The sequence below is a fragment of the Serratia marcescens genome (genome assembly GCF_001902635.1).
GTDB lineage: Bacteria > Pseudomonadota > Gammaproteobacteria > Enterobacterales > Enterobacteriaceae > Serratia > Serratia marcescens_F.
Window position 1 is genome coordinate 1 of sequence record NZ_MJAO01000011.1, and the last position, 57137, is coordinate 57137.

Consider the following 57137-nt stretch of genomic DNA (forward strand, 5'->3'; position numbering starts at 1 on the left):
CGGCAACGCGCCGTTCGTGGTAAGCAGCGTGCCGGTCTCGCGCGACGGCATGGTGCTGAAGGCGGGGGCGGAAGTGGCGGTGAACGAGAACGCCACGCTGTCGCTGGGGTACGGTGGGCTGCTGTCGCAGCACCATCAGGACAACAGCGTCAACGCCGGTTTCACCTGGCGCTTCTGACGCTCAGCGGTTTTCACAAGGATAACGGAGCCGGCATGCCGGCTCCGTTTTTATTTGCGGCGGTGACGGCGGCGGGGTGAAAACGTATCATGGCGCGGCACCAGGGCAATAAAAAACCGGGACCCTTGCGGATCCCGGCTTGAAAGTGGGTAAAACAGATTAGCGCTAAAGGCTCAAGCCCCGTATTGCTTGTGCAGTCCGAGCGATGTGGACATCGTCTCGGCAGCGGCAACGGAACAAATTTTCCCTGGTGTCATTATGGTTATTATCAAAAAACGTGCTGGTGTTATTTTTTATAGTGTATTGCTGTATGTCTCTTTTGATACCATGTTTGACGATGCAACATGGTATGTCAAGCAACGTTTTTAACGCATAATTGCATGAGATGCTAGTTTTAGATGTGGCTTTTTCATCAGAAATAATCAAAACGACTGATAAATCAGTAAAAAAAATCGAAGGAACAAATGAATAACAATCACCAAAAATTCGATTCACAGTCGATTGCCAATCGGGTCAGGGAGCTGTTTTTACATTACGGTATTGGAAAACGTCAGCATGCCCGAGAACTCAGCCGCATCTTGGATCTGAGTTTTTCACATGCGCACCGCAAACTGAAAGGACAAAGCCCCTGGACGCTGGAGCAGATCAACAGCGTCGCGGCCGCCTTGGGAGAAACGCCGGCGGCGATCGCCGATTTAAGTGCAGAACACGAGGTTTCCGAACCAAACATGGCGCGCGATGCCATCTTTTTCGTGGCAGGGGTGGCGATGCCTTGCGTCGGGCACATTGGCGACGAACTGCCCGCCGGGCGTCCGGCGGAATTTGCGGCGCTGCGCGTGGAGGGGCAATGGCATATCTATCGCGCCGATGAGGCGCCGGTAGGCCAGCGCTATGGCGTCGATCTGATCGAAATCCGGCCCGGCTGCGGCGACGACGAACGGCTAAGCATCGCGGTATTGGACGATTCGCATCAGGCGGCCGATGAACTGGCCAAGTATCTCGGCAGCTGCGGTTTCAACGCGGTGGCGTTTTACGACGTCGACAGTTTCTGCCAGGCGTTGCAGCAAAGCCTGTTCGACGGTTACGTGGTGGACTGGCTGATCGGTGAGGAAACGGCGGATCGCTGTATCGCCACCATCCGTGCCTCCGATAACCCGGATGCGCCGGTACTGGTGCTGACCGGCGAACTGGGCACCGACCGACGCGAGTCGGAGATCGCGCAGGCGATGCGCGAGTACGACGTGCTCGGCCCGTATGAAAAACCGGTGCGGCTCCATGTGATCGAAGCCGCACTGCAACGCTGTTTTAATCTTTAGCGGGGAACACTTCGGCCAGCGCGTTCGACAGCGCATCCAGCCGGACCGGTTTCATCAGGTAGTTGTCGAACAGCGCGCGCTGATCCGCCGTCAGTTGCTCCGGCGTGTAGGCGCTGATGCCGATGATCGGCACATGGCGGTTGGGGCCGCGGCGGTTGCGCAGCTGCTTGGCCAGGGCGGCGCCGTCGATGCCCGGCATCTGCAGATCCAGCAACAGCGCGTCGTAAGGGCGCCTGAGCAGCTTCTGCAACGCGCGTTCCGGCGAGTCACACAGCTCGTGCCGGTAACCCAGCTTGTCCAGCAGTGCCGCAAAGGCGTCACCCACCGACCTGTTGTCATCCACCACCAGAACCTGCTGCGGCTTCTGCTGCAGCGGGGCATGGGTGGCGGCGGGCTCGTCGGCACGTTCTTCTTCACTGATCTGCACCGGAATGCTGACGATAAAGGTGCTGCCCTTCTTGATTTCGCTGTATACGGTGATGGTGCCGTCGAGCAGCGTCACCAGGCCGTGCACGATCGCCAACCCCATCCCCACGCCGGCATACTGCTTGGTATGCGACTGATCCAACTGGGTAAAGGGTTTGAATATCTGATCGAGCTGGTCTTTTTCGATGCCGATGCCGGTATCGGTCACTTCGATAATCAACGAACTGCCGCCGGGTTGCCGGCGCAGGCAGCTGTGCAGCGTAATGCTGCCGCTTTCGGTGTATTTGTAGGCGTTGGTCAGCAGGTTGACGATAATCTGCCGGATGCGCAGCGGATCGGAGTGCACCAGCAGGTGGCTGCATTCCACTTCGCAGCTCAGCTTGACCTGCTCTTTGCGGGTCAGGGTGGCGATCTCGTTGGCGGTTTCCGCGATCAGCTTTTGCGCGTCGAACGGCACGATGCGCAGTTCCATCATGCCGCTGTCGAGGTGCGCGTAGTCGGTCAGATCCTTCATCTGGCTTTCGATTTGCTGCGCGGCGGTCTCCAGCCGCTGGAAGGTGTCCGCATGTTCTGCCGACACCCGGGTGTTCACCAGCACATCGATGGCCGACATCACGCTCTGCAATGAGGTGCGCAGCTCATGGCCGATGGCGCCGAGGAAGGCGTTCTTGGTGCGGGTCGCTTTCTCCGCCTCGATCGCTTTGGCCTGCTGGCGAATGGTCAACCGCTGCTGACGGAACACGATCAGGGTAATGGCGATCAGCGCGATCACCGAGAACATGACGATCACCAGCCCATAGAAAATGATGTGCCGTTTCTCGATGTAGTCCTCATAGGCGGCGGTGCGCTGCTTCACCTCGGCGTGGTCGGTCAGGTTGGCCATTTCTATGGCGTAAGGCTTGATGGCCTTCATGGCCGCGGAAACCTGGCTGAAGTCGATGTTCGGGCTGTCCAGCAGCTTATCGATGCGATCCATCTGCACCCGCATCTGTTTGACCACTTCGGGATAATCCGGCTCGGCGTACAGCGGCTGGGTGGATTCGGAGACGGTTTCCAGCACGTAAAAGCGCGAATAGAGGATTTCGAACCGCAGGCGCAGGTTGTCGCTGTCCACCTGCGCGGCGTGGCTTTGCTGCTCGACCAGCGTGTCGAACTCCGCCAGCTTGATGGAGAACTTGGCGATCGACCAGGAGTAGTTCTCCTGCGTACCGGCGATGGCATACAACCCTTTCTTCGACAGGGTAGCGCTGTAGTAATAGAGCGTGATGGTCGAAGCCACCAAAAACAGCGCGGCGAAGATGGCCGGGATCGCCAGCCTGCTGCCGTTCTTAAAGGTCGTCAGCTTCATTTGATCACGATCCTGTCGACTTGCCAGATAAAGCGCGAGTTGTACAACGGCGAATTCAGCTCAGGCCCGGCGGCGTCGCGCGGATAAACCAGGAACAGCGGGCCGAAGTTTCTGAGCTTCAGCATCTCCCCGTCCATTTTGTAGGCCAGGATCATGTTGTACTTCTTGACGTCGGACAGGGGGACATCGATGTAATAATCGTTCAGCGCGTAAAACGTCAGCGTCTCGCCCTTGGCGCCGACGCGCTCCAGAATGTCCGCCACCGAAATCCCTTCAAACTTCCTTTGCGGCGTCCAGGAGGTAGAGGTGGTGATGCTGTGCACCGGCATCGCCAACAGTTGCTTATCGGTGAACAGATAGCTTTTATGGGCCGGATCGGTCACGTTGTCGATCTTGCCCGCCACTTCCAGGGTAAAGCTGAGTGCGCTGTTCTGGGCGATAATCAGGGCCACGCAGGCCATCGCGAGGGTTTTGCATAGTTTGAACAGCATCGGTGTTCTCCAGAGGCGCGGGGAGGTTGTATCAGTCCCGCTAATTTATCAGGCAGAATAATGGCAGAAAAAGCAGGCGGGTGCGAAGAGAATAGTAAACCGCACAAAAAGAACAGGCCGGAGCCCGTCGGCCCGTGCGCGTAACCTTTCCCTTCGATTTGTCAGCCGCGCCGATGTTCTTTCAACAGCTGTGCCAGCTGCGTCAGGCCTGCCGTTAGCGCGTCCAGCGAGGGTGAACCCAGGCACAGGCGAATGCCCGTCGCACGTTCGTTGCGCTCCACCATCACGGCGCCCGGCGGCGTCACTTTGACGTTGCCTAATGCGGCGGCGGCGGCCACATGCTCGGCGGTTTCGCGCGGCATCGGCAGCCAGACATGATAAGCGTCGGGATGCGATACACATTGGCCGGCATCGAATATCGATGTAGCCAGATGCACCCTTCGCTGAGCCTCATGGCGCAACGCTTGCGGTATCGCCTCGATCGCGCCGCTGGACAGCCACTCCTCCACCACCGCGCAAGACAGTGGCGAGGGCGCGAAAGGTATATCTTGCAAGGCTTCTTCCGCCGATGTTCGCATGCCGGGCGGCAGAGTCAGCATACCGATCCGTAACCCCGGGCCGAGCGTTTTCGACAGGCTATTGACATGGAATACCCGCTCGGGTGCCAACGTCGCGAGCGCAGGCGCTGCTGAATGCCCCAGCGCGTACACGCCATCTTCGATGATCCAGACATCCGCCTGTCGACATATCTCGACGATAGCCTGCCTGCGTTCGGTGCTCATGGTGGCCGTGGTCGGGTTATGCAGCGTTGGAGTCAGATAGACTGCGGTATGGCCGGCGGCGGCGGCACGCTCGAGCGTGTTAGACAGCGCTTGCGGCACCATGCCTTCCGCATCGATGTCGACACCGAGCAAGCGATAGCCTTTACGCCGGGCCAGCGCGATCGCGCCGGGGTAGGTGAGTCTCTCCGTCAGTATCGTCCCGCGCGGCCCGCAGGCCAGGTCAAAAGCCAGTGAAATCGCCTGACGGGCATTGCTGGTCAGCGCCAGATGCGACGGTTCGATCGTGACGCCGGCGTTTTCGAGCCAGCGGGCCAACAAACGCCGGTGTTCCAGATGCCCGGTCGGCGGGGGATAGAGGTTCAGATGATCCGCATCCATTTTCCGCGCAATGCAGGCCAGTGTGCGTGCCAGAAAACGGTCGGTCAGCATCGCCGGCGGTGCATTGGACGAAAGATCGATTTCACGCTTTTCATGGGCGTGGCGAATCGCCACGAACATCCCGCGGCCTTTCACGCTGCGTACCAGCCCGCGTCTTTCCAAGATAGCGTAGGCTTTGGTCACCGTTCCCAGACCGATCTCCAATTGCCAGGCGAGCGTACGGTGAGCCGGCAGACGATCGCCGCCCTGCAGTTTACCCTCGATAATGTCCTCGCTTAACGCCAGCACCAACCGCTCGACGGTGGTGATTTCTGCATTGGCCAGGCGAGGTTGCCAGGGCGATTGAAGCCGCATAGTGATGCTCCGAAAAACGAATAGTGTCACGTGACACTATTTAAATAGGTGAAAAGTGTAACACATACTATGTTGGTGAGAGGTTCCTGCGTTTTCAACAGCGGCTCGGCCATAAGGTGGGGCAGCGGAGTTTTTCCATGAATGTCAGTCAGCTTGCGTTGGTGTATGGCGCGTACCTTCTCGCAACCGCCAGTCCGGGCCCCAGCAACATGGCGATCATGGGCGTTGCGATGCGTGACGGCCGCTCACCCGCATTGGCGCTGGCCGCCGGGGTGGTGACGGGATCGCTGTGCTGGGCGTTGTTGACGGCGACCGGTCTCGCTGCCGTGTTGTCCACTTATGCGCAAGCGCTATGGGTCATCAAAATAATCGGCGGTGTGTATATGCTGTATCTGGCACTGCGCGCCGGCCGATCCGCATTACGGGCGTTTCCCGTATCGACAGGCATAGCGGCAGGGTATGGTGCGCGATCTTATCGGAGGTTGTACCGGCAGGGCGTGCTGATGCATCTCGGTAATCCCAAGGCCATCATGTCTTGGATGGCGATCATGTCGCTGGGTTTGCGACAAGGCGCGCCTGAAGGCATTTTACCGGCGATGATCGGCGGTTGTGCGCTGCTAGGCGTGACGATTTTCGGGGGGTATGCCCTGCTGTTCTCAACGGCACCAATGATCGCGTTTTACACCCGGGTGAGGCGCTGGATTGAAGGAGTGCTTGCGCTGTTGTTCGCTGGTGTGGGCCTGGAGTTGTTGATATCTCGGGGGTGACCACGCACGTCCGGCGTTAATCTGAGGAGAGAAGCGATGGTTTTTGGCATGCAGATGGTGGATGTCTTTGGCGCCGAGCCACTCACCGGCAATCCGTTGGCGGTGATCACGGGGGCTGGGGCGTTGTCGACGGAAGACATGCAGCGTTTGACGCGTTGGTTCAATCTGTCGGAGACGGCCTTTTTGCTGCCGCCGACGCATCCCCAGGCAGATTACCGGGTACGGATATTCACGTTGGATCGTGAAATGCCGTTTGCCGGGCACCCGACGCTGGGCAGCTGCCATGCCTGGCTCACGGTGGGCGGCGCGCCACGTAACGAGGTGGAGATCATCCAGGAGTGCGGCGCAGGATTGGTGAGCATTCGTCGCGAGGCCGGACGGCTGTGTTTTGCCGCGCCGCCGTTGATTCGCTCCGGGGCGCCGTCAGAAGAGGCGTTGGCCGACGCGCTGCGGTTTTTGGGGATCACGCCTGATGAGGTGCTCGATGCCGCCTGGATCGATAACGGCCCAGGGTGGCTGGGGATCCGGCTGGCCAGCGCCGAACGGGTGCTTTCCCTGACGCCGGCGAGAAGCTGGCCGCGCAGAGTCGATATCGGCGTCGTCGGCCCACATGCCGATGGTGACGCAGCCTTCGAGGTTCGCGCTTTTTTGAGCGATCATCTTGGCGCTATCGTTGAAGATCCGGTCACCGGCAGCCTCAATGCCTCATTGGCACAGTGGTTGTTCGCTTGCGGCGTGGTCGGCGGTGGATATATCGCCGCTCAGGGCCGGTGCCGTGGGCGCAACGGGCGCGTGTATGTCACCCGCGACGGCAGCGGGCGGGTTTGGGTGGGCGGCGACACGCGCACTCAGGTAGAAGGGCGGCTGCAAGGGATTGGCACGGCGTAAAACGCGCTGCCGTATCGCGTGCGGCTGAACCGAATGTCGATTTCCATCCGATGATAAGGAGTGAACAATATGTCTGTGGTGCCACAAAACGATAACCTCGTCGACGCTGATATTACGCAGCCGACGGCGGCCATCGATACGTTGAAAATGCTGGTGCGTTACAAAGCGTGGGCGAATGCGCTGACCTTCGACACCGTGATGTCCTTGCCGCCCGGTGAAGCATTACGGCAGCGGCCGACCCGCTTTGGCAATATGGTGCATACCTTGAATCATGTGTATGTGGTGGACGACATCTTCAGGCACCATCTGCAAGGCCGAAAACATGGTTACCTGGCGCGCAATACCGAGCAAACGCCTGCGCTTGACTCTCTGCGGTGTGCGGTGGAGGCAATGGATCGCTGGTATATCGAACTGGTCGATAGCTGGTTGCCTGGGGATCTGGCACAGGTGGTGCATTTCGCGTTTGTCGACGGTGGCGAAGGCAGAATGACGCGGCAGGAAATCGTGTTGCATGTCGTTAACCATGCTACCTATCACCGAGGGTTTGTCGGCGATATGCTGTATCAGGTGCCCTTTCCCTCACCGGCAAACGATCTGCCGGTATTTCTTCGCGATCACTATCGCAAGGCGCGTTAAATGATAGCCAGCACTTTTGGCCGCGTTAAATCGCTCCCACTATTTAACTTAACGCTGAGGTAGAAGAGCCTTCTTGGATCAGAGGTCGCGTGAGAGGAGGCCTCTCTCGTTTTTATAACTATCATATTAAAAATAAAAGAATTACTGAGTATGGATGGAGGCATTCAAATAATGCACTGATGTGGTTATTTTATTTCATTGTTATATTAACATTGCTATTGATTTCTTGTGGTATGACTGATTTTTATTCTCATTGTAGGCTGGCTTAAAACAATACTGTACGGTAAAATTAAACAGCCAAGGGAAGCCTTTTTCTCTTGTGTCTTGAAATATGTCGCTGAGTCATAAAGAACGTGAAATTTGTTATTCTGATTTAATTAATTTGATAGGTTTCTTGTTATTAGATTGAAAACTAATCTGGGGGACATATGAAGAAATGTATCTGTTTTTTGCTTTCATATATTTTTCTTACTCATTATTCTTTTGCCGAATGCAAGTTTGCTGACTGGTTTGAGTATGAGCAAAACTATAAAGAAAACAAGGTTGCGCATAGTAAAGTATACGGGATAAAAAAACACGAGATACCAGGGTTGGCGTATGTTTTTAGAGTGAATACATTAGGTATCAATGCTGATGGCGCACCCAATGCATACAGTTATGAAGATCACCAGGCATTACAGGGTAAATGTCCATCTAAAGAAAAATATCATTACAGAGGGTTGGACTGCCCGGCGAACGCCGGATACAAAATAAAAGGGATGAAGTGGCAAAATGTGTTGGTCGTTGATAAGTCTACTGGTGATGCCTTTGTTCGTCAGTCTGGAGAGTATAAAGGATTTCTTGTAGCGAAAACGAGGTTGCAAGACCCAAAAATTGTTGATGAAACCGATAAAAACAAGTGGGTTAATTCAGACGTTGTTCCATACTGGACCTTCCCGGGTCAAACCAGTTTCTCCCTGAAAGAAGGGACAGGGAGAGTAGGGGATATCGGTTATGTCATTAATAAAAAAACAGGAAAATCATCTGCATTTATCATTGCTGATGTAGGTGGGAGTGCCACAGCATTTGGTGAGGTCTCTTTGCAGCTTGCGCGAAACTTAGGGGCAAAAAATCCGGACCCGATTAGAGGTGGAGATATTGATGGTGACTATTATTTTGTGATTTTTCCCAAGACCGGAATGACACCTCTATGGCCGGTGAGTAATCTGACTATAGAAAAAATTGCAGAGGAGCGTTTAAGTAAAGTCGGCGGCATCAATGCAATTACCTCGTGTCAAGGGTTTAAATTTATTTCAAAATGAGGGGCATGTATTTAGTTTACGACCGGAGAGTAGGTGATTTAAAGATAAAATATTCGTCTACAGACACGTAGGGTTTTCTCTGGATGCCTCTACGAGGAGCGCATAAATAATCGCTCGAGCAGGCACCATATGTATAGATGAGTAAATCATCCCCGGTAAGAACGAAAAAATAAGAGGCCCTGCTGTGGAGAAATGTCCCAGATCTTAAAAAGAGAGGTTGCGGAAGTATTTCAACTGGCGGAAAACGAAGTCCTCTTCACTGAAGGAATAACGGCCTGATATCTCAGGCCGTTGATCGCCGATTAGGGCCGTGAAATGTGATCACGGCAACCTGCCTGGAGATATCAGCGCATGGTGACGAACTCTTCTGCCGCGGTCGGGTGGATCGCCACGGTGTTGTCGAAGTCCTTCTTGGTCGCGCCCATCTTCACTGCCACGGCGAAGCCCTGCAGGATTTCATCCATGCCGAAGCCGATGCCGTGCAGGCCGACGATCTTCTCTTCTTTACCCACGCACACCAGCTTCATGCGGCACGGCTGGCGGTGCTGCGTCACGGCGCTGTACATGGCGGTGAAGGACGACTTGTACACCTTCACGTTGTCCGCGCCGAACTTCTCGATGGCTTCCGGCTCGGTCAGGCCGACGGTGCCGATCGGCGGGTGGCTGAACACCACGGTGGCGATGTTGCTGTAGTCCAGGTGCTCGTCCGGCTTGTTGTTGAACAGGCGCTCGGACAGGCGGCGGCCGGCGGCCACGGCGACCGGGGTCAGTTCTACCGCGCCGGTGTTGTCGCCCACGGCGTAGATGCCTTTGACGTTGGTGTTCTGGAACTTATCGACGTCGATGTAGCCATGTTCGTTGGTTTTCACGCCGGTGACGCCGAGGTTCAGGTTGTCGGTCGCCGGTTCGCGGCCGATGGCCCAAATCAGGCAGTCGACGGTGAATGCCTTACCGTTTTCCAACTGCAGCGTCAGGCTGCCGTCGGCGTTCTTGACGATCGCTTTCGGCACCGATTCGGTGTGCAGGCTCGGTCCTTCGGTGTTCATCACTTCCACCAGGGTTTCGACGATCATCGGATCGAAGGTGCGCAGCGGCGCGTGCTTGCGCACGAACAGGTGCGTTTCTGCGCCCAGCGCGTTCAGCACCCCGGCGATCTCCACGGCGATATAGCCGGCGCCCACCACGGCGATGCGCTTCGGCATAGCGTCCAGCTCAAAGAAGCCGTCGGAGTCGATGCCGTATTCCGCGCCCGGGATAGCCGGGTGGCTCGGGCGGCCGCCGGTGGCGATCAGGATGTGGTCGGCGGTGATCGTTTCGCCGTTCACTTCCACCGTGTGCGCATCCACGAAGCGCGCGAAGCCTTTGATCACGTCGACCTTGTTCTTGCCCAGCACGTTGTCGTAGGAAGTGTGGATGCGATCGATATAGGCGGTGCGGTTGGCAACCAGCTTCTTCCAGTCGAAGGCGTTGACGGTAGTGTCGAAGCCGTAGTCAGGGCCGTACTGATGGATAGCCTCGGCGATCTGCGCCGCGTGCCACATGACTTTTTTCGGTACACAACCCACGTTTACACAGGTGCCGCCCAGCTCTTTGGCTTCAATCAGCGCACACTTTTGGCCGTACATGGCTGCCCGGTTGATCGATGCGATACCGCCGCTGCCGCCGCCAATTGCTAGATAATCGTAATGTTTCGTCATCTGGGATTTCCATGAGTTGTGAATTTGAAGAGGGTAAGAGTTTAACGCCTGACCGGGGTTTGTCGCAAAGATTGCGTCGATGGCTGCGATAGGCGGACGCAGGGCGCGGCGAACCGCGCCCCGGTGGGATTATTCCGGCACCACCCAGTTGACCAGGTGATGGCCGATGCCCGACGGCACCAGCACCTTGTGCAGCCACGGCAGCACGTTTTTCATCTGCTGCTCCAGCTTCCACGGCGGGTTGATGACGATCATGCCGGAGGCGGTCATGCCGCGCTGATCGCTGTCGGGTTTCACCGCCAGTTCGATCTGCAGGATGCGGCGAATGCCGGTGGCTTCCAGATCGCGCAACATGCGTTTGATCTGCTGGCGCATCACCACCGGGTACCACAGCGCGTAGGTGCCGGTGGCGAAGCGTTTATAGCCTTCCTGAATGCCTTTGACCACGTCCTGGTAATCGGTCTTCATTTCATACGGCGGGTCCATCAGGATCAGGCCGCGACGCGACAGTGGCGGCAGCTGCGATTTCAGCTGTTGGTAGCCGTCGGCGCGCTGCACTTTGGCGCGCTCGTCTTTCTGGAACTCGCTGCGCAGCAGCGGGTAGTCGCTTGGATGCAGCTCGGTCAGGTGGATTTTGTCCTGCGGGCGCAGCAGCTGGCGGGCGATCAGCGGCGAGCCGGGGTAATAGCGCAGCGTGCCGGAACGATTGAAGTTGTGCACTACGCTCATGTAGGCCGCCAGCTCTTCCGGCAGATCGTCGCGTTGCCACAGCAAGCCGATGCCTTCCAGGTATTCGCCGGTGCGCTCGGCGTGTTCACCGCTGAGCTGGTAACGGCCCGCACCCGAGTGGGTATCCAGGTACAGGAACGGTTTCTCTTTTTCCTTCAGCGACTCGATGATCAGGCTCTGAACGGTGTGCTTGAGCACGTCGGCGTGGTTGCCGGCGTGGAAACTGTGGCGATAACTTAACATGACTGGTGGCGATCCCTTGTGCTCCGCAGGCGAAGCATTCGATTCAATAAGGCTTATAATCTGCACAGTATAAACTGTCTGGCTGGGAAAAACTGAACTCCGTTGCCACAGACGTTTACAGGAAAGGGCATGACGATGAGCAAACTGGCTATTTTGGCGAATTACTCCGACGCGGCGCGCTGGGCGTTCGGCGACGGCCCCGAGTTGGCTGACGAATTGCTGCAGCTGGTGTTGAGTGGGGATAAAACCGCCACCTGCTGTTCTTATGCAAGCTATCAACAGGATCAAACGCCGGCGCTCGGCGATTACAGCATCATTCTCGATGGCCGCGGCGAGCCGGCCTGCGTGATCAGAACCCTGACGCTTCGCCTGATTCGCTATGACCAGGTCACCGCCAAAATGGCGGCCAAAGAGGGGGAAGGCGACAAAAGCCTGGCGTTTTGGCGGCGGGGGCATCGGGAATTTTTCACCCGCGAAGGCACCTTTGCGGCGGATATGTGGCTGGTGTTCGAAGAGTTTGCGCTGGTGGAGATTTTATAGCGGCCCCAGCGCGGCCACCACCTGCTCGCGCAGCCAGCTGTGGGCCGGGTCGAGATGGGAGCGTTCATGCCATACCATCACCATGTCGTAACCCGGCATCTCCAGCGGCGCCGCGCAGGTGCGCAATTCCCCCAACAGTTCCCCCAGCATGCGTGAAGGCAGCATGGCGACCATATCGGACTTCGCCAGCAACGCGGGAATAAACAGGAAGTGCGGCACCGACATCACGACCCGTCGGGTTAACCCCTGTGCGGCCAGCAGCGTATCGATCTGGGTACGAAAACCGCCGCCGTCTTGCGAAACCATCACAAACTCAAGCCGGCAGAACTGTTCGAGTGAGGGCGGCCGTTGCAACAGCGGGTGATCCCGGCGGCCGACCAGCAGGTAGTTCTCGTGAAACAGCGGCCGATGGCGCAGCTCCGCCGGCGCTTCTTCCCGGCTCAGAAAACCGAGATCGATCACCCCGTCCGCCAAATCGCGGCTCATGCGTTTGGGCGCCGCTTCGCGGATCGCCAGACGGGATTTCGGCGCCGCCAGCCGCAGACGGGGCAGCATCGGCAGCAAAATGGCGTATTCAGCGGCATCGGCGGCGGCCAGCTGCCAGGTGACTTCCGCCTGCCGCGGATCAAACGGCTGCTCCGGCGCGACCAGGCGGCCCACATCGGCCAGCGTTTGGCGCAGCGGCGCCAACAGGCCGAGCGCGCGCGCCGTTGGCAGCATGCCGCGCGGGTTCGGCAGCAGCAGCGGGTCACGGTAGATCTCACGCAGCTTGGCAAGCTGAATGCTGACTGAAGGCTGGCTGAGATTGAGGCGCGCCGCCGCCCGCGTCACGCTGCGCTCGCTGAGCAACGCTTCCAATGTGACCAAAAGATTGAGATCGAGCCGCTTTAAATTGTTGATAACTATTCCCCGAATTAAATCTATCAATTTCAACTATAGCGCCGATCTCCCTACCGTGGAACGGACGCTGGAACAGACCGGCGAAACCGCAACGGAGAGGGGGGCGATGATGAAATTGAGCGAATACGTGAGCTACGATGCGCTGGGGTTGGCCGAATTGGTGCGGCGTGGCGAGGTCAGTGCAGCGGCGCTGCAACAGGCGGCGCGGGCCGCCGTCGAGGCGGTGAACCCGGCGATTAACGCGGTGGTGGAACACTGGGAGCAGCCGCCGGAACAAGACGACGGGCCTTTGTCGGGCGTGCCTTTCCTGATCAAGGACATCGCCATCAGCATGGCGGGCAAGCGCGTTGAGCTGGGCAGCCGGTTGGCGCAGGGCAGCGTCGCCGCCGCCGACAGCCATCTGATGAGCAATATCCGCCGGGCCGGGCTGGTGACCTTTGGCCGCACCAGCACGCCGGAAATGGCGTTCAGTACCACCACCGAGGCCGTGCTTTACGGCGCCACGCGCAACCCCTGGAACCTGGATTTCAGCGCCGGCGGATCCAGCGGTGGCGCCGGTGCGGCGGTTGCCGCCGGTATGGTGCCCATCGCTCACGCCACCGACGCCGCCGGCTCGATCCGCGTACCGGCTTCGTCAAACGGGGTATTTGGTCTCAAGCCTACGCGCGGTCGGGTGCCGCATGGCCCGATGATGGATGAGGTCTTCAACGGCTTTGGCGTCCAGCTGGGGCTCAGCCGCACGGTGCGTGACAGCGCCGCGTTGCTGGATGCGATGCAGCGTCCTCACGTTGGCGAGCCGTATTACACGGCGCCGCCGGCGCACAGCTGGTTATCGCAGGTGACGCGGCAACCGGGCAGGCTGCGCATCGGCATGATGACCGAGGCGTGGAACGGCGGAAAAACCGAGTCGAACATCGCCCGCGCCACGGCGGAAACGGCGGTGTTATTGGCGGCGTTGGGGCATCAGGTCAGCGAAACGGAAATGGCGATCGGCGTCAGTTGGCAAGAGTTGGTGTTCGCCAATGCGCAAATCTGGTGCGCCAACCTGGTCGGCTGGGTCGATGGCCTGAGCCAAGCGAGCGGACGGGCCATTTCAAGCGAAACGCTGGAGCCGGAAACGCTGGCCTGCTATCGCTACGGCCAAGCGGCCAGGGCGGTGGATATGGTGCGTGCGCTCGAGGTACGCAACCGGGTGACTCGCGCAGTCGGCGCCTATTTCCAGCAATACGACCTGCTGTTGACGCCGACGCTGCCCGACCTGCCCTGGCGGCTTGGCCGTTATGGCGCGAATGCGGCGAATATGGACGGGCTGGAATGGACGGCGCATTTGTTCGATCACTCACCGTTCACCCCGGTATTTAACGTCGCCGGCGTACCGGCGATGTCGGTGCCGCTGGCCCAGGATGCGCAGTACAACCTGCCGATAGGCATGCAGTTTGTCGCCGGTTTTGGCCGTGAGGATCGGTTGTTGCAGCTGGCCGGACAGCTGGAACGCGCCGCGCCCTGGCATGGGCGGCGCCCGGCGATTTGGGCGGGGAATGCCGTTTAATAGCGGTAAAAAAGCAAAATATCCGCTATGTTGCCGAGAGGTGTTTGATGGCGGGCCGTCGGCTCGCCGCTGCACCCTGGAGGCGATATGAGCTGCATTTTTTGCGACATCGTGGCGGGCAAGGCGCCGTGCCATAAAATCTGGGAAGATGACGATCATCTGGCGTTCCTGTCCATCTTCCCCAACACTGACGGCTTCAGCGTGGTGATCCCCAAAGCGCACCACCCGAGCTACGCTTTCGAACTGCCGGACGAGGCGTTGAGCGCCTTGATACTGGCGACCAAAACGGTGGCGCAGCGGCTGGATCGCGCGTTCGACGACGTCGGCCGCTGCGGCATGGTGTTTGAGGGCTACGGCGTCGACCATGTACACGCCAAGCTGATCCCGCTGCACGGCACCGCGTCGCTGGCGCAGTGGCGGCCGATCGAATCGGCCTCGCCGAAGTTTTTCGCGCGTTACGAGGGCTACATCTCCTCCCACGACGCCGCGCGCGCCGACGACGAGCAGCTGGCGGCGCTGGCCGCCCATATCCGCCAAAGCGCCGTTTAAGGCACGAACGATCAACGCCGGGCATTGATTTTCCCGCTGCCTGGCTCCATGTTAGAGATTCATACGCATTTTAAGGCTCGCCCCTGCGGCGGGCCCAACGCTAATCAGGACTGCCCTATGACAAATCCGTTGCTGACTCCGTTTTCCCTGCCGCCGTTCTCGGCGATTCGCCCTGAAGATATCGTGCCTGCGGTGCAATCCGCGCTGGCGGACTGCCGCGCCGCGGTAGAGCGCGTGGTCGCGCAGCCGGGGCCGTTTACCTGGGACAACCTGTGTCAGCCGCTGGCGGAGTCGGACGATCGCCTGTCGCGCATTTGGTCGCCGATCGGGCACCTGAACTCAGTGAAAAACAGCCCGGAGCTGCGCGCCGCCTATGAGCAGGCGCTGCCGCTGCTGTCCGAGTACGGCACCTGGGTTGGCCAGCACGAAGGGCTGTACCAGGCTTACCGCAGCCTGAAAGAGGGCGCGGCGTTCGAAACACTGAGCGTGTCGCAGCGCAAGGCGGTGGACAACGCGCTGCGCGACTTCGAACTGTCGGGCATCGGCCTGTCGGCGGACAAACAGCAACGCTACGGCGAGATCGTCGCGCGCCTGTCCGAACTGGGTTCCACCTACAGCAACAACGTGCTCGACGCCACCATGGGCTGGAGCAAACTGATTACCGACGAGGCCGAGCTGAGTGGCCTGCCGGAGAGCGCTCTGGCGCAGGCGCAGGCGATGGCGCAGGCCAAAGAGCAGGATGGCTGGCTGCTGACGCTGGACATGCCGAGCTACCTGCCGGTGCTGACCTACGCCGACAACCGTGCGCTGCGCGAAGAGATGTACCGCGCCTTCGCCACCCGCGCCTCCGATCAGGGGCCGAACGCCGGCAAATGGGACAATAGCGAAGTGATGGCGGAAACGCTGGCGCTGCGCCATGAGTTGGCTCAGCTGCTGGGCTTCGACACCTACGCCGACAAGTCGCTGGCGACCAAGATGGCGGAAAGCCCGGAGCAGGTGATCGGCTTCCTGAGCGATCTGGCCAAGCGTGCCCGCCCGCAGGCCGAGCAGGAGCTGGCGCAGCTGCGCGCCTTCGCCAAACAGCATTATGGCGTGGACGAGCTGGAAGCCTGGGACATCACCTATTACGGCGAAAAACAGAAGCAGCATCTGTTCTCCATCAGCGACGAGCAGCTGCGCCCGTACTTCCCGGAACAGCGGGTGGTGGAAGGGCTGTTCGAGGTGGTGAAACGCATCTACGGCATCACCGCCGAAGAGCGTAAAGACGTGGAGACCTGGCATCCGGACGTGCGCTTCTTCGATCTGTTCGACGCCGACGGCGAGCTGCGCGGCAGCTTCTACCTCGATCTGTATGCCCGTGAAAACAAACGCGGCGGCGCCTGGATGGACGACTGCGTCGGCAGCCTGCGCAAGGCCGACGGTACGCTGCAAAAACCGGTCGCTTACCTGACCTGCAACTTCAACCGCCCGTTGGGCGACCAGCCGGCGCTGTTCACCCATAACGAAGTGACCACGCTGTTCCACGAGTTCGGCCACGGTCTGCACCACATGCTGACGCAGATCGATACCGCCGGCGTCTCCGGCATCAACGGGGTGCCGTGGGATGCGGTCGAGCTGCCGAGCCAGTTTATGGAAAACTGGTGCTGGGAGCCGGAAGCGCTGGCGTTTATCTCCGGCCACTACCAGAGCGGCGAGCCGCTGCCGAAGGAAATGCTCGGCAAGCTGCTGGAAGCCAAGAACTACCAGGCGGCGCTGTTCATCCTGCGCCAGCTGGAGTTTGGCCTGTTCGATTTCCGCATGCACTTCGAATACAGCCCTGCAAGCGGCGCGCAGATCCTGCCGACGCTGGCAGAAGTGAAGAAAATGGTGGCGGTGGTACCTTCGCCGAGCTGGGGCCGCTTCCCGCACGCCTTCAGCCACATCTTCGCCGGCGGTTACGCGGCGGGTTATTACAGCTACCTGTGGGCGGAAGTGCTGTCGGCCGACGCCTACTCGCGCTTCGAAGAAGAGGGGATCTTCAACGCCGAGACCGGCAAATCCTTCCTCGACAACATCCTGTCGCGCGGCGGTTCGGAAGAGCCGATGGCGCTGTTCAAACGCTTCCGTGGCCGCGAGCCGCAGCTGGATGCTATGCTGCGCCATTACGGCATTAAAGGATAACCCGACACGTGAGCGTGTGTTTATTGTGTGAAGCAGGCGCCGATCCCGGCGCCTTGTCTATTTTGGCGCAGCGCTGGCAGCTGACGTCCGACGACGACGCGCCGATGGCGCTGGTACTGACCCCGGAGCGGCTGGAGCTGCGCAAGCGCGACGAGCCGAAGCTGGGCGGGATCTACGTCGATTTCGTCTCCGGCGCCATGGCGCACCGGCGCCGCTTCGGCGGCGGCCGCGGCGAGGCGGTGGCCAAAGCGGTCGGCATCAAGGGCAGCTACCTGCCGGATGTGGTGGACGCCACCGCCGGGCTGGGGCGCGACGCCTTCGTATTGGCGGCGCTGGGTTGCCGGGTGCGGATGCTGGAGCGCAATCCGGTGGTAGCGGCGTTGCTGGACGACGGCCTGCAGCGCGGTTATCAGGATGCAGAAATCGGCCCGTGGCTGCGCGAACGCCTGACGCTGCTGCACGCTTCCAGCCTGACGGCGCTGGCCGATCTCAGCCCGCGCCCCGAGGTGGTGTATCTCGATCCGATGTTCCCGCACAAGCAAAAAAGTGCGCTGGTGAAGAAAGAGATGCGGGTGTTTCAATCGCTGGTGGGCAGCGACGATGACGCCGACGGCCTGCTGGAACCGGCGCGCCGCCTGGCGACCAAGCGCGTGGTGGTGAAACGCCCGGACTACGCGCCGCCGCTGGCCGACGTGCCGGCGCACGCCGCCACGCTGACCAAAAGCCACCGTTTCGATATCTACATGCCGCTGTAATGTCTGCCGGGCCCGCCGTGTCGGGCCCTCAGTTTTCCTCCCGCAAGCTTTTCCCCACGCCGCCGCCCGGATGCACCGCCAGCAAGGCGTCCTTGTCGTAACCGCTGCGCGCCATCAGGCAGGCGCAGGCGGCGTCGAAGATCGCCAACACCAGCACGATCGAGGTGGTGGCCAGCATGTTCAGCGGATCTATTTCCTTTTGCACCCCGGTGGCGATCGTCAGCTGCGCCGCCTGCGCGATGGCGGAATGCGGATTTTCCGTCACCGCGATCAGCGTTACCCCTTTGGCCTGCAGCGTCGGCAGCAGGCGGGTCAGCTCGTCGGAATTGCCGCCGCGCGAGATCAGGATCAGCAGATCGTCCGCGCGCAGAAAGCCCAGATCGCCGTGCGCCGCGCCGGTGGCGTCGAGGTAGACCGCCGGCCGTTCCACGCAGGCCAGCATATGGGCTATCTTGCGCGCCGCAATCCCCGAGGTGCCGACGCCGGTGACGGCGATTTTACCGCGGCAGTCGGCCAGCAGCGCCAGCAGCCGCTGCCAGGTGCGCGCGTCGAGGCGTTCGCCCAGCTGCGCCAGCTCTTGGCTGTAGGTTTGCCAGCCCTGCACGGCCTGCCGCCATTCCTGCTGCATCACGCCTCCTCTTGCATCAACCGGCGGTATTTCATGTGGTCGTTGTACAGCTCGTGGAACACCCGGTATTTGCGGTCGTAGTAGCTTTTTATCTGGTTGGTCTGCGGCGTGACCGTCTTGCCGATGCGGCTCATGGCGCTCATCGCCTCCGGCAGGGTGTCGAACACGCCCGCTGCCACGGTGCCCATCATCGCGCCGCCCAGCAGCATCGCTTCGCTCTCCTCCGGCAGCAGCATGGCGCAGCCGGTGGCGTTGGCATGCTCCTGTACGAAGATCGGGTTCTTGGTGCCGCCGCCGCTGGCCATGATGGTGTCGATGCTGTAGCCGCTGTGGTTCATGGTTTCGATGATATGGCGGGTGCCGAGCGCGATGGCTTGAATGGTGGCCAGGTAGTGCAGCGCCATGTCCTCCGGCGTGCGCGACAGTTTCAGCCCGGTCAGAATGCCGGTCAGCGTCGGGTTGGCGCGCGGCGAGCGGTTGCCGTGGAAGTACGGCAGCATATGAATGTCCTGCGTCAGGAAGGCGATGTTCTCCGGCTCGCCGGCCATGCGGCGCAGAATGGCGTTCAGCACCTCATAAATGGTCTGGCCCTGAGTTTTCGCCTGCGCCAGCAGCTCCGGGTAGCACGGGTGCGACTGGATGACGTGGTCGATCAGCGCGCCGGTGGCGGACTGGCCGCCCTCGTTCAGCCAGTATTCCGGCAGGATCGCCGAGTAATAAGGCCCCCAGACGCCGCCGATAAAGCGGGCGGTACGCGACATCGCCATATGACCGGTGGAGGTGCCGCCGATCAGCGCGACGCGGCGGTTGAAGTCGGCCACCTCGCCGGAGACGCCGGTGGCGCCCAGCGTGCCGAGGGTGCCGGCGTGGGCGTCGATGATCGACACGCTCACCGCCGTGCCGGCGATCAGCCCCATCTCACTGGCGGCGCGCTGGGTCAGGCCGTGGCCCAGCGGCTCGCCCATCATTTTGACGTCGCTGCCGATCTTGGCCGCGTCGTGTTCCAGCAGGTCTTCCAGCCCGATCTGCCGGAAGTAGCTCTTGTCCCAGCGCTGTTCGTGGCCGAGATAGGTCCATTTGCACACCGTCGAACACAGCGAGCGGGTGGCGTCCTGGGTGGCGCGCCAGGTGAGGAAGTCCGGCAGATCGAACAGGTAACCGGCGTTGGCCCAGGTGGTGGGCATGTGCTGCTTCAGCCACAGCAGTTTCGGTGTCTGCATCTCCGGCGAAATGATGCCGCCGACGAAGTCCAGCACCCGATGTTTGGTGGCGTTGATGCGTTCGGCCTGGGCGATCGCCCGGTGATCCATCCACACGATGATGTTCTGTTCGGTGCGGCCGGAGGGGCTGACGGTCAGCGGCTTGCCCTCTTTATCCAGCACCACCAGCGAACAGGTGGCGTCAAAGCCCAGCCCTTTAACCTGGATCGGGTTGATGTCGGCTTGGTTGACCGCGTCGCGCACCGCATTGCACACCGCCTGCCAGATGTTATCCGACGACTGCTCGACGAAATCCGCCTTCGGCCGGTACAGATCGATGGCTCGGCTGGCCTGGCCGACCATGCGGCCGTTGAGATCGAATACGCCCGCGCGTGCGCTTCCGGTGCCCACATCTACGCCAATAAAATAGCTCGCCATTATTTTCTCCTAAGCTTTTCGATTCTGTAACGCGATAAACAGGATCAGCACGCCGCCCCACAGGGCCATGGTCAGGTAGCTGCTGACCCCCAGCAAATTGAGGCCGCTTTCCAACATTTGCAGCACGATCAGCGCCAGCACCAGCCCCAGAATACGGCCGAAGCCGCCGTCCGGGTTAATGCCGCCCAGCACCGAGGCCAGAATGGTCACCAGCAGATACGATTCGCCGTAGCCGGCCTTGGCCGAGTTGAACTTGGCCATCATCAGCAGCGCGGCGCCCCAGCCGAGCAGCGCCGACAGGATATACACCGCGATCTGCACCCGCGCGGTGTTCACGCCGCTGAAGCGGGTGGCCTGCTCGTTGGAGCCGATCAGGTACAGGCTGCGGCCCAGCGTGGTGTGCTCCAGCAGCAGCCACAGACCGACCGCCACCAGCAGGAACAGGATCAGCGCCACCGGCACGCCGAGCACGGCGCCGTTGCCGAGAAATTGAATCGCCGCCGGGAAGCCGGAGATCACCGCGCCGTTGGACAGCAGGATGTTCAGGCCGGTGATCAACGTCATAGTGCCGAGCGAGGCGAGGATGGGCGAAACGCCGATCCAGGCTACCAGCACGCCGTTGAGCGCGCCGATCGCCACCGCCACCAGCAGGCCGGCCAACAGCGCCAGCGCCAGGAACAGCGGCTGGTCGGGATGGCTGACGATGATTGCCGCCATCACCAGCGAACAGGCGTTGGCACCGGTGATGATCGACAGGTTGATGCCGCCGGTCAGCATGGTGATGCCCATGCCGAGCGCCAGCAGGCCGAGGATCGGCAGCTGTGAGGCGATCGACTGGAAGTTGCCGAGGCTGAAGAAGCGCGATCCGAGCAGCCCGGCGAACAGCAGCGCCACCGCGATGATGATCGCGCCCTGCAGGCGAATGATCCGATCGCTTGGGATCAACCGAATTAACTGCGTCATGTCAGATCTCCTTGAGCAGTTTGCGTTTTTCGTTCCAGGCGGTGGTGCTGATGCTGATCAAAATGATCGCGCCGCTGAATACCTGGTGCCAATAGGCCGAGACGCTGAGCAGCGTCAGCCCGTTTTGCAGGAAGGCCAGCAGCACCACGCCGAGCAGGGTGCCGCTCAGCGAGCCGCGGCCGCCGCTCATGCTGGTGCCGCCCAGCACCACCGCCGCCAATACCGTCAGCTCGAAGCCGAGCAGTGAGTTGGGCGCCACCGACTGGGTGATCTGCGCCTGCACCACCGCCGCGACGCCGGCCAGAATACCCATGTAGCCGTAGACGCAGAAGTGCAGCCGCAGTAGGTTCAACCCCAGGCGCGACGCCGCGTCGCGGTTGCCGCCCATGGCGTAGATCTGGCGCCCCAGCCGGGTGCGGTTCATCAGCACGCCGGTGATGACGATGGTCGCCAGCAGACACAGCAGCGGCAGCGTCAGGCCGTAGTCGTAGCCGTCGGCGCCCTGGAACGAGAACCAGTTGATGCCGTTCATGAACCAGTCCGGGAAGCCGTACAGCCAGGTGCCGTTGGTGGCGTACACCAGCAGGCCGTAGAACAGGTTGAGGGTGGCGATGGTGATGATGATCGCCGGCACCTTCAGCCAGTACACCAGGAAACCGTTCACCAGCCCGAGCAGCAGGCCAACGCCAATCGCCAGGGCGAACGCCAGCGGGAAGCTGCCGCCGTGCTGGATCACCCAGCTGGCCATCACATATTGGGCGATGGCGGTGACCGCCGGGAACGAAATGTCGATACCGCCGGCGATCAGCACCACGAACAGCCCACAGGCCAGGATGCCGAGAATGGCGTAGCTGGTGGCGACGTCGGTCAGGTTGCCGAGCGTCAGAAACTCGTCGGTGCCGGCGCTCAGGCCGATCGCCAGCAGCAGCACCAGCAGGCCGAGATAAAACTCGTGCCGCCCGGCCAGGCGGGCCAATAATGACTTATCCATTCACCACCTCGGCGATCTGTTGTTCGGTACTCTGGTGCGGCGCAAACTCGGCGATCAGTTCGCCCTTGCGCATCACCATCACCCGATGGCTGTTGTAATAGGCTTCCGGGATCTCGTCGCAGATCATCAGCACCGCCATGCCCAGCTGCGCCAGATCGCGGGCGATCTGGTAGATCCCCTCTTTGTTGGCGATGTCTACGCCGACGGTGGGCGAGTCGAGGATCAGGATCTTCGGCTGGGTCGCCACCCACTTGGCGATGGCGATGCGCTGGGCGTTGCCGCCGGACAGGGTTTTCACCGGCAATGCGCTGTCGGATACCTTGATGTTCAGATCGCGGATCAGCCGGTTGACCAGCTCGGTTGCCTTGGCGTGATCCAACAGCCCGAGCGAGGTATGCAGCCGATCGAAGACGGTGACGATGGTGTTGTCGTAGATCGATTGCTCCATGATCAACCCTTGCGTCAGACGATCCTCCGACACATAGCCGATGCCGTGGCGCACCGCTTCGCGGTTGTTGTGCAGCTGCACCGCCCGGCCCTCGATGCGGATCTCGCCGCTGTCCGGCCGCGTCATGCCGAACAGGCTGAGGCACAGTTCGGTGCGGCCGGCGCCGAGCAGGCCGACGATCGAAACGATCTCGCCGCCGCGCAGTGCCAGATTGACGTTGCGGTATTTCTCGCCGCGGCTGAGGTTGCACACCTCGAGCAGCGGCGCCTGTTCGGCCGGTGGCAGCGGCGGCAGCGGGCTGTAGTGGAAGCGTTGGCCGGTCATCAGGAACGCCAGTTCATGGCTGTCCAGTTCGCTGGCCGGCCAGGTGCCCACCAGCTTGCCGTCGCGCATCACGCTGATGCGATCGGCGACTTCCATCACTTCATCCAGCCGGTGGCTGACGAACACCACGCAGATGCCGGCCGCCTTCAGCTCGTTGACCACCCGCAGCAGGCCGTCGACCTCTTGGCGGGTCAGCGAGGCGGTCGGTTCGTCCATGATCACCAGCCGCGCCTCGGCGGCGATGGCGCGGCAGATCGCCACCAGCTGCCGATCGGCGATCGACAGTTTCTCCACCTTTTTATCGGGATCGATGTGCACGCCGACCCGCGCCATGGCGTCGAGCGCCGTCTGGCGCATCAATCGCTTGTGCACCCAGAAGCGGCCGCCGGGCAGATAACGGTGGATGGCGATGTTCTCCGCTACTGTCAGGTTGGGGAACAGCGACAGGTCTTGGTAGATCACCTGTATGCCGTAATAACCGGACAGCTGCGGCGTCAGGGCGTGGAAGAGTTTGCCTTCCAGCGAAATATTGGCGCCTTTTTCCGGCTGATAGACGCCGGAGATGATTTTAATAATGGTGCTTTTGCCGCAGCCGTTTTGCCCGGCCAGGCAGTGCACTTCGCCTTTATTCAGCGTCAGGTTGATCTGGTCTAATGCCAGCACGCCTGGGAATCGCTTGCTGATATTCTCCAGGGTGATAAATGCGGGGGAGGCTGTCATAACGTTAACCTGTGCTTGCGTAGCGGCCGAAGCCCTGGGCGCAGCAATGCTGCGCCCCTACGAGGGTTTAACTACTTTCCCGGTGTGGCGAAATTACGCGAAAAATCAGAATCCAAGCGATTGGGCGTTGTCTTTGGTCACTGCCAAAATCTTATTAAACCGAATCACTTTGTGTTCCATGTCGACGTCGGCCTTGCCAAGGCCCTCGATCGACAGGTCTTTGTTCACTTCTTTGCCTTGCAGCAGCTGGTCGGCCACCGTCACCAGCGCATAGCCGGCGTCTTTCGGATCCCACAGCAGCGCTTTCTTGATGTCGCCGCGCATCAGATAAGGTGCGGCCTGTGCCGGCATGGCGATGCCCACCACCGCGATCTTGTCTTTGGCGCGTTTCTTGGCCACCGCCTGGCCGGCGCCGATCGGGCCGAGCGAACCGAAACCGATGATGCCTTTCATCTGCGGGTAGGTTTTCATCAGATCCAGCGTGGTGGCGTAGGATTTGTCGATGCTTTCCGCCACCGGCAAGCGCGAGGTGACTTCAAACATGTCCGGGTATTTTTCTTTCTGGTATTTGATGGCGGAATCGGCCCAGGCGTTGTGCAGCGGCACGGTCAGCGAGCCGACGTAGATCGCGTAGCCGCCTTTGCCGCCCATGTCTTTCGCCAGCTCATCGACGTTGGCCTGCGCGTATTTCTCGCTGTCGATGGTCTCGATGTCCCACTGGCCGATCTGCTGGTCCGGGGATTCATGGGTCAGCACCACGATGCCTTTGTCGCGCGCCTTTTTCAGCACCGGTTCCAGCACCTTGGCGTCGTTCGGCACCACGATGATGGCGTTGACGTTCTTGGCGATCAGATCCTCAATCACCTTGACCTGCGCGGCCGGATCCGGCGTAGAAGGGCCGGTCTGGTAGGCGTTGACGTCGAGTTTTTTCGCCGCTTCGTTGACGCCCACTTCCATGCGGTTGAACCACGGAATGCCGGTCACTTTGGCGACCACGGCAATCTCATATTTATCAGCGGCGAACACAGGTGTTGTCGATAACATGCACGCAGAAACCACACATGCATTTAATAATGCGAGGTTAAATTTCATTAGCTGTACCTTTTTTATCTTGTAGGGGGTGGCGGTTTTTCCACCGCTGCAGATTACAAAGGAATGGAAGAGGGGGCGTAGCTGAAGTTAACGAAATGTGATCCACGCACATTTAAGTAAAATATTGGCGCTATTGGTGTTAAATAAATGTTTAATTATTTTGTGGTGGTAAATTTACTACGGATTGTCTTTTATTTAATAACTAATATTTAACATATTATTAACGATGTTGCAGCATTTAGATGGCGTGAAAGCATAAAAAAATGCCGGCGCAGAGGCCGGCATTGAAGCATTTAATCGATGTGTGAACAAGATCACCTTTACGGCGGATTACAGCACGCCCTGCGCCAGCATGGCGTCGGCGACCTTGACGAAACCGGCGATATTCGCGCCGTGTACGTAGTGGGTTTGCTTGCCTTCGCCGCCGTATTCCACGCAGGCGTGGTGAATATCCGCCATGATATGTTGTAAACGTACATCCACTTTCTCCGCCCGCCAGCCGATGCGCGCGGCGTTCTGCGCCATCTCCAGCCCCGAGGTGGCCACGCCGCCGGCATTGGCCGCCTTGCCCGGCGCGAACAGCACCCCGGCGTCGAGGAAGGCGTCGGTGGCCTGGATGGTGGTCGGCATGTTGGCGCCTTCCGCTACCGCCTTCACCCCGTTGCGGATCAGCGTCTGCGCCGCGTCGAGATCCAGTTCGTTCTGGGTGGCGCACGGCAGAGCGATGTCCACCGGCACGTTCCACGGTTGCTGGCCCGCCAGATACGTCAGGCCGCGTTCGCGGGCGTAGTCCGCCACTCGGCCGTAACGTTGGTTTTTGATCTCCGCCAGGTGCGCCAGCTTCTCGGTGGTGAAGCCATCTTCGTCCACCAGGGTGCCGCCGGAATCCGACACGGTGATCACGCGCGCGTCCAGCTCCAGCGCTTTCTCGATGGTGTACTGCGCCACGTTGCCGGAGCCGGAGACCGCCACCCGCATACCCTCAAAGCCCAGACCGTGGCGCTGCAGCATGGCGTCGGTAAAGTACACCAGGCCATAGCCGGTCGCCTCGGGGCGGATCAGGCTGCCGCCGAAGGAAAGGCCTTTGCCGGTAAATACGCAGGCGGTGTTGTTGGAGAGCTTTTTCATCATGCCGGCCATAAAGCCGACTTCACGGCCGCCGACGCCGATATCCCCGGCCGGCACGTCGGTGTCCGGGCCCAGATGGCGATACAGCTCGGTCATCAGCGCCTGGCAGAAGCGCATGATCTCGCCCTGGCTTTTGCCCTTCGGATCGAAATCGGAGCCGCCTTTGCCGCCGCCCATCGGCAGGGTGGTCAGCGCGTTCTTGAAGGTCTGCTCAAAACCGAGGAACTTCAGGATCGACAGGTTTACCGACGGGTGGAAGCGCATGCCGCCCTTGTAGGGGCCGATGGCCGAGTTGAACTGCACGCGGAAGGCGCGGTTGACCTGCACCTGGCCGCGATCGTCCACCCAGCTGACGCGGAACTGAATGACGCGCTCGGGCTCCACCAGGCGCTCCAGCAGTGCCTGTTCGCGATAGCGCGGGTTGCGTTCGATAAATGGCCACAGCGAGGTGAATACTTCGCGCACCGCCTGCAGATATTCCGGCTGGTGGGGATTATGGCGTTGTAACGAGGACAGGAAAGACTCTACCGATACGGCATATTCCATGGATAACTCCTTCTAGCATTAAATGTTCCCCCGCTATTTTTTATAGATATGGGTATAGGCGATGCTCGGGGGAGGATGTTGTGTCTTTAGCGACTATATCATCGGAGGGCGGTTGATTATCAAGCGATTAATCGGCGCGGGGCGTGAAAAACGCCCGCAGGGTGCGGGCGTTGTTAAGTTAGCGAGTACTTACTTTTTATGCATCTTCTTCATCGCGCAGCGGCACGATCAGCATATCGATGTGCACGGTATTGATCAGCTGGCGGGCGGAAGACATCAGCTTGCTCCAGAAGTCCTGGTGGTGGCCGCACAGCACCAGGTCCATGTCATATTTCTTGATGGCGTCCACCAACACCTGCGCCAGATCGCCGCTGCCGCTCAGGGTCTCGGTAATCGGGTAGCCGGCGTTCTGCGACAGCTCGGTCAGCGCCTGATGGGTTTCCTCGGAGATGCGTTTTTGCATGTCGCCGAGGTTGACGTCGATCAGGCCGGTATAGAGATCGGAATAGTTGACATCGACGTGGATCAGAGAAACTTTGGCGTTGTACGGCCGCGCCATAGAGACGGCTTTCTCTACCAGGATCTTGCTTTCCGGGGATAGGTCTACCGCGATCAGTATGTGTTTGTAAGCCATAAGAAAACTCCTTCCATAAACATGTCGATTAAAGGGTTGGCAGGCGCTCCGTGGTCCAGCCTGGCGCTTTTGGTTTCATAGTATCATTCGGGTAACACAATGATATGTTGGGGCGATCACACTGCGCCGTATCGAAAATCTCTCCGCCCGACGCCTTTCGTTGTACACCCGCGCGGCGCAAAAGCCCACTTATTATACGGATTTCAACGGTCTGACCGCTTGAATTATAAGCGTTATTAAACAAAGTATAGCCCTAAATGCACGTTCAGCGTTCCAGATGCGGCTGCATCAGGCTCTCAAACCACTCATGAAACACCGCCAGGCGGCGTGAACGCTGGCGGCGATGGGGATAGATCAGGGCGATCGGCATGGAGGCGGCACGGTAGCCGGGCATCACCTCCACCAGTTCACCGGCGTCGATCAGGTGCTGCACGTCGTAGCGCGGGATTTGCATCAGCCCCAGCCCGGCGCGGCAGCAGGCGATATAGCTTTCGGCGTTGTTGACCACCACCCGGCTGGGCAGTTCGAGCCGCTGGGTGTGGCCGTCGCCGGTCAGGTATTCCCAGGGGGATTCCCGGCCGGTTTTGGGCGAGGCGTAGCCGATGCTCCAATGCCCTGCGGTGAGATCGCCGGGCTGGAGCGGATGGCCGAATTCGTTCAGATAGGCGGGGCTGGCGCAGTTGATCAATGCGAGATGGCCGAGTGGGCGCATCACCAGGCTGCTGTCGTGCAGATCGCCGACGCGCACCGCGCAGTCGACCCCTTCCTGCACCAGATCGATGGCGCGATCGGCGGAGCCGAGCACCAGCTGCAGGTGAGGGTGGCGCCGCAGCAGGCCGGGCAGCGCCGGCGCGATCAGCCGGCGGGCGATGCGGCTCGGTACGTCGACGCTGAGCCGGCCGGAGGCCTGGCGCTGGCTGGCCTGAAACGACTGATCGATGTCTTCCACCTCGGCCAGCAGCGGGCGCAGCCGCTCGAGCAGCTGTTCGCCATCGGCCGTCAGCCGCACCTGCCGCGTGGTGCGGTGCAGCAGGCGCACGCCCAGCTGCGTTTCCAGTTGCTGTACGGCGGCGGACACCGAGGCGCGCGGCACCTCCAGCGCATGGGCCGCCCGGATAAAGCTGCCCATCTCTGCCACCTGCACGAATACGCGGTACTGATTGAATCTGTCCATCTCGTTGGCCTGCTGCTCCTTGGCGCCGTTCCCGACAGAGAGTGTAGCCGCATGGCGCGGTTACGTGCGAGCTGGTGCGGGGGCATTTCCACCCCCGTTGGGCTTATTTGGTGGTGTAGCCGCCGTTGATCAGGATGGTTTGGCCGGTGATCCACCAGCCGTCGCTGACCAGATGGCGGATGAACGGCACCACGTCTTCGATATCGGTCAGGCCGGTTTGGCTGAACGGCGACAGCGCCGCCGCCGTTTTGTGGTAGGCCACGGCGTCCGCGCCTTCCGCCGGGTAGAAGAACGGGGTGTCCATCGGGCCGGGGCCGACCGCGGTCACGGAAATGCCGCGTTCGCCGAACTCCTTGGCGGCGGCGCGGGTGAAGTGCTCCACCGGCGCCTTGGTGCCGGCGTAAGCGGCGTAGAACGGCGTGAAGGCGCCGAGCAATGAGGTGACCAATGTGCAGATCTTGCCGTTGTCGTTGAGGTGCTTGCCCGCTTCTTTCAGGAAGAAGAACGCGGTTTTGGCGTTGACCGCCGTCATCTCGTCGTACTCGGCTTCGCTGATGTCGGCCATCGGTTTTTTCAGCACTTTGCCGACGGTATTGATGGCGATGTCCGGCTTGCCGACGGCGGCGATCGCATCGGCGAACAGCTTCTCGACCGCGCCCGCGGTGGTCAAATCGGCCTGCAGCGCGACGCCTTGCGCCCCGGCGGCCTGGATGGCGGCGACGGTTTTCTCCGCCTCGGCTTGAGACGCGGCGCTGTTGTAATGGATCACCACCGCCCTGGCGCCTTGTTCAGCTAAATCGCGAGCGATCAGCCCGCCGAGGTTCTTGGCGCCGCCGGCGATCAGTACGGTTTTTCCCTTGATTGAATGGTTTGCCATAACAGTTTCCTTGGATGAACGTAACGGAAACCTGAGTCTAGCCAGCGTAGGATGAAAGATCAGCGGCGTGGGGCGGGATAGACTATCCAGAAAAACCGACTAATAGAACGCGCCGGCGGGTGACTTCCCGGCGCGTGGCGGTAAATTTTATCCACCGATCGGGCCAGCTTGCGTTTCATTAACCTACAATGATGGATATGGGCCTCATCATTTCCCCTCTGAGTGGAACCACGCTGTGCAAATCTCTCTGTGCGGTGCGGTAACGTCTCCGGAGGCGGTGGGTTATGGGCGTGGCCCGTGCAGGCAAAAAAGGGGATGAGAGCGGTAAGCTCCAGCAGAGTATCGGGTAATGAGGTAGGGCGGTTGGACCCGGCGGATGGCCGCGGATAACAACGCCTTGAGGGGGCAATCATGATCAGTACCGTCGCGCTGTTTTGGGCTTTATGTGTGGTGTGTGTGGTAAACATGGTGCGGTATTACTCTTCTCTGCGCGCGCTGCTGGTGGTATTGCGCGGCTGCGACCCGCTGCTGTACCAATACGTCGACGGCGGCGGTTTCTTTACCGCCCACGGTCAACCGAGCAAGCAGCTGAGACTGGTGCGCTATATCTTCGCGCAGCGCTATGTCGAGCACCACGATCCGGAGTTTATTCGCCGCTGCGAGCGAGTGCGCGGGCAGTTCATGCTGACCTCGGCGCTGTGCGGCCTGGTGGTCATCAGCCTGATAGCGCTGATGATCTGGTATTAATTCCTTCCTGTTTCCCTTGATGCAGGCATAAAAAAGGCGGCCATGCGGCCGCCTTTCTCGTGATGCTTATCGCTTAGATCAGCTTCAGCGCAACCCAATACAGCGCACCGGAAAGCAGAATCGAGATTGGCAGGGTCAGTACCCAGGCCAACAGGATGTTCTTCACGGTTTTGCTCTGCACGCCGCCGCCGTCCACGATCATCGTCCCGGCAACCGCCGAAGAGAGGACGTGGGTGGTGGAGACCGGCATGCCGGTATAGCTCGCCACGCCGATCGACAGCGCTGCGGTCATCTGGGCCGACACGCCCTGGGCGTAGGTCATGCCTTTCTTACCGATCTTCTCGCCGATGGTGGTGGCCACGCGTTTCCAGCCCACCATGGTGCCGAGCGACAGTGCCAGCGCGACGGCGACGATGATCCACATCGGCGCGTACTCGACGGTTTGCAGCAGATCCTGACGCAGGTTCTTCAGGAAGCGCTGGTCGGCGGACGAGGTTTCCGGCAGCTTGGCGACTTTATCCGCCGTGTCGGTCACGCACATCAGCAGGCGGCGCAGGTGGCTGCGCTGGTCAACCGTCAGCTGATCGTAGCTTTGCAGGTTGGTCAGCATGCCCTGAGCCAGCTCGATCGCCGGCATGGCGCGCGAACTGTCGCAGTGGAACTCGGCCGGCTTGTTAGGCACAACTTCGTCATCCGGGCTTGGCACCAGCGGCGTCAGCGACACCGCATGCGACAGCGCGTCACCGTGCTGCTGGTAATATTGCTGCAGGTGGGTCACGGCATCACGCGTACGGGTGATGTCATAACCGGTTGCATTCATATTGACCACGAAGCCGGCCGGCGCAACGCCGATCAGCACCAGCATGATAAGGCCGATACCTTTCTGGCCGTCGTTGGCACCGTGCGAGAAGCTAACGCCAATCGCCGACAGGATCAGTGCGATACGGGTCCAGAACGGCGGCTTGCGTTTGCCGTCGACCTTTTCACGTTCCGCAGGGGTCATGTGGATACGCTGGCGTTTCTTGGTGCCACTCCAATAGCGGCGCAAGGCGAACACCATCACTCCCGCCACCATCATGCCGACCAGCGGCGAGAACAGCAGAGAAAGGAAAATTCCAATCATTTTCGGGACGTTAAGCGCATCCACCACCGAAGTGTGGGTCATCAGGGCGTTGGTTAAACCGACACCGATGATTGCGCCTATCAGCGTATGGGAACTGGAGGCCGGCAGACCGAAATACCAGGTGCCGAGGTTCCAGATGATTGCCGCCAACAGCATGGAGAAGACCATGGCTAATCCGTGTGCTGAACTGACGTTCAACAACAGATCGGTAGGCAGCAAGTGGACGATGGCGTAAGCAACACTCAAACCGCCGAGCATTACGCCAAGAAAGTTGAACAAGCCTGCCATCACGACCGCAAGTTGCGAGCGCATGGCGCGGGTATAAATTACTGTAGCAACCGCATTGGCCGTATCATGAAAACCGTTGATGGCTTCATAAAACAACACGAACAACAATGCGAGAATTAACATCAGGCCGGTATGGAAATCCAGGCCAGCGAACAAATGCAGCATAAGCGTTACGCCAGTTTGTGGACATGAACGCCGCGCATTATCAGTGACAACCGGTGCCGGGGAAAAGGAAAATATGACGTTTTTTTGATTTAGACATGACGAAATGATGGCGTGTCTATCACAAAAAGATGAAATATCAACGCGTTATTCTCCTCTGACCTCTGTAATATTTTCTTACTATGGCGTTGGCGGCGCGGGGGCTTTACAATCTGCCGCCGTGAATTTAGCGGTGACCGGCGGCGAAACGGCGTAATATGGCGCTCTTTTGTCGCGATTGTGGTTTTGATAAGAGAGGCTCAGGTGGAACAGTTTGATGTCGTAGTGATTGGGGCGGGCGCCGCCGGCATGTTTTGCGCCGCGCAGGCGGGGCAACTCGGTTGCCGCGTGTTGCTGCTCGACAACGGCAAAAAACCGGGCCGCAAGATCCTGATGTCCGGCGGCGGGCGTTGCAACTTTACCAACCTGTACGCCGAACCGGCGGCCTACCTGTCAAACAACCCGCATTTTTGCAAATCGGCGCTGGCGCGCTACACCCAGTGGGACTTCATCGATCTGATCAACCGCTACGGCATCGCCTACCATGAAAAAACGCTGGGGCAGCTGTTCTGCGACGACTCGGCGCAACAGGTGGTGGATCTGCTGGTCAAAGAGTGCGAGCTGGGCCAGGTGACGATGCGTCTGCGCAGCGAAGTACTGGGCGTGGAGAAAAGCGAACATGGCTACGAGCTGACGCTGAATGGCGAAAAAGTGAGTGCTCGCTCACTTGTGGTGGCCAGCGGCGGATTGTCCATGCCGGGGCTGGGGGCGTCGCCGTTCGGCTACAAGCTGGCGGAGCAGTTCGGCCTCAAGGTGCTGCCGACGCGTGCCGGGCTGGTGCCTTTTACCCTGCATAAGCCGTTGTTGGAACATTTACAGACGCTGTCCGGCGTCTCGGTGCCGGCGGTGATCACCGCCGAGAACGGTGTCAGCTTCCGCGAAAGCATCCTGTTTACCCATCGCGGCCTGTCCGGCCCGGCGGTGCTGCAGCTGTCCAGCTACTGGCAGCCGGGTGAGTATGTGAGCGTTAACTTACTTCCTGAGCTAGATTTGGCGGCCTTCCTGGATGACCAACGGCGCCAGCACCCGAACCAAAGCCTGAAAAACACCCTGGCGTTGCAATTGCCGAAGCGGTTGGTGGAATGCCTGCAAACGTTGGGACAACTGCCGGAGGCGACGCTGAAGCAGCTAAATGCGCCGCAGCAGGCGGCGCTGGTGGATCTGTTGCAGAACTGGCGCGTGCAGCCGAACGGCACCGAAGGTTACCGCACGGCAGAAGTGACGCTTGGCGGCGTCGACACCCATGAGCTTTCCTCCAAGACAATGGAAGCCCACAAGGCGCCGGGGCTCTACTTTATCGGCGAAGTGGTGGACGTGACCGGGTGGTTGGGCGGCTACAACTTCCAGTGGGCGTGGAGCTCGGCCTGGGCCTGTGCCCAGGCGTTGGCGGCGCAGGGGCGTTAAAAGGTCGCTCAGTCTTGAAACGTGCCGGGTCGCCTTGGCCCGGCATTGAGCTTATTCATTAATTTTATTTTAGTATCGCCGTCGAGAAAACTCGCTTCCAGCGCCTGTCGGTTGCAGCGGTTAAAATCCTCATCGTTCCAACCGAAGGCGTCATGCAACAGCCAATACTCTTTGTTCAGCGTGGTATCGGCGACGGTGCGCGCATCGGTATTCACGTTCAGCCGGACCCCTAACTTTTTCAGCCGGTCTATCGGGTGATCGTCGATGCTGTCGAACAGATTGCAGGTGAGATTGCAGCTGGGGCAGATCTCGAGCAGGACGCCGGTGGCTATCAGGCGCTCGACGAGCGCAGCATCCTCGATGCTTCTGACGCCGTGGCCGATGCGCGACACCCGCAGTTGATCCAGCGTCTCCCGCACGCTGTCGGCGCCTTTCGCCTCGCCGGCGTGGGCGATGACATTCCCGCCGGCTTCGCGCACCGCGCGAAAGGCCGCCACATGGTTGGTCAGCGGGTAACGCGCCTCGTCGGCGGCCAAATCCAGCGCGACCACCCCGCGGCCCAGAAAGTTAACCACCAACCCGGCCGTTTGCAGGCTGGCGGCCGCGTCGAAATGCCGCAGCGTGCACAGGATCAGCCCGGCGCCGATGCCGTAAGTTCGCGAGGCGTCATGCATGGCGGCGATCACCGTTTCGACCACCGCCTCGCCGGTTAATCCCATCCGGGTATGCAGCAGCGGCGCAAAGCGCAATTCTGCATAGATGACGTTATCCGCCGCCAGCTGCGCGAAGAGATCATCGACGGCTAACGCAATCGCCTGCTGCGTTTGCAGAAGCGCGATCTGCGGCGCTATTTTGCTTAAAAAATCCCCCAGATCGGCGCATGTCTTCGGCGCGACAAATTGCCGATTAAATGCCGTTCTTGTTATTTGCGGGTCGATCTTTTTTAAATAGTGGTAGCTTAAACACGTATCTAAATGGACGTGTAATTCCACCTTGTTTAATTCTCTCGGATCGAAAGTCATGATGGCCACTTATTTAATTCGCGGTGAGATAACAGCGAGAACAGTTTTTCTTTAAACACGCCGGTTTTAATGCGGGTGACGATCTGCGCATTGGCCGGTTTGCCGGTAAGGTGAGTAGAATCGATGACGTAATGGCCGTAAGAACTTTCACTTTTATATTCTACCCATGAATAAGCCTCCAGACTGGTCTCGACGATGTCCGGGTAAAGTGCCACCGCCATGGTGGTCGGATCGGGCAAGTCAAACCCTTTGCGCTCGGTGCGCCCGGCGTTGAATGTCATCAGCGCACGATTGCAGCGCACGGTAAACCGCCCCAGCTCGCCGAGGTGGTTCAATTGTTCAATATCTTGCTCGCCAATAAACGCCTCTCCCATGCCGATTTCCCAGCCGACGAGGGTTAACGGCAGCCCGGCATTCAGGACCAGATGTGCGGCCTCGGCGTCGGCGTAGAAATTAAATTCGGCCAGTGGGGTGATATTGCCCGGCGTCAGCCCGGAACCGCCCATGACATAGACGCTCTTTACCTGCTCTGACAGCGCGGGCGCTTTCAGCACCGCCATCGCGAGATTGGTCAGCGGCCCGAGGGTAACGATTTCCAGCTCGCCATTAAACCGGGCGGCGCAGTCTATGATGGCGTCCACGGCATGGGTGGGCTCTGCGGTCAGGCGCGGATCGGCCAAGGCCATATCGCCCATGCCGTCTTCACCGTGTATATGGTGCGAGTGATAACGCGTTCGGAAGAGCGGCTTCGCCATGCCGGCATAAACCGGGGGCGCATAGGTTCCCGCTTTTTCGACGCAGATAAGCGCGTTTTTGACGCATTGTTCAAGCGGGCAGTTTCCTGCGACCGTGGTGATTGCTTCCACGTTTACGCCAGGCTCGCGCAACGCCATCAGCAGCGCGACGGCATCGTCGGAAGCGGTATCGGTGTCTATCAAAATATGTCGCATAGCACTCTCTCCTGATTGGTTTTCTGGAGAACATACCCACACGGCTCAGGGTGAAAAAGGCCAGATGTCCTTTTTCATTGCAAAGCGCATTGGCTATCTTGTGTGTGATTGAAGAAAAGCGCGGGCGGCGGCAGTAGGATTAACTTCACGGGGCGAATAGGCATGATAACGGTCGGTGACAGCAAGATAAAAGAAGCGCTTATCGCGGCGCATAACCTGCAAACGGTGCTGTCACCGGCGCTGGTGGCCGCATTGCGTCTGGGCAGGATCGAGGCCGGCGAATGCCTGGTGACGCAAAGCGATGGTTTTACCCATCTGTTTTTTCTCGTGCAGGGAAAATTGCAGGTTGAGAACTATGATGTGAACGGCAGGCACATCGTCTTTTCTTTCGAAACGGACTTTTCCGTGATAGGCGATTTGGAGCTGTTCTGCCAGACGCAGCGGGTGATGTTCAGCACCGTTCAGGCATTGACGGACGCGCTGCTCTTCACGCTGCCGGCCGACGTAGTCAAAACCCAGGCCATGCACGATCCCGTTTTCCTCTCCTTCATGTGCCGGCAGCTGAGCAACAAACTGCTTAACGCCTCGTTGCTGCATGCGCACGGCGGTTTAACGGCGGAATATAAGTTGCGAAAGCTTTTGTTATTTAAAATGAAAAATGAAGGGGCGCTGATTCGGCTCGAAAACAGAGAACTGTTGGCGGGCAGATTAGGGATCTCAGTCAGGCAGCTGAGCCGCGCGTTGGCGCAGCTTGAGGTGGACGGCATTATTCAATTTAAAAACAAATCGCTGCAGGTGATGGATAACCAACGGCTGTCCGAATGCAAAATGAGGTCACCCTATTGAACGCTGGCAAGCGTTAGTAGGCTTTTTTTATGGCTAATGAATATCAGTGTTATTAATTCCGTTAATTATTATTTCTCTGTATTGAGTTAACGATATTTATTGATATTGATTTGTGCTTTTGTCGTATTCTATCTATACATGATATACCCATGATAAAAATGTGTGTTAGCCCTGCTATATGGATGGGGCGGGGATACCTTCGGGTTCAGTGACGATCTCGCGCAGTTGATTATTTTTCTTGTTGGTCTGAGTCTGTTTTTTATAAGCATGGTCAAAGGTTACGTTAAATACTGGGGGCGTAGATGGATATCACGATAAATATTTACTCGTCAATTTACCAGGTGCCGCAGGAGGAATATCATCGGCTGCATTCGCATAGAAAAGGTACGGTATTTTATGACTGGCGTTTTTTGTTGGCGGCGGAGCAATCCCCGTTATTGGCGGTAAAGAAAACCTATTATCTGGCGGCGTATTCTCATGGGCGATTATTGGCGTTACTTCCTGTTTATTTGCAGGATTTGGCGGTAGTCGACCCTTTCAAACGCTTGGCCGAGCATGCGGATATTTATGATCAGGGCAACGATACCGGATTATTCAGCCATATCATGCATTGCTATGACAGCATGATACCCAGCCGACAGGCCTCGATTGAATTGCATGCGGCTTTGTTTAACCGGCTGCGTGAACTGGCCGAGGAAGAAGGCGCGCGTTATTTTGGCCTGCTGAACGTGCGCGATCCCGACCTGCGGCAACATGCCGATGCGTTGGGGCTGAACGTCAATTTCATGCTGGATCGCTGGTATATCGATTTGACGGAGTTCGATGATTTTGATCATTTTGTCGAAAAGCTGCCCGCCGATGGGCGGCGTGAAATGCGGCGACAATTGCGCAAATTCGACCCCAATCGTTGCACCTTGTCGATGCTTGCGCCGCCTTTTGATCGGCGTCTGGAGCAACTGACCGACCTGTGCCATCAAACGACCGCTCGCCTCGGCACCCCCCAGTATTTTCCGGCGGAACCGTTATCCCGTTTCAGTCGTTTATGCGGCGATCTTATCCGGCTTTCTCTGGTTGAGCAGCAGGGACAATTGGTCGGCGGGGTCATCTGTTTCGAACAGGAAGAGACGTTGCATATCTGGTCCGCCGGCATGCGTTACGATCTGGTGGAGTTCAGCCCCTACACGCTTGCCTTTGCTCAGGCTTATCGCTATGCGTTTGAAAACGGTTTCACTCGCGTTGAAGGGGGGCGGCTGAATGAGAAAATCAAAACCCGCCTGGGTTTCCGGCCCGAACCTTTGTACGCCATCACCAGCGATCGGCTTAATCCCGCGACCGTACAGTAATGAAACGGCCTAATCCCGTAATGGAGCGATCTATGCAAGATAATGCCTGCTGTGCCGATGATTATCGCCGTTTTGTCCACCAATTGTCCGGGCGTGTGCGATCGCGTTATCACCCGGAATATGCCGGATGGTTGCGCCAGTCCGCGGGCAGCCAGCCGGTGGTGCAGCGGTTGCCGGAAATGATCGTCCGCGCCGAAACGGTGGAGGATGTCATGGCAACCGTGCGTTTTGCCGCGCAATACCGCCATCCTTTGAGCATCAAGATGGGTGAATACAGCTACGGCCACGATGTTGTGCGCGGCAACGGTATCTTTTTGGATATTTCCGCTTTGCGCGACTGTGTTCTTGATGTCGATAACGCGCTGGCGATGGTGGGGCCGGGCCTCTCCTGCCGGGAATTAAATCACCGCCTGGAAAAACAGGGGCTGACTTTTCCTATCGGTGATGAGGAACATGCCGCGATCGGCGGATTTTTGCTCGCCGGGGGGATGGGGAGCCATTTACCCTCCAGGGGGCGAATGGGCGTGTTAAATATTGTTGCGGTAGATCTGGTCACGGCCGACGGCCAGTTGCACCACGCCAGTGAAAGTGAAAATTCCCCGCTGTTTTGGGCCGCGCAGGGGATGGGAGCTAATGCCTTCTGTGTGGTGGTGCGGTTCTACCTCAAGTGCTGCCCGCTGTCCTTGACGGTCGTCAACCAGGCTTATCAGCTGCCCTATCACGCGCTGGAACTGTTGTTGGAGATTATCGAGGGGGATAATTGGGATACGCGTTTGCAAATTATGATCGCGATTTCGCGTCAGGAAGAAAATAGCCCGCGGACGCTTACGCTGAACACGATCGCATTCGCGCAGAGCGAAGAGGAAGGCGCCGCTCTGCAGATGGCGCTGATCCGAAATATTCCCGACAATTTGCTCACCGTGTTGGCCAAGGCCGGCCACGGCAATGCCGATGAACTCTATCAGCGCTACGTCAGGATACGGTCGGGCCAGCGTGTGGGTGGCGATGGCATCATCACTCATCGCATTCGACAGGTTGCGGCGATTCTGGATGCTTGCTTGCCGGCGCAACCGGCCAAAGAAGGGATGACCTTGCTGGTTTGGCGAGGCAAACAGAGTTTCCCCGACGTCTCTTGTCAGGCGCAAGGGCTATTTTTTGTCTCGACGTATCTGCAATGGAACAGTATGCAAGAAGATGAAGCCAATCGCCGTTGGCTTCTGGATCTGTACGAGCGATTGGCGTTGTTAGCCGGTGAACGCGACGTTGAGGAAAGGGGAAGCGGCCCAGGCGGCCCCGGTGGCGAGATGCCTGAGGATCGGCGGAGCGTGAGCATCGTGCGCCGGCATTTTCGCTAGGTGGAGCCAGGGGGCACAGGCCGGCGGAATCACGTTCACTGCGCCGGCCCTTTAAGTTCCACGCGGTTGCCGTCCGGATCGCTGAGGTAAATGGACGGCCCTTCACCTTCCGCGCCGTAGCGGGTTTCGGCGCGGGCGGCGTCGATCCCCTGCGATCGCAGATACGCTAACAGATCCTCCTCGTTGAACGGATCGATGCGCAGACAGACGTGATCGACATTTTGCCTGCGGGGATCGGGAGGCTCGCCGCCCTGTTTCCCCAGCGTGCCGTTGACGTCAACCAGGTCAATCATGGCCGAACCGGCGCGCAGATGCACCAGTCCCAGGTCGGGCCGCTGCCTGGCGATTTCACAACCCAGCGTGCGGGTATAAAACAGCAGGCTTTTTGCCGGATCGCAGACGCGCAAAACCACATGATCGATATTCTTCAGGCTGAAAGGGGGCATGACTCTCTCCCTGGATCGGTGCGTTACTCTTAGCATAACCGGCAACGCCCGATTTATCCTGTTTCCGCCCCCTATTGCCGCCAGAGCCGCCGTTTATCGCAGAGTCGCCACGATCTCCTCCAGCGCCGCCCGTTGCGCCTCGCCGAGCGCGCTTTCCGTCGCCGCATTCTCCGCCAGCAGGGCTTGCAGGCCGATCAGCCAGTCATAGATATAAAACGCGGTATTTTTGGTCGGCGTCGGCGCCAGCCGGGTCAGCCGCTGTTGGCTGCTCCAGTCCACCGCCGGCTGTGGCGGCGGGGTAAAGATCGGCTGGCCGGGATTGACACGGCTTTCGGGGCGCGTTGCTGCGTCGCGCCGCTGGAAGCCGAGCCAGGCGACGAAGTCGCCCAGTATCGCCAGCGCCTGGCTGATTTGCCGATCCTCCCCCTGCTCCGGCAAGCCCCCGGCACACAGCGCGCGCGCCAGTTCATCGCCGAGCGGCAGGCGGCAAGCGGCGCCAATCAGCGCATCGACCAGCAGTTCGAGGTGCGGCTTCTCGACGCCGAGCAGGTCCAGCAGTTGGCGGCTGTCCGGCAGGCTGCGCAGATGGTTGATCCAATCCGCGAATACCCGCGCGGCAAAGGGCGACGCGGGGGGCTCGCCGGGCGCCGGGGCCTCCGGCGCGCCGAACAGATCGATGTCGAGCCCGAACGGCGCAGGCGTTGCCGCCGGTGCCGGCGTGGCGTGTTGCTGTTGCTGATAAAGCTGGCGCAGCGTATCGCGTTGGGGCAGCAGCCGCTCCAGCAGTTCGCCGTGGCTGCCGGCTTGCATCTGTAGCGCACGCAGCAGCTGTTGGCCGCGTTGCTGCGTCGCGTGTGGATCGGTGGCGGTAAGCCAGTTGCCGAGCAGGCTTTCCGTCAGCTCGCGCTGCAATTCTTCGCGCTGTTCGCGCAGGCGCGCTTGCTTCTGGGCCGGGCGCGCCTGCGCGGTCAGGTAGCTCACCATGCGCCGACAGTCCTGTTCATCCAGTGCCAGCAGCGTGGCCCAGCTGTCGCCGGGTTCGCCGACCTGACGCTGTACGGCGTCGTCGGGGCGTGCTTTGCCTTCCCGGCGTTGGTCGAACGGTGTGATCGCCCAGATCAGGCCGGGTTTGCGGCGCTGGCGCAGCGCCGGGGTTTCTCCCTGGGTTTGGTTGACCCAGTCGGTGAGCGCCCGGCCAACGCGGGCGGCGTCCTGCGGCGTTGCGGCCGCATCGGCCACCAACAGCAGGTTGGCGTGCAGGCCGTCCGCGCAGCGGGTCAGCAAATGGGCGCGTTTCGCCTGTTGCAGACGCTGTGTCGGCTCCGCCTGCGGGCAGATACGGCTGCCGGGCAGATCGATCAGCGCCACGTCGGCGGGCAGGCCCGTTGGCGTCGTCTGCGGCAGGGGGGTGGTCACTTCGGCGGTCAGCCAAGCCAGGTCGCTCAGCGCGATCTCCCGTTCGTCGCCTCGTTCGGTCATCACGACGATTGTGGCGTTTTCCGGCGCGGCGCTCGCGGTCAGCAGCGTCAACGCACGGCGCGGGGCATGAACCTGTCGGCTATCGCCGAGGGTATGCCTCGCGTGCGCCAACTGGCGATAGCGCGCGGTCAACGTCGCCTCCTCTCCCCACAGCGGCGCAAACAGGCGCGCGCGATCGTCGATGCTCAGCTGCGGTGCCAGCGCCACGGCCTGCGGCCAGAAGTGCCTGTCCAGCGTCTGTTGCTCTTTGCCGCCGTGGCGGCGCCGGCTGTCCCACAGCGCCAGCACGTCGTTGTCGCTGAGGCCGTCGATGGCGATCGTCTGGCGGTGGCGCGTCAGCGCGTGCAGGTGGCCGGCGATTGCGCGGGCGTCCCAGTCCAGGCGGAAGCCGCCCATCGCGGCGGCATCCATCGTGATGGCCAGCCACTGCGTTTCATCGAGCAGGGCGAGAGTGAGGGGATACTCGGCACACGGCGACGGCGCCGTGGCACAGTAACGCACCGCCAGCGCGGCGTCCGCGTGCAACCGCTCTGCGCCGGGGGCCAGCGCCGCCAGCAGGTGGGCCTTGGCGGCGGCGTTGTGGCCGTACAGGCCGATCGCGACCTGGTCAGGTTGCGCGCCGGCCAATTGCAGGGCGCGGTTATGGCAACGGCGCAGGCGCAGCGTCAGGCGATCCGCTTCTTGCTCCAGGCGAACGGATTGGCGGCGTGCGGCGGACACCCAGTCGATCGCCTGCAAAATGCCGGCGCTGAGCGCGTGGTTCGAGGCCGATTGGCCGGTGGTGGTGGGTTTCATCGTGGGTAAATGCTCCCGCTGTCTATCCAGTAGTGGGTCGCGCCAGAGGCGCTGGCAGCCAGGGTATTGAGTTTCAGTTGCAGGTGATGCGCCGGGACGGGGCTGCCGTCGGCCAGTAACGCCTGCGCGATCTCGACGCTTTCGGCGCCCTGTTCGGCGCTGGCGGTGATGGCCAGCCGCAGGCTGATCACCGCGTCGCCGGCCAGCTTGCGTGCCAGCTGGGCGTCATTGATGGTCAGCGTATAGAGCGGCGAGGCCGGCCAGCGTTCGTTGTCCAGCTGGCGGAAGCCCAGGCGCAGCGGGCCGCGCAGCTGGAAGCTGCCGGCGGGATCGAGCGTAAAGTCGGCGCGATCCAGATCGATGTCGCGGTAATAGACGTTATCGTCCGCCAGCATGTTGTTGCCGTCCAACATGCCCAGGTGGCGAATGGTGGAATAAGGTTGGAAATCCCCGACGTTGAAGTAAAAACTCTCCAGCCGCAGGTCGATCGCCAGCAGGCACAGCATGGCGCCCACCGCCGCGGTGGATTTGGGGTTGTCGATACGGCCGCGTTTGTTGAACGGGTACCAGCTGCGGGTGTGGTAGCCCTCGAGCGGCAGAATGCGGCTGGCGGGCAGCGGTTGCAGATGGCGCAACAGCGCCTGCACGCCGGGGAAGCGTGCCGGGCGGCCGGTCAGCAGCAGCACGTCGCAGGCGTACAGCGCCACCACTTCAGCCAGCAGGCGCAGGCAACGGCCGATGCCGATGCGATCGGACAAGAAGGCGGCGTGCAGGTCGGCCAGGCGGATCACCAGCGGGGTGTGCAGAATATCGAAGGCGTCGCTGTCGGCTTCGCGCTGCACCTCGCCGTTGATAAACGCCAGCACCTGCGGCGTTGGCGGTTGCGGCAGCAGATCGCCCAGGCTGGCGGCGATTTCCGCCCGGCTGTCCAGTGGATCGTATTCTTCATAGGCGCTGAGCAGCGCGCGCCCGGCGGGCATGAAAATCTGCAATGCGGCCTGCTGACGCAGGGTGGAAAGCCCGTCCATGCGCCCTTCGTTGCCGAACAGTTTGTCCATCAGCGCCGCGGCGGCGTTCACGCCGGCGGTTTCGAACGCCTGTTGCACGGCGGGCAGGATAAACTGCTGGATGGCGTCCAGCAGGATATCGTCACCGGCGACTTTAAAGCCCTCGCGGAACAGCAGGCGCGGATTGATTTTGATGTTGTTGCCCACGCCGTCGTCGAGCGAATAGTGGGTGATCGCCAGGTCCGTGGTGCCGCCGCCGATGTCGATGGAGGCGATGCGCAGCGTTTTACCCGGCTGCTCGTCCGGCGCCAGCGGCCGATCCGGTCGGGCCATGGCGGCGAAAAAGGCGTCGGTGCGGCCGGCGAAGTTCACCTGGGTTTCATTGTACAGATAAACCATCTGGCCACAGGTGGCCTCGTCCCACTCCATTTGCACCTGCGGCACCGGGAAGCGGGTGCGCGCGCCGTCGAACGGCGCATCCTGCGGGTGCCAGCCGAGGGCTTTCCACACCAGCCCGATCGCCTCCTGCATGCGGCGGCGGAAGATCTCGCGCTCCGGCTTCGGCATCGCCGAAGGCAGCGTCAGGATGATGGCGCGTAGACGGCGCGGCGCGGCGGCGTTCGGCATGCGGCTGCGTTGGGCGATGCTGTTGATCTGCATCAGCGCCTGCGCCAGCAGCTCGGTCAGCATCAGGGTCATCACCGCGCTGCGGCTGTAATGGGCGGCGAACACCGGCAGCCGTTGCGACGTCGGCAGGGCGGACAGCGGCACGCCTTCATCGTTGATCAGCGTGGTCAACGGCGCGGCGGCGGCCATCGGCTCCTGCCGTTCATTGAAGCGCCAGCCGGGGGCGTAGCGCTCCTCGTCCCACAGATAGCGGCGCGGGCTGGAAATGCCGGTGGTGCCTTCATGGCCCGCCCGCCGCTGCGCCAACTGTGCGGCTTCGCGACCGACGCGGGTGATGGACGGCCACTGGAAAGCGTCGTCGCGCCCGCTCTGGAACGACAAATGCGGCTTGCCGAAGACGGCCTGAGAAAACTCCACCCGGCTTTCGAACAGTTCGTTGTAGACGCGGTGCGGTTCGGACAGCGAGCGCAACTGCAGCTCGTAGGTTTGCTTCAGGCCGTTGCTCTCCTCCGGATGATCTTCGACCAGCACACCGCAGGTGTGCGAGTTGCCGACGTCCAGCACCAGATCGACGTCGATCGCCGGTTGCTGCAGCGTTGCCGCCACCATTTTTATCTGCGGCACCGCCAGCTGGTGGCCGAGCATGTGCAGCAGATTGAGGTAGTGCGCCTGATACTCGAAGGTTTTCAGCCCGGCGTTGATCTCCGCCTCGGCGCGCAGCTCCCGCTCGGCGGCGCGCCGGCTGAAAGCCTCGCGCAGCCAGCCGTCCACCCAGGTCAGATCGAGAAACTCGCCCAGTTCGTGGTTGCGGTGAGCCAGCGCGAAGCGGAGATCGGTACCGAGATCGCTTTCGCCCGGCGCCAGTGCTTCTTGGCCGGGCGCCGCGCCGCGGGTGTCGAAGGCCAGCACCACGCGCAGCAGGTTGCCATCCTGATCCGGTTCATCCAACTGCACCACCTGCAGGCGTGCCCAGTTGTCCGGGCCCGACAAAAACAGGCCCGCCGGGGTGTGGCGCAAGAAGGGCAACGGCAGCCAGAGTTTATCCAGCAGGCGCAGCGACTGTTGCAGCGGATAGCTGAACTCCGGCCGCACCACTTCGGCGGTTTGTCCGCCTTCGGCCGGCAGCTGATATTTGCCGCTCTCGGCCTCCCATTGCAGACGCAGCAACGGGCCACTGGCGGTCTTGCGCACGAATTTGCCGGGAAACTCGGCGTCCAGCTGCGGCGCCAGGGCAAAGTCCAGAAACTGAATGCCGCTGTCCTGAATCAGCGTAATGCCGTGTTTGTAGTCCGTAAGGGGTGCCAGCATCATTTACTCTCGCGCTTGAACGTCATGGGATAGGTGGTGTCCGCATCGTAGCGGCCGGTGCACTCCGCCGCGCCGGTTTCGCCCTGGCGGCAGACGATTTCCGGGATCTGGTAGCGGCTACCGTCGCTGCAGCGCGCTTTGGTACGACTGTTGATCACCAGATTGCCGGATTGCATCAGCCCGGCTTCGACCGCCACCCGGCAACTGACGCCGTCGCCGTAGGCGATGACGGCGCTGCCTTTGCCGTCGTTCAGACGATATTGCAGGCTGGGGCGCTTGCCGGTGATCGGATCTTTCAGCGCCACCGTGGCGCGCCATTTGCCGTTAAGGAAACGGGTGGAACCGGCCTTCACCGCTTCGGGCGGCAGCACCAGCGCATTTTTGTCCATCGGCTGCGGGATGACCGGCACCGGTGGTGGCGGCATCAGCGTCGCGTGCGCCAGCGGCAAGCGCAGCGTTGGCAACGGCGCAGCGGTTTTTTCCGGCGGCGCAGGTGGCGTTTTTACGACCGCCGGTGGCGGTTCTGGTGCTGGCGGAGCCGACGAACGGTTCAACCAAACGGCCAGAGCGCCGCCCAGCAGCAGTGTGGGCAGCAGCCAGATCCCGATAACGTGGCGCCGATCAGGGCGTGCGTCGCCAGGGGACTCGATGGTCGCGGCGGGGGTGGGAACCGGTTCAGGCTCCGCTACCGGGGCGGTTTTTTCCGGCTCGGCGACCGGTGGCTTGCGCGGGGCGGCGGCGATCGGCGTCGGTTTTTCCACTTCCGCCGCCGATTCTGCCGGGCGCAGACAGGCCAAAGGATCGTCCGGGGTTTGCGCCTGCGGCTTGATAAAGCCCCAAAAGGTCAGTACCGGCCGGTCGTCCACCAGGTAGACGTGGTTGGGATCGGGCATGTGCATCGCTTTGGCCAGCAGCGCGCCGAACAGGCGGTGGCTGGGGTGCTCGGCCGCCTGGGCTTGTTCTGTCAGGCTGCGGAAGGTCGTCAGGCAGTGCTCTAAATGGCGTACCGCCTGTGTGCGCTGGGCGTCGCTCGCCGCCAGCCAGGAGACGACCTTGCCGGGGAAGGGCGCGTACCAGTCGATGCGGGTGCCGCTTTCGTTCGGCTGAGGGATCGCCAGACAGTCGGCGGCCTGCTGCTGCCGGCGAAGACGCAGGGTTTCCCGCAGTTGCTGTGCACAGGCGTAGACCGGTTGCCCGTTTTCACCTAAAGCCAGCACATCATCCAAACTGCCACTGCGTAAGAAGGGTTTCACCACGGCACCTTGTCCTGTTCTGCAAAAACGCATAAAAGTCCATGATAACCCGCAGAAGGAGGCGCCAAACGGCCAAGGACAGCCCGAAAAACGCCCTTCTTTGGCGTTAGTGGCGTGCTTTTCTAACCGGCACAGTGAAAATCTCGCTATCTGGACCTGTCTCTGAACCGCTTTCTCTGAAAAATAGGACGCGGCCCCGGCGAGTGACGCCGGGGAATGATGTTCTCTTTCACTATGACATCGCCTCGCGGGTTGCCGACTTCGGTATGCCTCAGGCGTGCGGAGCGTTCGCATTATGGACAGTCAGTCTGAAAAAACTCTCGTTGTTACCCCTGCACATCCCGCCGCCGGGCATTCGGCTCAGGGCTGGATGAACGGCTTCCTCGGCATGATTATCTTCAGCGGCTCGCTGCCCGCCACCCGGGTGGCGGTGCTGGAACTTGATCCGTTGTTTCTGACGGCGATCAGGGCGGCGATCGCCGCCTTGCTGGCGCTGTGCGCGCTGTTGGTCACCCGCCAGGCGCGGCCAACGCGGGCCGATTGGCTGCCGTTGCTGTTTGTGGCGCTTGGTGTGGTCATCGGTTTTCCGCTGCTGACGGCGCTGGCGTTGCAGCACACCACGTCGGCACATTCGCTGGTGTATATCGGTCTGCTGCCGCTGGCGACCGCCGGTTTCGGCGTATTGCGTGGCGGGGAACGGCCCAAGCCCGCCTTTTGGGCCTTTTCGGGCGTCGGTGCCGCGCTGGTGGGCGCGTTCGCGCTGAGCCAGGGGAGCGGCGGTGCCTGGCAAGGGGATGCGCTGATGGTCGGGGCGGTGTTGCTGTGCGGCCTGGGGTATGCCGAAGGGGCGGTGCTGTCACGCCGGCTCGGCGGCTGGCAGGTGATCTCCTGGGCGTTGGTGGTGGCGTTGCCGCTGACGCTGGCGGCCGCGTGGCTGGCGGCGCCGGCCGGTTGGCCCGTCGTCAGCGGTGCCGCCTGGCTGTCGCTGGTCTACGTCTCGGTGTTCAGCATGTGGATCGGGTTTATCTTCTGGTATCGCGGCCTGGCACAGGGCGGCATCGCCGCCGTCGGGCAGCTGCAGCTGCTGCAGCCGTTCTTCGGCCTGGCGTTGGCGGGCTGGCTGCTGCAGGAGACCGTCCAGCCGATGATGATCGCCGTGATGGCCGGCGTGGTGGTTTGCGTATTCGGCGCCAAACGCTTTTCCCGCTAGACACCGTTGAGGGCGCAGGCTCGGATCACTTCGCCGAGCCGTTCCACCGCCTGCTGCACCTGGCGGTCGGCGTAACCGCCCAACCCCAGCACCAGGCCTGGCTCACCGTGGCCGGGCGCATACATCGGCGACACCGCCCGCAGCGCCAATCCGGCTTCGTTGGCGCACTGGGCGACCCGCACGTCGTCGAGATCTTTCCTCAACCACAGCACCATGTGCATGCCCTGATCGCAGGGCTGCACCACCGCCAGCTCAGCGGGGATATGCGCGCTGATCGCCTCGAGCAGTACCCGACGCTTCTCCGCGTAAACGCCGCGCATTTTGCGAATATGCCGGTCGAGATACCCTTCGGCGATAAAGGCGGCCAGCACGTGTTGATCCGCGCTGGGCGGATGGCGATCCATCAGGATCCTGGCACCGCAGAAAGCGTCGACCAACGGCGGTGGCACGATGGCGTAACCCAGCCGCAGCGAAGGGAACAGCACCTTGCTGAAGGTGCCGAGGTAGAGCGTCCGGTCGGGCGCCAACCCCTGCAGCGAAGGGAACGGGTGGCCGGCGTAGCGCATCTCGCTGTCGTAATCGTCTTCCACGATCCAGGCCTGCCGCTCTCTGGCCCAGGCCAGCAGGGCGCTTCTTTTCGCCATGCTCATCGGCATGCCCAGCGGGTATTGGTGCGATGGCGTGACAAAGGCGGCGCGGGCGTCGGCGGCCAGGCGCACGCCGGCGGCGACGTCGATGCCGTCGTCGGCGACGGGCACTCTGACCATGTGCCGATCGCGGAACAGGCTGTCGAAAATGGCGGTAATGCCGGCGTAGGCGGGGTCTTCCACCCAGGCGCTGTCGCCGGCGTCCAACAGGATCTGCGCGGCCAAATAGAGCCCCTGTTGCGTGCCGGAGGTGATGAGGATTTGCTGCGGCGTGCAGTTCACGGAGCGGGAGCGGCGCACATAGTCGCAGATGGCTTCGCGCAGCGGCAGTGCCCCCAACGGATCGCCATAGCCCGAAGGGGCGCCGGGGCCGCGCGCCCGGATGCGGTTGCCGAGCCGCCGCCAGACATCGTCGGGCGCGGTATCGCCGATCGGCACCGATACGGTGAACGGCACCGGCGGCAATGCCCGCGCCTGGGCGGCAAAACGCGCCAAATGCTGCGCCTGCGATGAAAGCGGAATCGCCTTCGGCGGGTCAGCCTGCACGGCGGCGCGCGGGGTGCGGCGCGGCGCCTGATAGTGGGCGACCCGGGTGCCGGAGCCGGGCTGGGGTTCGAGGAAGCCTTCCGCCGTCAACTGGGCAAACGCCTCCAATACCGTGCCGCGCGCCAGATTCAGCGCCGTCGACAGCCGACGCGTCGAGGGCAGCAGATCGCCCGCTTTCAGATCGCCCCGGTGGATGGCCTGGCGCAGGGCCTGCGCCAGCTGGTGGCTAAGCTGCCCCGCCTGGCGGTCAAGCTCGCCGATGGCGGGGACGTCAACGACTTTGGCTGTTCTGGGCATGTGGATTCCGGCTCGCTTTACAGTGCGAAAATGAGCATTCAGAGTAAACCACTCTTGCAGCGCTCGCGAGTCCGTTGTCGGTCAGCTTAGCCCACGCTGATTCAGCAGCACCTTATTCAGCTCGCTGTTTTTGCGCACGTTGAGCTTGCGCATCGCCGAACGCTTATGGGCGCTGATGGTTTTCTGGCTGCGCTGCAGCAGGCCGGCGATGCTGCAGGCGGACATGCCGCTGCTCATCAATCCCAGCACCTTTTTTTCGCAGGTGCTGAGCGCGGCGATGCGGCAAGCCTGGCATTTCCACATGCCGGCGGCGTGCAGCGCCATCCACGGATGCTGGGTGAATTTCTCCAACGCCATTTGCAGCTTGAGGCGGATGGCGTAGGCCGAGTCGCGCCGATGGATGCTGAACAGCGGCGGCAGATTTTTCTCCTGTTGCCGGGTCGTGTCGTCGAGGATCAGCAGGGTCAGCTGCCGCTGGCGCGGGGTGCCGTAGGGGCTCTGGTAGCAACAGGCGCAGCCCCAGCGCTCTTCCGGCGTGCGGAACACGATTTCGATGTTATCCAGCGCCTGTAGCGCCAACGGCGCGAACTGCGGGTACAGGCGCTGGCATTCGTTCAGGGAGTGCAGATAATCCTGCAGCAGCAGACGCAGCCCCTGCTGGTAGAAGTTATCGCTGTCGAACAGCGTGAAGCGAATATCTGGCATGGGTGACTCCTTAAAAGGCCGCTGCACCGCGCCGGAGCGAACGGTGACGGCCCATTGCCGGCGATCGCGCGCCGGTCGTTTTCCTGATTTCCCTGGGACGGTGCGGGGCTTATTGGTACGCCAGCACAAAATTGGCGACGGACGTGAATTCGCCTTCGGTAATGCTTTGGTTTTGAATCGCGCTCGGCCGCCCCTGCACGTAGGCGGTGAAGTTCAGGCTGTTGGGGCCGTTCTGCAACGCCACGGCGCTGGTGGCCTTATTCAGATCGATGTCCGCTCCCTGATGATCGAACAGGGCGATGGCGGCACCGTTCGCGCCGTTGTTGATCGCCAGCTTGCCCGGCAGTTCTCCGTCCTCGGTGCCACTGAAGGTCACGCTGACGGATTTGAACACCGTAGTCTTGCAGTCGGTCAGCTTGATGCTGAACGGCACCGGCGTGGTGTGGCCGTAGCGGTACAGGGTTTTGACGATCACCGTGCCCATCTCCACCAGCTGATCGGCGGACTGCGGTTCGATATTGCACGGGCGACTCACCACCGTGCCGTGGAACTGTACCGGCGCGCCGATAAGCTCGGTGTTCGCCGTCGCCGGTATGGCGGTAAACCACCAGGGCACGCAGCTCAGCAGCGCTAAAGCGCGTAGACGCATTTTCGTTCCTCCCTCGGTTACTGGAATGCCGCCACGATGGTGGCCGATGCGTTGAATTCCCCTTCGCCGATCTCTGCGCCGCCGTTGGCGAACGGTGCCGCCACCAGGTTCCAGGAGCCGCCGTTGCCGATATTCGGCACCGGGTAAAACTCATTCGGGATAACCAGCTGGCCGTTGTGCGTCAGCCGGATGCCGAGATCGTTCTTGTCGGTTTTGAACACCTCGTTGCTGAAGGCGGCCGCCGTGCCCGACACCGCCAGCTTGATGTTCAGCGTACCGTCCTCGAAGCTGCCGCCCTCGCACTGGAAGCGCACCGGAATGCTTTGCGGGTAGTTCGAGCCGTTGAGATCGCTGCCGCCGATCTCGCCGAACTCCACGTTGATCAACTGGCCTTCGTTCACCACGCATTTATCCGGCACGTAGAGGATCGCGGACTGGATGAACACCTGCGCCATCGGGTTGGGGCCGAAGCCACCGTCGGTCGAGCCGAGGCGGCCGAACATCTCGATGATCTGCCGATCGTTAATCTCGACGCCGTTAATGATCTTTTTACGCACCCGGAAGGTGATCTTGCCTTTGGAGCCGCTTTCATAGTTGTTGACCTGCACATAGGGCGGCGTACAGCTGTGATTGGGATAGTCGTTGGATTCGTTGTAAAAAGGCACGGTGACATAGGCCTTCTTATTGCCTGCAATCCACACCTCGGCCTTTAAATCCAGGAAGTCGTTCAACTGCAAGAAGCCGTTGCCATAACTGGACGGGGGGAGCGCCGAGTCCGATTTGTAAAAGTGCGGGCTTCTGGGGATCGGCGTATCGCAGTAAGCCTTGCCGGTATAGGTACCGCCTAATGAATAGGGAAACACTTTGGTGAATCCCACTTGGTTAGTGATGTTGCTTTGATTCAGATCGATATAGAACGGTTTTGCCCCGCCGTCCGGCGTGACGTAGCCGTTGGCCCAGGCGGCGGGAGCCGCCAGCGCGATCGCCAGCGGCAAGCAAAGTTTGGTCAGTTGCGTTTTCATCGCGTTCTCGAGCCTCACAGGTAAATCACCTGAATGTGCGCCACGGCGGCGAACCCGGCGGCCATCACCGCCCGTTGGGTGGATTCCACGCTGGCGCTGAACCACAGGGTGTTGCTGCCGGGTTGCAGAATGTAGGGGCGGCTGCGCTGATTCAGCTCCAGCGCCTGGCCCTGCTGGTCTTGCAGCCGCAGGCCGATGCCCTGCACGCCGCCGTTCAGCTTCAGCAGCGACGGGTTGTCGACGTCGCTTTCGCCGAGAAACACCAGCGTCGCGGCCTGCTCTCCCTGCAGATAGAAGCGGCTGGCGTCGCCGTTGCGCGGGCCGGCCGGGTTATCTGCCAACGCGCGCGCGCCCAGCAGGCAGTTGCGGAACGAGAGGCGAAAACGCACCGGCGCGCTGCGATCGCCGGCGTTGCGGAAGTCGCGTGCGCTGACGTCGCCCAGATCGACGGACTGATCCCGGCTGTCCGGCGTCAGGCTGCAGGGGGAGCTGAGCAGGCCGCCGTGAAAGCTGACGGTGCCGGTGGTGCCTTCGATCACGCCCAGCGGCGTTGCCGCCAGCGCGCTGCCGCCGCACAGCAGTGCGCCGAGCAGCAGCGGGCGCAGTCGATCGGTGAATTCAGCCATGCTGGACCTCCTTATTTTTTCTCGGGCACGGCGGTGCAAACGTTGCCGTTGCAGGCGAAGCGCAGTTCGGGGTGGCCGCCGTAGTCGTTGATGTAGGTGATGACGAAGCTGTTCATGCCGGTGTCGTGCAGCTTGAGGTTTTCGCTGGATTTCGGCTTCAGCATCAGCGGCTGAAAACCGCCGATCGCGCCGCCTCCCTGTTTTTGCGTCTGCCGCGTCATGCCGGTCAGGGTGATGTAAAACGGCGTCGGGTTGTCGACGGTGACGGCGCCGCCGCTTTTACGGAACACCAGCTTTTCCTGCCACACCTGGCCCTTGGGCGCGACGATGGCCTTCGGCCGGTAGAACAGCTTGATCTGGGTTTGCAGCGCCAGCTGCATCACGTTGGTTTTGGTGCTTTTCGGCGGAATTTCGCGCAGGTTGAAGTAGAACACCGACTCGCGATCCTGCGGCAGGCGATCCGTCTCCGGCGTCTTGGTGATGCGCACTACGCTGCGTTCGCTCGGCTCCACGCGCTGCAACGGCGGCAGCACCACCAGCGGCGAAGTGATTTTCTGGTGCTGCTCGTTCTCCAGCCAGGACTGCGCCAGGAAAGGCAGCTCTTTGTTTTCGTTGACGATATTCAGGCTGATCGATTTGGCGTCGCTCACATAGACGGCGCGCGTGCGATCCAGCGATATCGCCGCGTCGGCGGTGGGCAGTACGGCGCTCAGGGCCAGGCCGGCGGCGGTCAGTAGCGTTATCGGGTGTTTGTTCATGTCATTATTTCTCAGCGTTACGGATTACAGGGTGGCGCACGGCAGCAGCAGCTGGTCCAGCGGCTTGGCGGCGCCTGGGATCACGATGCGGCAGCGGCGTTGGCCTTCCCAGGCGACGTCCAGCTTTTCCTCCGGCTGCACGCCGGTCAGGTAGACCGAGCCGCCGTCGTTGACCACCGCGACCTCGCGGCCTTTCTCGCTCAGCACCGCGGCGCCGAACGGCGGCTCGCTGCCGTCCGCCAGGCGAATGGTGGCCAGCAGCTTGCTGCCTTTCACCACCTCGAAGTGGCGGTAGCCGATGGCGCCTTCGGTCAGCGTGCCTTGCACCACGGCGCGAGTGGCCTCGACGTCGTCTGCCAGCTTGTTGACGTCGATGCGGGTGTCGGTGTTGTAGTAGCTGGTAATGTCGGAAATCACCGCCAGCCCGAAACGGTTGCTGTAGGCGCGGCCGTTGTTGATCGGCACGCCGGCGATGCCGTCGGTGTCGAGCATCATGCGGCTGCCGCCGTTGCTCGAGTTCTGGTGCGCCGCGATACCGTGCCGGGTGGCGGTGAGGCCGCCGCGGAACGAGCCGCCGATCGACGAGTAGCTGTCCTGCTGGTAAGAGGCGCTGGCGTTCAGCGAGCCAAACGAAGCGTTATGGGTGTAGTACCCGCGCGCCAGCGATTTGCCGGACTGATTGACGCCGCCGCTGACCTGCCAGGTATTGTCCGGATCGCTGTAGTCGTTGTACGACGCGGTCTGCGTGACGTCGCCGTTACTGGTTTGCAGCGCGAAGCCGACGCGCCGGCGATCGCCGATCGGCACGGTGAAGTTGAGCATGATGCTGTCGTCGGTGCGGCCCTGGTAATAGGTGCGGTAAGCCGACAGCGAGGCGGTGATGTTGCTGATATCGCCAACGCTGAACAGCTTGCTGGTCGACAGCCCATATCGATCCTGAGTTCTGGCGTCCCAATAGGTCTGGTGCGAGTAGGTCAGATAGGCGGTGATCGCCTTGGCGCTGTCTTCCGCCATAAAGGTTTTGCTGGCGGTGATGGTGTACAGCTCTTTCTGGCGGCCGTTGTAATTCTTGTCGTAATCGCCGTAACGCTCCTGCAGATACTGCGACATGTTCATGAACTTGCGCTGCGAGAAGCGGTAGCCGGCGAAGTTGATCTGGCTGTTCAGCTTGTCGAAGCGTTTGGCGTAGTTGAGCTTGAACGACATGCCGCTGGCGGTCGGTTCGCCGGGCAGGCGGGCGATCGACTGGGTGACGTCCAGCGACATGGCGCCGAACACGTTCAGATCGCGGCCGAGGCCGAGCGCCCAGGCGTTATAGTCGCCGCCGAGCAGCGCCCCGCCATACAGCGACCAGGCGTTGTTCAGCCCCCAGGAGAAGTCGCTGGCGGAAAACAGCGGCCCCTGGGTGCGGTGGTCGTAGGCCGAGGTTTTGCCCAGCGCCACGTTGTAGCGCACGTAGCCCGGCCGGGTCAGGTACGGAATGGTGGCGGTATCCACCTGGAAGGTCGAGACGGTGCCGTCTTGCTCTTCCACCTTGACGTCCAGCTTGCCGCGCACCGAGCGGTTGAGATCCTGAATGGCGAACGGCCCGGCGGGCACGGTGGTTTCGTACAGCGTGCGGCCTTCCTGCGAGACGGTGATCTTGGCGTTGCTCTTGGCGATGCCGCGCACTTCCGGCGCGTAGCCCTGCAGGTTGGGCGGCAGCATGCGCTCGTCGCTGGCTAGGTTGAGGCCGGTGAAGCGATAGGCGTCGAACACCCCGGAGTCGAGGTAGATCTCGCCCAGCGTCAGCTTGGCGGCCTGCATCGGCAGCGCGCGATAGGCGTAGATCTGGTTCCAGTCGAAACCGGTGCTGCGATCGCCGGCCTGCTGATTGTAATTGGCCTGGTAGTCCGCGCGCAGGCGCCAGGCGCCCATATTGGCGCCCAGCGTGCCGTAGCTGCTCAGGTTCTGGGCGGTGTTGTTGTTGTGGTTCTGCTTGCCTAACTGGCCGCTCAGGTTGTAGTCCAGCAGCAGGCCGGGGATGCCGTCATCCCACTGCTCGGGCGGCGTCCAGTCGGGATCGGAGTATTTCATCCATGCCTGCGGGATGGTGATCGCCAGCACGCCGCCGCCGATGCGATCGGAGACGGTCGCGCCTTTGATGCCGCGAATGTCAGCGCACTGGTTGTCGTGCCACAGGGTGACCTTTTTGGCCGCTTCTTCTTTCAGCGCCATTTTTTCCACCAGGTCAGGCGGCAGGCACACCTGGCTGCCGCTTTTGTTATCCGGCGACGGGAAATACTGAATGCTGCGCTGGGGCAGCGTTTTCTGGTTGATCTTGATGTCCAGCAAATAAGCGCCGGGCATGACGTAGTCGGCGTCGGAGAAACGTGAAAGATCCACTTTGCTGCGCTCGCCGATGTCCAGAACGTCGGTATTGAACTCCGTGGCGGAAAATGCCGGACGCACCCAGAGGAAAGATAGAATGACGAGGAGAGGTAGGTGTTTCCGTGTCAGTAATGACGTCATAGCATAATCACTCATGGCAAGTCCGCGCCCAATAGCAGGTCATCCGTACGACCTGAATACGTAATGCTGTGCAGCGCCCGCCGGCGCTAGAGATAAGACAGGGTGAATTTGGCCAGAGAGCTGAAGCCGCCCGCCCGCGCCTTGTCGGGATGCAGGCGCAACTGCGCGCCGAAGCGCAGCGTGTTGTCGCCGGCGACAATCTGGTAATCCGCCGTCGTGCTGCCGAGCGGGATCGGGGTACCGGCATCGGTCAACAGCTCGATAGCCACCCCCTTCGCCTCGCCGTAAACGCCCAGCAGAGAAGGATCCCGGCTGTCGGCGGTGCCGTCGAACGTGACGTTGGCCGCGCGATAGATGAAGTCAGGCTTCACCTGGCTGGCCAGCTCGCAGTTCACCAGTTTGATCGTGAAATGGCGGCGGCTGCCGATCAGCACCGACTGCCCGTCCTGCGAGGCGTCGCTCATGGAGATCAGCCCGAAATCGACGGTTTGATCCAGGCTGTCGCTGGCGATGCCGCACGGCGTTTCGACGATGGTGCCGCCCAGGCTGACTTTGCCGTGGCCCTGATTTTTCGCTGCCGCCGCCGCGTTGCCAACGCTGAGCGCGATGAGCAGCAGGCCGCAAAGGCGGATAGTCATACTGGCGTCTCCCTGTCTTTCCCTGTTCCCTTGCCGGTATCGTCGGCATGCAATAAAGCGGGGGATGTCCTGAGACATCCCCTGTGGGGTATTACAGGTAAGCCAGGGTGAAGTTCGCCACGCTGGTGAAGTCGCCCGGTACCACGGCGCTTGAGGCGCTGCTGCCCTGCAGGTAAGCGGCGAATTTCAGCGAGTTGTCGCCGTCGTTCAGGCCCTGGCCGTCGGTCGCCGTGCCCAGTTCCACTTCTTTGGAGTGCAGGTTGTCGTAGATCACGATGCCGGCGCCGGTTGCAGTGCCGCTCAGAGCCAGCAGTTTGCTGTTGATCGGATCAGGCGTGCCGGTAAAGGTCACTTTGACGTTTTTCATGGTGGAGATGGAGCAATCTTTCAGTTCGATGTTGAAAGGCTGCATGCTGGATTTACCCTGCTTGGCCAGGATGCGGCTGCTGATCTGGCCCATCGGCACGGTCTGATCAACGGATTCCGGCGCGACGCTGCATGGCGCATCGATAATTTCGCCGGTAAAGGTGACTTTACCGCTGCCCTGATTAGATGCGGCATGAGCAACAGATGCGGAAGCGAAAGCAATCACGGTTGCCAGCATTAATTTATTCAGTTTCATTTCTCAGGTTCCTGTAGAGAGTTTTTAAATAAAAAGAACAGCACATCTAAATCCCCCGCGGCGGTGGCAACGCCATGTCGCCGGCCGTGCGGTTGGAGCCAGATCCTTTTGCTCTGGGCAATACGCCAACATCCGTTATTTATGAGAAATAACGAGATTTGGAAAATCGACAATGGATTTTCTGGTAAATAAAATACGAGTTTTATGTGTGGCGTGTTGCTGGGAATATTCTTGCAAATAATAGTATTGCTTGGAAATAGATTTTATTAAATTAAGTCAAATTCAGAATATAAAACCAAAAGGAAAAAGAAATATATTTTCTTTAAAATCAATAGATCGTATACAAATATTATCCAGTATAAATCACTATATAAATAACGATATGCGAGATATTAGATCGGGGGAAATAGGGGGGCACCTACAATTCACAATATTGTTTTGCTAATATCGCCCTTGGACAGCAGATGATGAATTTCCACTTAGAAACAAAATATAAAACATAATTCGTTGTTTTTATTGTTATTTCATGATTTCCTCTTCGTGAATAGTTTAGTTTTTCATTCGTGTTTATCAGGCGTTTAGGTCTGATCTATTAACAATTAAATAACAATTTAACCGGTAGTGAATTATCCTCTCGTACAGCGTTGAAGGGATTTTTCGCTGTCTAACCCCTTTTGATTAATCAAATTAAGGCATGTGCTGATGCCGTTCGCCACATAATGATGACCTAAGTGACAATTAAAGGATTATAAACGGAATGATAACAATGATTAATGCTTGTGGCGGACGCCGCACGGTAGTTTTGGCAATATTCTTACTGCCTTTTATGGCGCTGTCAGGCTGTGTGGGTGGCGGCAAGTCAAACGTGAATTCTGTGAAAAATCTTTCACAGAATAGTCCTAGTGATAAATCCGATGAGCAACGCATCGCGCTTTGTCAGCAACGGGTTAATTCGTTAAAGAATATTAATCCGCAAAGTTACCAAAAGCGCATTGCCTATTTTAACGGCCTGCTTGCCAACGCTTCCGGATATGCCGGCGTGCGCGCTAATGTGGATGCGAGCACCCGCAAAGCGATTGATGCCCTGTATCAATATAAAACCGAGAAATTCTGCGCCGACGTTGAACATGAGCTGATGTCCGATCTGTCCAGCCGGGTCGAGAACCTGTAGCCATGAAACGATGCGCGCAAGGATGGGCGATGGGGCTGTTGCTGCTGACGGCAAGCGGGGCCGTTTGCGCCGCGGACGACGGCATTCCCGCGCTGTTGAAATTTGCCGAGCAGCGGCAGGTGCCACAGGCCGCGCCCAGGGAGGAAACCGCGCGTAAACCGGCGCCCACACCGGCCGCCATCGTGGGTGCAGACGGCGCGTGTTTAACGTCACTGAAGCCGTCTTTGCAACAACAGGCGGAGAAAATCCGCCAGTTGGAACGGCAGTTGGCGGCGGCTCAAGCCGCTGCGGCCCCGAAACGGGAGCGGGCCGCCGTCGATATTCGGCCGCTG

52 protein-coding genes (1 of these 52 running past the window's edge) are annotated in these 57137 nt (G+C 60.5%); 20 read left to right on the forward strand and 32 right to left on the reverse strand.

Annotation, left to right across the window (positions count from 1 at the left end):
* The 3 genes from BHU62_RS24975 to BHU62_RS12440 all read left to right on the forward strand — a co-directional run.
* Window positions 1-178: autotransporter outer membrane beta-barrel domain-containing protein (locus BHU62_RS24975; protein WP_139282285.1), on the forward strand; the 178-nt coding region annotated here is incomplete at its 5' end.
* A gap of 207 nt (window positions 179-385) precedes the next feature.
* Window positions 386-547 carry a hypothetical protein gene (locus BHU62_RS25435; RefSeq protein WP_236720671.1) on the forward strand — a complete coding sequence of 54 codons (162 nt, stop codon included), beginning with the start codon at window positions 386-388 and terminating at the stop codon, window positions 545-547.
* 95 nt (window positions 548-642) lie between these two features.
* The gene (locus BHU62_RS12440; protein ID WP_073532294.1) at window positions 643-1494 is read left to right on the forward strand and encodes a helix-turn-helix domain-containing protein; all 852 of its coding nucleotides are present in this window, start codon (window positions 643-645) and stop codon (window positions 1492-1494) included.
* Here BHU62_RS12440 and BHU62_RS12445 read toward each other — a convergent pair.
* From BHU62_RS12445 to BHU62_RS12455, 3 genes are all read right to left on the reverse strand, one after another.
* Complete coding sequence (locus tag BHU62_RS12445; RefSeq protein WP_073532295.1) at window positions 1484-3268, reverse strand: hybrid sensor histidine kinase/response regulator; 1785 nt, start codon at window positions 3266-3268, stop codon at window positions 1484-1486. The genes BHU62_RS12440 and BHU62_RS12445 overlap by 11 nt on opposite strands.
* A complete protein-coding gene (locus BHU62_RS12450) occupies window positions 3265-3759 on the reverse strand; it encodes a molybdopterin-dependent oxidoreductase (RefSeq protein ID WP_073532296.1) in 495 nt (164 codons plus the stop codon). The genes BHU62_RS12445 and BHU62_RS12450 overlap by 4 nt, the downstream gene beginning before the upstream one ends.
* A 161-nt stretch (window positions 3760-3920) precedes the next feature.
* A complete protein-coding gene (locus tag BHU62_RS12455) occupies window positions 3921-5273 on the reverse strand; it encodes a PLP-dependent aminotransferase family protein (RefSeq protein ID WP_073532297.1) in 1353 nt (450 codons plus the stop codon).
* Window positions 5274-5410: 137 nt separating this feature from the next.
* Between BHU62_RS12455 and BHU62_RS12460 the strand changes: the two genes are divergently transcribed.
* From BHU62_RS12460 to BHU62_RS12475, 4 genes are all read left to right on the forward strand, one after another.
* A complete protein-coding gene (locus BHU62_RS12460) occupies window positions 5411-6040 on the forward strand; it encodes a LysE family translocator (RefSeq protein ID WP_073532298.1) in 630 nt (209 codons plus the stop codon).
* Between the two features lie 36 nt (window positions 6041-6076).
* Window positions 6077-6928 carry a PhzF family phenazine biosynthesis protein gene (locus BHU62_RS12465; protein WP_073532299.1) on the forward strand — a complete coding sequence of 284 codons (852 nt, stop codon included), beginning with the start codon at window positions 6077-6079 and terminating at the stop codon, window positions 6926-6928.
* Window positions 6929-6997: 69 nt separating this feature from the next.
* The gene (locus BHU62_RS12470; protein WP_073532300.1) at window positions 6998-7564 is read left to right on the forward strand and encodes a DinB family protein; all 567 of its coding nucleotides are present in this window, start codon (window positions 6998-7000) and stop codon (window positions 7562-7564) included.
* 428 nt (window positions 7565-7992) lie between these two features.
* Entirely contained in the window at window positions 7993-8865 is an 873-nt protein-coding gene (locus BHU62_RS12475; protein WP_073532301.1) for a glycoside hydrolase family 75 protein, read from the forward strand.
* A 344-nt stretch (window positions 8866-9209) separates the two neighbouring features.
* On the opposite strand, the gene gorA is transcribed toward BHU62_RS12475, so the two are convergent.
* Both gorA and BHU62_RS12485 read right to left on the reverse strand, forming a co-directional pair.
* Complete coding sequence (gene gorA / locus BHU62_RS12480; RefSeq protein WP_073532302.1) at window positions 9210-10562, reverse strand: glutathione-disulfide reductase; 1353 nt, start codon at window positions 10560-10562, stop codon at window positions 9210-9212.
* A gap of 129 nt (window positions 10563-10691) precedes the next feature.
* Window positions 10692-11534: a 23S rRNA (adenine(2030)-N(6))-methyltransferase RlmJ gene (locus BHU62_RS12485; RefSeq protein ID WP_004931012.1), complete on the reverse strand. Its 843-nt coding sequence runs from the start codon at window positions 11532-11534 to the stop codon at window positions 10692-10694.
* A 135-nt stretch (window positions 11535-11669) separates the two neighbouring features.
* Between BHU62_RS12485 and BHU62_RS12490 the strand changes: the two genes are divergently transcribed.
* Complete coding sequence (locus tag BHU62_RS12490) at window positions 11670-12074, forward strand: ASCH domain-containing protein (RefSeq protein ID WP_073532422.1); 405 nt, start codon at window positions 11670-11672, stop codon at window positions 12072-12074.
* Here the strand turns inward: BHU62_RS12490 and BHU62_RS12495 are convergent.
* The gene (locus BHU62_RS12495; protein ID WP_073532423.1) at window positions 12069-12974 is read right to left on the reverse strand and encodes a LysR family transcriptional regulator; all 906 of its coding nucleotides are present in this window, start codon (window positions 12972-12974) and stop codon (window positions 12069-12071) included. The genes BHU62_RS12490 and BHU62_RS12495 overlap by 6 nt on opposite strands.
* A 106-nt stretch (window positions 12975-13080) precedes the next feature.
* Between BHU62_RS12495 and BHU62_RS12500 the strand changes: the two genes are divergently transcribed.
* The 4 genes from BHU62_RS12500 (at window position 13081) to rsmJ (ending at window position 17987) form a co-directional block, all read left to right on the forward strand.
* Window positions 13081-14523, forward strand: coding sequence for an amidase (locus tag BHU62_RS12500; RefSeq protein ID WP_236720672.1), 1443 nt, complete (start codon window positions 13081-13083; stop codon window positions 14521-14523).
* 87 nt (window positions 14524-14610) lie between these two features.
* Window positions 14611-15072 (forward strand): HIT family protein, encoded by a 462-nt coding sequence (locus BHU62_RS12505; protein WP_073532303.1) that lies wholly within the window; start codon window positions 14611-14613, stop codon window positions 15070-15072.
* Window positions 15073-15189: 117 nt separating this feature from the next.
* Window positions 15190-17232 (forward strand): oligopeptidase A, encoded by a 2043-nt coding sequence (prlC, locus tag BHU62_RS12510; RefSeq protein WP_073532304.1) that lies wholly within the window; start codon window positions 15190-15192, stop codon window positions 17230-17232.
* 8 nt (window positions 17233-17240) lie between these two features.
* Entirely contained in the window at window positions 17241-17987 is a 747-nt protein-coding gene (gene rsmJ, locus BHU62_RS12515) for a 16S rRNA (guanine(1516)-N(2))-methyltransferase RsmJ (protein WP_073532305.1), read from the forward strand.
* A 28-nt stretch (window positions 17988-18015) separates the two neighbouring features.
* On the opposite strand, the gene BHU62_RS12520 is transcribed toward rsmJ, so the two are convergent.
* The 10 genes from BHU62_RS12520 to BHU62_RS12565 form a co-directional block, all read right to left on the reverse strand.
* Window positions 18016-18615 carry a KpsF/GutQ family sugar-phosphate isomerase gene (locus BHU62_RS12520; RefSeq protein ID WP_060424923.1) on the reverse strand — a complete coding sequence of 200 codons (600 nt, stop codon included), beginning with the start codon at window positions 18613-18615 and terminating at the stop codon, window positions 18016-18018.
* A complete protein-coding gene (locus tag BHU62_RS12525) occupies window positions 18615-20252 on the reverse strand; it encodes an FGGY-family carbohydrate kinase (protein WP_073532306.1) in 1638 nt (545 codons plus the stop codon). Before BHU62_RS12525 ends, BHU62_RS12520 begins: the two co-directional genes overlap by 1 nt.
* Window positions 20253-20261: 9 nt before the next feature.
* On the reverse strand, window positions 20262-21215 hold the full coding sequence (locus BHU62_RS12530) for an ABC transporter permease (RefSeq protein ID WP_073532307.1): 954 nt from the start codon (window positions 21213-21215) through the stop codon (window positions 20262-20264).
* Between the two features lies 1 nt (window position 21216).
* Window positions 21217-22206 (reverse strand): ABC transporter permease, encoded by a 990-nt coding sequence (locus BHU62_RS12535; protein ID WP_073532308.1) that lies wholly within the window; start codon window positions 22204-22206, stop codon window positions 21217-21219.
* A complete protein-coding gene (locus BHU62_RS12540; RefSeq protein WP_073532309.1) occupies window positions 22199-23698 on the reverse strand; it encodes a sugar ABC transporter ATP-binding protein in 1500 nt (499 codons plus the stop codon). Before BHU62_RS12540 ends, BHU62_RS12535 begins: the two co-directional genes overlap by 8 nt.
* Before the next feature lie 105 nt (window positions 23699-23803).
* Window positions 23804-24790, reverse strand: a complete 987-nt coding sequence (locus tag BHU62_RS12545; protein WP_073532310.1) for an autoinducer 2 ABC transporter substrate-binding protein — start codon at window positions 24788-24790, stop codon at window positions 23804-23806.
* Between the two features lie 330 nt (window positions 24791-25120).
* Window positions 25121-26464, reverse strand: a complete 1344-nt coding sequence (gdhA, locus tag BHU62_RS12550; protein ID WP_073532311.1) for an NADP-specific glutamate dehydrogenase — start codon at window positions 26462-26464, stop codon at window positions 25121-25123.
* Between the two features lie 196 nt (window positions 26465-26660).
* Window positions 26661-27098: a universal stress protein UspA gene (uspA, locus tag BHU62_RS12555; RefSeq protein WP_073532312.1), complete on the reverse strand. Its 438-nt coding sequence runs from the start codon at window positions 27096-27098 to the stop codon at window positions 26661-26663.
* Window positions 27099-27363: 265 nt separating this feature from the next.
* Window positions 27364-28272, reverse strand: a complete 909-nt coding sequence (locus tag BHU62_RS12560; protein WP_073532313.1) for a LysR family transcriptional regulator — start codon at window positions 28270-28272, stop codon at window positions 27364-27366.
* A 103-nt stretch (window positions 28273-28375) separates the two neighbouring features.
* Window positions 28376-29149 (reverse strand): SDR family oxidoreductase, encoded by a 774-nt coding sequence (locus BHU62_RS12565; protein WP_073532314.1) that lies wholly within the window; start codon window positions 29147-29149, stop codon window positions 28376-28378.
* A 411-nt stretch (window positions 29150-29560) separates the two neighbouring features.
* On the opposite strand from BHU62_RS12565, the gene uspB reads away from it, so the two are divergent.
* A complete protein-coding gene (gene uspB, locus BHU62_RS12570) occupies window positions 29561-29896 on the forward strand; it encodes a universal stress protein UspB (protein WP_016930435.1) in 336 nt (111 codons plus the stop codon).
* Window positions 29897-29969: 73 nt separating this feature from the next.
* On the opposite strand, the gene pitA is transcribed toward uspB, so the two are convergent.
* Window positions 29970-31472: an inorganic phosphate transporter PitA gene (gene pitA / locus BHU62_RS12575; RefSeq protein ID WP_073532315.1), complete on the reverse strand. Its 1503-nt coding sequence runs from the start codon at window positions 31470-31472 to the stop codon at window positions 29970-29972.
* A gap of 300 nt (window positions 31473-31772) precedes the next feature.
* Here pitA and BHU62_RS12580 point away from each other — a divergent pair, with 300 nt between their 5' ends.
* Complete coding sequence (locus BHU62_RS12580) at window positions 31773-32972, forward strand: NAD(P)/FAD-dependent oxidoreductase (protein WP_073532316.1); 1200 nt, start codon at window positions 31773-31775, stop codon at window positions 32970-32972.
* 8 nt (window positions 32973-32980) lie between these two features.
* Here the strand turns inward: BHU62_RS12580 and add are convergent, their stop codons facing one another.
* The gene (gene add / locus BHU62_RS12585; RefSeq protein WP_236720673.1) at window positions 32981-33964 is read right to left on the reverse strand and encodes an adenosine deaminase; all 984 of its coding nucleotides are present in this window, start codon (window positions 33962-33964) and stop codon (window positions 32981-32983) included.
* 26 nt (window positions 33965-33990) lie between these two features.
* The gene (locus BHU62_RS12590) at window positions 33991-34944 is read right to left on the reverse strand and encodes a nucleoside hydrolase (RefSeq protein WP_073532318.1); all 954 of its coding nucleotides are present in this window, start codon (window positions 34942-34944) and stop codon (window positions 33991-33993) included.
* 162 nt (window positions 34945-35106) lie between these two features.
* On the opposite strand from BHU62_RS12590, the gene BHU62_RS12595 reads away from it, so the two are divergent.
* From BHU62_RS12595 to BHU62_RS12605, 3 genes are all read left to right on the forward strand, one after another.
* Window positions 35107-35790, forward strand: a complete 684-nt coding sequence (locus BHU62_RS12595) for a Crp/Fnr family transcriptional regulator (protein ID WP_073532319.1) — start codon at window positions 35107-35109, stop codon at window positions 35788-35790.
* Window positions 35791-36092: 302 nt separating this feature from the next.
* A complete protein-coding gene (locus tag BHU62_RS12600; protein ID WP_073532320.1) occupies window positions 36093-37133 on the forward strand; it encodes a GNAT family N-acetyltransferase in 1041 nt (346 codons plus the stop codon).
* 32 nt (window positions 37134-37165) lie between these two features.
* Complete coding sequence (locus tag BHU62_RS12605; protein ID WP_073532321.1) at window positions 37166-38488, forward strand: FAD-binding oxidoreductase; 1323 nt, start codon at window positions 37166-37168, stop codon at window positions 38486-38488.
* Between the two features lie 35 nt (window positions 38489-38523).
* Here the strand turns inward: BHU62_RS12605 and BHU62_RS12610 are convergent, their stop codons facing one another.
* The 4 genes from BHU62_RS12610 to BHU62_RS12625 all read right to left on the reverse strand — a co-directional run bounded on the left by BHU62_RS12610 (window position 38524) and on the right by BHU62_RS12625 (window position 45406).
* Window positions 38524-38934, reverse strand: a complete 411-nt coding sequence (locus BHU62_RS12610; RefSeq protein ID WP_073532322.1) for a VOC family protein — start codon at window positions 38932-38934, stop codon at window positions 38524-38526.
* Between the two features lie 93 nt (window positions 38935-39027).
* Entirely contained in the window at window positions 39028-41208 is a 2181-nt protein-coding gene (locus BHU62_RS12615; RefSeq protein ID WP_073532323.1) for a virulence factor SrfC family protein, read from the reverse strand.
* Entirely contained in the window at window positions 41205-44150 is a 2946-nt protein-coding gene (locus BHU62_RS12620) for a virulence factor SrfB (protein WP_073532425.1), read from the reverse strand. The genes BHU62_RS12615 and BHU62_RS12620 overlap by 4 nt, the downstream gene beginning before the upstream one ends.
* Window positions 44150-45406, reverse strand: a complete 1257-nt coding sequence (locus BHU62_RS12625) for an SrfA family protein (RefSeq protein WP_073532324.1) — start codon at window positions 45404-45406, stop codon at window positions 44150-44152. The genes BHU62_RS12620 and BHU62_RS12625 overlap by 1 nt, the downstream gene beginning before the upstream one ends.
* Window positions 45407-45698: 292 nt before the next feature.
* Between BHU62_RS12625 and BHU62_RS12630 the strand changes: the two genes are divergently transcribed.
* On the forward strand, window positions 45699-46613 hold the full coding sequence (locus BHU62_RS12630; protein WP_073532325.1) for a DMT family transporter: 915 nt from the start codon (window positions 45699-45701) through the stop codon (window positions 46611-46613).
* Here the strand turns inward: BHU62_RS12630 and BHU62_RS12635 are convergent.
* The 9 genes from BHU62_RS12635 to BHU62_RS12675 all read right to left on the reverse strand — a co-directional run bounded on the left by BHU62_RS12635 (window position 46610) and on the right by BHU62_RS12675 (window position 55634).
* On the reverse strand, window positions 46610-48103 hold the full coding sequence (locus BHU62_RS12635) for a PLP-dependent aminotransferase family protein (RefSeq protein WP_073532326.1): 1494 nt from the start codon (window positions 48101-48103) through the stop codon (window positions 46610-46612). The genes BHU62_RS12630 and BHU62_RS12635 overlap by 4 nt on opposite strands.
* 81 nt (window positions 48104-48184) lie before the next feature.
* Complete coding sequence (locus BHU62_RS12640) at window positions 48185-48808, reverse strand: LuxR C-terminal-related transcriptional regulator (protein ID WP_073532327.1); 624 nt, start codon at window positions 48806-48808, stop codon at window positions 48185-48187.
* A gap of 109 nt (window positions 48809-48917) precedes the next feature.
* A complete protein-coding gene (locus BHU62_RS12645) occupies window positions 48918-49457 on the reverse strand; it encodes a fimbrial protein (RefSeq protein ID WP_073532328.1) in 540 nt (179 codons plus the stop codon).
* Between the two features lie 17 nt (window positions 49458-49474).
* On the reverse strand, window positions 49475-50479 hold the full coding sequence (locus BHU62_RS12650; protein WP_073532329.1) for a fimbrial protein: 1005 nt from the start codon (window positions 50477-50479) through the stop codon (window positions 49475-49477).
* Window positions 50480-50493: 14 nt separating this feature from the next.
* On the reverse strand, window positions 50494-51105 hold the full coding sequence (locus tag BHU62_RS12655; protein WP_073532330.1) for a fimbrial protein: 612 nt from the start codon (window positions 51103-51105) through the stop codon (window positions 50494-50496).
* An 11-nt stretch (window positions 51106-51116) separates the two neighbouring features.
* Window positions 51117-51863, reverse strand: a complete 747-nt coding sequence (locus BHU62_RS12660; protein WP_073532331.1) for a molecular chaperone — start codon at window positions 51861-51863, stop codon at window positions 51117-51119.
* Between the two features lie 24 nt (window positions 51864-51887).
* A complete protein-coding gene (locus tag BHU62_RS12665) occupies window positions 51888-54389 on the reverse strand; it encodes a fimbria/pilus outer membrane usher protein (RefSeq protein ID WP_171971320.1) in 2502 nt (833 codons plus the stop codon).
* 71 nt (window positions 54390-54460) lie between these two features.
* The gene (locus BHU62_RS12670; RefSeq protein ID WP_038871475.1) at window positions 54461-55012 is read right to left on the reverse strand and encodes a fimbrial protein; all 552 of its coding nucleotides are present in this window, start codon (window positions 55010-55012) and stop codon (window positions 54461-54463) included.
* A gap of 91 nt (window positions 55013-55103) precedes the next feature.
* Window positions 55104-55634 (reverse strand): fimbrial protein, encoded by a 531-nt coding sequence (locus BHU62_RS12675; protein WP_073532333.1) that lies wholly within the window; start codon window positions 55632-55634, stop codon window positions 55104-55106.
* 757 nt (window positions 55635-56391) lie between these two features.
* Here BHU62_RS12675 and BHU62_RS12680 point away from each other — a divergent pair.
* Window positions 56392-56805 carry a hypothetical protein gene (locus BHU62_RS12680; protein WP_073532334.1) on the forward strand — a complete coding sequence of 138 codons (414 nt, stop codon included), beginning with the start codon at window positions 56392-56394 and terminating at the stop codon, window positions 56803-56805.
* Window positions 56806-56834: 29 nt separating this feature from the next.
* Window positions 56835-57137, forward strand: partial view of an FKBP-type peptidyl-prolyl cis-trans isomerase N-terminal domain-containing protein gene (locus tag BHU62_RS12685; RefSeq protein ID WP_236720674.1) — the beginning only. The gene runs 786 nt beyond the window's last position; only the first 303 of its 1089 coding nucleotides appear in the window; it begins with the start codon at window positions 56835-56837; its stop codon lies off the right edge, out of view.

What these genes read in the sequence shown, in the direction of transcription:
- BHU62_RS12440 (WP_073532294.1), top strand. Translation starts at nt 643, where the DNA reads ATGAATAACAATCACCAAAAATTCGATTCACAGTCGATTGCCAATCGG.
- BHU62_RS12445 (WP_073532295.1), bottom strand. Translation starts at nt 3,268, where the DNA reads ATGAAGCTGACGACCTTTAAGAACGGCAGCAGGCTGGCGATCCCGGCC.
- BHU62_RS12450 (WP_073532296.1), bottom strand. Translation starts at nt 3,759, where the DNA reads ATGCTGTTCAAACTATGCAAAACCCTCGCGATGGCCTGCGTGGCCCTG.
- BHU62_RS12455 (WP_073532297.1), bottom strand. Translation starts at nt 5,273, where the DNA reads ATGCGGCTTCAATCGCCCTGGCAACCTCGCCTGGCCAATGCAGAAATC.
- BHU62_RS12460 (WP_073532298.1), top strand. Translation starts at nt 5,411, where the DNA reads ATGAATGTCAGTCAGCTTGCGTTGGTGTATGGCGCGTACCTTCTCGCA.
- BHU62_RS12465 (WP_073532299.1), top strand. Translation starts at nt 6,077, where the DNA reads ATGGTTTTTGGCATGCAGATGGTGGATGTCTTTGGCGCCGAGCCACTC.
- BHU62_RS12470 (WP_073532300.1), top strand. Translation starts at nt 6,998, where the DNA reads ATGTCTGTGGTGCCACAAAACGATAACCTCGTCGACGCTGATATTACG.
- BHU62_RS12475 (WP_073532301.1), top strand. Translation starts at nt 7,993, where the DNA reads ATGAAGAAATGTATCTGTTTTTTGCTTTCATATATTTTTCTTACTCAT.
- gorA (WP_073532302.1), bottom strand. Translation starts at nt 10,562, where the DNA reads ATGACGAAACATTACGATTATCTAGCAATTGGCGGCGGCAGCGGCGGT.
- BHU62_RS12485 (WP_004931012.1), bottom strand. Translation starts at nt 11,534, where the DNA reads ATGTTAAGTTATCGCCACAGTTTCCACGCCGGCAACCACGCCGACGTG.
- BHU62_RS12490 (WP_073532422.1), top strand. Translation starts at nt 11,670, where the DNA reads ATGAGCAAACTGGCTATTTTGGCGAATTACTCCGACGCGGCGCGCTGG.
- BHU62_RS12500 (WP_236720672.1), top strand. Translation starts at nt 13,081, where the DNA reads ATGATGAAATTGAGCGAATACGTGAGCTACGATGCGCTGGGGTTGGCC.
- BHU62_RS12505 (WP_073532303.1), top strand. Translation starts at nt 14,611, where the DNA reads ATGAGCTGCATTTTTTGCGACATCGTGGCGGGCAAGGCGCCGTGCCAT.
- prlC (WP_073532304.1), top strand. Translation starts at nt 15,190, where the DNA reads ATGACAAATCCGTTGCTGACTCCGTTTTCCCTGCCGCCGTTCTCGGCG.
- BHU62_RS12520 (WP_060424923.1), bottom strand. Translation starts at nt 18,615, where the DNA reads ATGCAGCAGGAATGGCGGCAGGCCGTGCAGGGCTGGCAAACCTACAGC.
- BHU62_RS12525 (WP_073532306.1), bottom strand. Translation starts at nt 20,252, where the DNA reads ATGGCGAGCTATTTTATTGGCGTAGATGTGGGCACCGGAAGCGCACGC.
- BHU62_RS12530 (WP_073532307.1), bottom strand. Translation starts at nt 21,215, where the DNA reads ATGACGCAGTTAATTCGGTTGATCCCAAGCGATCGGATCATTCGCCTG.
- BHU62_RS12535 (WP_073532308.1), bottom strand. Translation starts at nt 22,206, where the DNA reads ATGGATAAGTCATTATTGGCCCGCCTGGCCGGGCGGCACGAGTTTTAT.
- BHU62_RS12540 (WP_073532309.1), bottom strand. Translation starts at nt 23,698, where the DNA reads ATGACAGCCTCCCCCGCATTTATCACCCTGGAGAATATCAGCAAGCGA.
- BHU62_RS12545 (WP_073532310.1), bottom strand. Translation starts at nt 24,790, where the DNA reads ATGAAATTTAACCTCGCATTATTAAATGCATGTGTGGTTTCTGCGTGC.
- gdhA (WP_073532311.1), bottom strand. Translation starts at nt 26,464, where the DNA reads ATGGAATATGCCGTATCGGTAGAGTCTTTCCTGTCCTCGTTACAACGC.
- uspA (WP_073532312.1), bottom strand. Translation starts at nt 27,098, where the DNA reads ATGGCTTACAAACACATACTGATCGCGGTAGACCTATCCCCGGAAAGC.
- BHU62_RS12560 (WP_073532313.1), bottom strand. Translation starts at nt 28,272, where the DNA reads ATGGACAGATTCAATCAGTACCGCGTATTCGTGCAGGTGGCAGAGATG.
- BHU62_RS12565 (WP_073532314.1), bottom strand. Translation starts at nt 29,149, where the DNA reads ATGGCAAACCATTCAATCAAGGGAAAAACCGTACTGATCGCCGGCGGC.
- uspB (WP_016930435.1), top strand. Translation starts at nt 29,561, where the DNA reads ATGATCAGTACCGTCGCGCTGTTTTGGGCTTTATGTGTGGTGTGTGTG.
- pitA (WP_073532315.1), bottom strand. Translation starts at nt 31,472, where the DNA reads ATGCTGCATTTGTTCGCTGGCCTGGATTTCCATACCGGCCTGATGTTA.
- BHU62_RS12590 (WP_073532318.1), bottom strand. Translation starts at nt 34,944, where the DNA reads ATGCGACATATTTTGATAGACACCGATACCGCTTCCGACGATGCCGTC.
- BHU62_RS12595 (WP_073532319.1), top strand. Translation starts at nt 35,107, where the DNA reads ATGATAACGGTCGGTGACAGCAAGATAAAAGAAGCGCTTATCGCGGCG.
- BHU62_RS12600 (WP_073532320.1), top strand. Translation starts at nt 36,093, where the DNA reads ATGGATATCACGATAAATATTTACTCGTCAATTTACCAGGTGCCGCAG.
- BHU62_RS12605 (WP_073532321.1), top strand. Translation starts at nt 37,166, where the DNA reads ATGCAAGATAATGCCTGCTGTGCCGATGATTATCGCCGTTTTGTCCAC.
- BHU62_RS12610 (WP_073532322.1), bottom strand. Translation starts at nt 38,934, where the DNA reads ATGCCCCCTTTCAGCCTGAAGAATATCGATCATGTGGTTTTGCGCGTC.
- BHU62_RS12615 (WP_073532323.1), bottom strand. Translation starts at nt 41,208, where the DNA reads ATGAAACCCACCACCACCGGCCAATCGGCCTCGAACCACGCGCTCAGC.
- BHU62_RS12620 (WP_073532425.1), bottom strand. Translation starts at nt 44,150, where the DNA reads ATGCTGGCACCCCTTACGGACTACAAACACGGCATTACGCTGATTCAG.
- BHU62_RS12630 (WP_073532325.1), top strand. Translation starts at nt 45,699, where the DNA reads ATGGACAGTCAGTCTGAAAAAACTCTCGTTGTTACCCCTGCACATCCC.
- BHU62_RS12635 (WP_073532326.1), bottom strand. Translation starts at nt 48,103, where the DNA reads ATGCCCAGAACAGCCAAAGTCGTTGACGTCCCCGCCATCGGCGAGCTT.
- BHU62_RS12640 (WP_073532327.1), bottom strand. Translation starts at nt 48,808, where the DNA reads ATGCCAGATATTCGCTTCACGCTGTTCGACAGCGATAACTTCTACCAG.
- BHU62_RS12645 (WP_073532328.1), bottom strand. Translation starts at nt 49,457, where the DNA reads ATGCGTCTACGCGCTTTAGCGCTGCTGAGCTGCGTGCCCTGGTGGTTT.
- BHU62_RS12650 (WP_073532329.1), bottom strand. Translation starts at nt 50,479, where the DNA reads ATGAAAACGCAACTGACCAAACTTTGCTTGCCGCTGGCGATCGCGCTG.
- BHU62_RS12655 (WP_073532330.1), bottom strand. Translation starts at nt 51,105, where the DNA reads ATGGCTGAATTCACCGATCGACTGCGCCCGCTGCTGCTCGGCGCACTG.
- BHU62_RS12660 (WP_073532331.1), bottom strand. Translation starts at nt 51,863, where the DNA reads ATGAACAAACACCCGATAACGCTACTGACCGCCGCCGGCCTGGCCCTG.
- BHU62_RS12665 (WP_171971320.1), bottom strand. Translation starts at nt 54,389, where the DNA reads ATGAGTGATTATGCTATGACGTCATTACTGACACGGAAACACCTACCT.
- BHU62_RS12670 (WP_038871475.1), bottom strand. Translation starts at nt 55,012, where the DNA reads ATGACTATCCGCCTTTGCGGCCTGCTGCTCATCGCGCTCAGCGTTGGC.
- BHU62_RS12675 (WP_073532333.1), bottom strand. Translation starts at nt 55,634, where the DNA reads ATGAAACTGAATAAATTAATGCTGGCAACCGTGATTGCTTTCGCTTCC.
- BHU62_RS12680 (WP_073532334.1), top strand. Translation starts at nt 56,392, where the DNA reads ATGATAACAATGATTAATGCTTGTGGCGGACGCCGCACGGTAGTTTTG.